The 56,282-nt window shown below is 67.2% G+C and carries 53 protein-coding genes and 2 pseudogenes (1 of these 55 running past the window's edge); 31 read left to right on the plus strand and 24 right to left on the minus strand.

All coding sequences use genetic code 11. From position 1 onward, the window contains the following. From J0J01_RS25265 to J0J01_RS25285, 5 genes are all read right to left on the minus strand, one after another. Positions 1-3,855 (minus strand): cysteine peptidase family C39 domain-containing protein (locus tag J0J01_RS25265; protein WP_296385794.1); only part of this gene is annotated, 3,855 nt, incomplete at its 3' end. A 19-nt stretch (positions 3,856-3,874) separates the two neighbouring features. Continuing rightward, the gene (locus J0J01_RS25270) at positions 3,875-4,111 is read right to left on the minus strand and encodes an RHS repeat domain-containing protein (protein ID WP_296385796.1); all 237 of its coding nucleotides are present in this window, start codon (positions 4,109-4,111) and stop codon (positions 3,875-3,877) included. Between the two features lie 35 nt (positions 4,112-4,146). Beyond that, positions 4,147-5,103 carry a hypothetical protein gene (locus tag J0J01_RS25275; protein WP_296385798.1) on the minus strand — a complete coding sequence of 319 codons (957 nt, stop codon included), beginning with the start codon at positions 5,101-5,103 and terminating at the stop codon, positions 4,147-4,149. A gap of 11 nt (positions 5,104-5,114) precedes the next feature. Further along, positions 5,115-6,071: a hypothetical protein gene (locus J0J01_RS25280; protein ID WP_296385800.1), complete on the minus strand. Its 957-nt coding sequence runs from the start codon at positions 6,069-6,071 to the stop codon at positions 5,115-5,117. Between the two features lie 21 nt (positions 6,072-6,092). Further along, the gene (locus tag J0J01_RS25285; RefSeq protein ID WP_296385802.1) at positions 6,093-6,971 is read right to left on the minus strand and encodes a hypothetical protein; all 879 of its coding nucleotides are present in this window, start codon (positions 6,969-6,971) and stop codon (positions 6,093-6,095) included. 673 nt (positions 6,972-7,644) lie between these two features. Here J0J01_RS25285 and J0J01_RS25290 point away from each other — a divergent pair. Together J0J01_RS25290 and J0J01_RS25295 are read left to right on the plus strand one after the other, a co-directional pair. Continuing rightward, positions 7,645-8,871, plus strand: coding sequence for an FAD-dependent oxidoreductase (locus tag J0J01_RS25290; protein WP_296385804.1), 1,227 nt, complete (start codon positions 7,645-7,647; stop codon positions 8,869-8,871). Between the two features lie 88 nt (positions 8,872-8,959). Then, entirely contained in the window at positions 8,960-10,252 is a 1,293-nt protein-coding gene (locus J0J01_RS25295; protein ID WP_296385806.1) for an ArgE/DapE family deacylase, read from the plus strand. Positions 10,253-10,415: 163 nt separating this feature from the next. On the opposite strand, the gene J0J01_RS25300 is transcribed toward J0J01_RS25295, so the two are convergent. The 3 genes from J0J01_RS25300 to J0J01_RS25310 form a co-directional block, all read right to left on the minus strand. After that, a complete protein-coding gene (locus tag J0J01_RS25300; protein ID WP_296385808.1) occupies positions 10,416-11,273 on the minus strand; it encodes an EamA family transporter in 858 nt (285 codons plus the stop codon). 126 nt (positions 11,274-11,399) lie between these two features. Further along, the gene (locus J0J01_RS25305) at positions 11,400-12,527 is read right to left on the minus strand and encodes a tetratricopeptide repeat protein (protein WP_296385810.1); all 1,128 of its coding nucleotides are present in this window, start codon (positions 12,525-12,527) and stop codon (positions 11,400-11,402) included. A 160-nt stretch (positions 12,528-12,687) separates the two neighbouring features. Then, positions 12,688-12,891 (minus strand): DUF1127 domain-containing protein, encoded by a 204-nt coding sequence (locus tag J0J01_RS25310; protein WP_296385812.1) that lies wholly within the window; start codon positions 12,889-12,891, stop codon positions 12,688-12,690. A 137-nt stretch (positions 12,892-13,028) separates the two neighbouring features. On the opposite strand from J0J01_RS25310, the gene J0J01_RS25315 reads away from it, so the two are divergent. From J0J01_RS25315 to J0J01_RS25345, 7 genes are all read left to right on the plus strand, one after another. Continuing rightward, complete coding sequence (locus J0J01_RS25315) at positions 13,029-13,949, plus strand: transcriptional regulator GcvA (RefSeq protein ID WP_296385813.1); 921 nt, start codon at positions 13,029-13,031, stop codon at positions 13,947-13,949. Positions 13,950-13,959: 10 nt separating this feature from the next. Next, the gene (locus J0J01_RS25320; RefSeq protein ID WP_296385815.1) at positions 13,960-14,394 is read left to right on the plus strand and encodes a MarR family transcriptional regulator; all 435 of its coding nucleotides are present in this window, start codon (positions 13,960-13,962) and stop codon (positions 14,392-14,394) included. A gap of 12 nt (positions 14,395-14,406) precedes the next feature. Next, on the plus strand, positions 14,407-15,174 hold the full coding sequence (locus tag J0J01_RS25325) for an SDR family oxidoreductase (protein ID WP_296385817.1): 768 nt from the start codon (positions 14,407-14,409) through the stop codon (positions 15,172-15,174). A gap of 26 nt (positions 15,175-15,200) precedes the next feature. Continuing rightward, positions 15,201-16,385, plus strand: a complete 1,185-nt coding sequence (locus J0J01_RS25330; RefSeq protein WP_296385819.1) for an LLM class flavin-dependent oxidoreductase — start codon at positions 15,201-15,203, stop codon at positions 16,383-16,385. A gap of 186 nt (positions 16,386-16,571) precedes the next feature. Further along, entirely contained in the window at positions 16,572-17,627 is a 1,056-nt protein-coding gene (locus J0J01_RS25335) for an LLM class flavin-dependent oxidoreductase (protein ID WP_296385821.1), read from the plus strand. Positions 17,628-17,728: 101 nt separating this feature from the next. Continuing rightward, on the plus strand, positions 17,729-18,520 hold the full coding sequence (locus tag J0J01_RS25340) for a FecR domain-containing protein (RefSeq protein WP_296385823.1): 792 nt from the start codon (positions 17,729-17,731) through the stop codon (positions 18,518-18,520). A gap of 98 nt (positions 18,521-18,618) precedes the next feature. Continuing rightward, positions 18,619-19,242 carry an MSMEG_1061 family FMN-dependent PPOX-type flavoprotein gene (locus tag J0J01_RS25345; RefSeq protein WP_296385825.1) on the plus strand — a complete coding sequence of 208 codons (624 nt, stop codon included), beginning with the start codon at positions 18,619-18,621 and terminating at the stop codon, positions 19,240-19,242. A gap of 119 nt (positions 19,243-19,361) precedes the next feature. On the opposite strand, the gene J0J01_RS25350 is transcribed toward J0J01_RS25345, so the two are convergent. From J0J01_RS25350 to J0J01_RS25390, 9 genes are all read right to left on the minus strand, one after another. Then, positions 19,362-20,033, minus strand: coding sequence for an aspartate/glutamate racemase family protein (locus tag J0J01_RS25350; RefSeq protein WP_296385827.1), 672 nt, complete (start codon positions 20,031-20,033; stop codon positions 19,362-19,364). A 6-nt stretch (positions 20,034-20,039) separates the two neighbouring features. Next, on the minus strand, positions 20,040-21,068 hold the full coding sequence (locus tag J0J01_RS25355; protein WP_296385828.1) for a fatty acid desaturase: 1,029 nt from the start codon (positions 21,066-21,068) through the stop codon (positions 20,040-20,042). 92 nt (positions 21,069-21,160) lie between these two features. After that, on the minus strand, positions 21,161-21,925 hold the full coding sequence (locus J0J01_RS25360) for an NYN domain-containing protein (protein WP_296385830.1): 765 nt from the start codon (positions 21,923-21,925) through the stop codon (positions 21,161-21,163). A gap of 21 nt (positions 21,926-21,946) precedes the next feature. Beyond that, a complete protein-coding gene (locus J0J01_RS25365; protein WP_296385832.1) occupies positions 21,947-22,879 on the minus strand; it encodes an ABC transporter permease in 933 nt (310 codons plus the stop codon). Further along, the gene (locus J0J01_RS25370; RefSeq protein WP_296385834.1) at positions 22,876-23,889 is read right to left on the minus strand and encodes an extracellular solute-binding protein; all 1,014 of its coding nucleotides are present in this window, start codon (positions 23,887-23,889) and stop codon (positions 22,876-22,878) included. Before J0J01_RS25370 ends, J0J01_RS25365 begins: the two co-directional genes overlap by 4 nt. 19 nt (positions 23,890-23,908) lie before the next feature. Continuing rightward, positions 23,909-24,961, minus strand: coding sequence for an ABC transporter ATP-binding protein (locus tag J0J01_RS25375; RefSeq protein ID WP_296385835.1), 1,053 nt, complete (start codon positions 24,959-24,961; stop codon positions 23,909-23,911). 16 nt (positions 24,962-24,977) lie between these two features. After that, entirely contained in the window at positions 24,978-25,799 is an 822-nt protein-coding gene (locus tag J0J01_RS25380) for an ABC transporter permease (RefSeq protein ID WP_296385837.1), read from the minus strand. Between the two features lie 109 nt (positions 25,800-25,908). Further along, entirely contained in the window at positions 25,909-27,141 is a 1,233-nt protein-coding gene (locus J0J01_RS25385; protein ID WP_296385839.1) for an amidohydrolase family protein, read from the minus strand. 133 nt (positions 27,142-27,274) lie between these two features. Beyond that, positions 27,275-28,516: an amidohydrolase family protein gene (locus J0J01_RS25390; protein ID WP_296385840.1), complete on the minus strand. Its 1,242-nt coding sequence runs from the start codon at positions 28,514-28,516 to the stop codon at positions 27,275-27,277. Between the two features lie 66 nt (positions 28,517-28,582). Between J0J01_RS25390 and J0J01_RS25395 the strand changes: the two genes are divergently transcribed. The 3 genes from J0J01_RS25395 (at position 28,583) to J0J01_RS25405 (ending at position 30,825) form a co-directional block, all read left to right on the plus strand. Then, on the plus strand, positions 28,583-29,104 hold the full coding sequence (locus J0J01_RS25395) for a hypothetical protein (protein ID WP_296385842.1): 522 nt from the start codon (positions 28,583-28,585) through the stop codon (positions 29,102-29,104). Positions 29,105-29,199: 95 nt separating this feature from the next. Continuing rightward, positions 29,200-30,201 (plus strand): 4-hydroxyproline epimerase, encoded by a 1,002-nt coding sequence (locus J0J01_RS25400; RefSeq protein WP_296385844.1) that lies wholly within the window; start codon positions 29,200-29,202, stop codon positions 30,199-30,201. Positions 30,202-30,210: 9 nt separating this feature from the next. Then, positions 30,211-30,825, plus strand: a complete 615-nt coding sequence (locus J0J01_RS25405) for a hypothetical protein (protein ID WP_296385846.1) — start codon at positions 30,211-30,213, stop codon at positions 30,823-30,825. A 412-nt stretch (positions 30,826-31,237) separates the two neighbouring features. On the opposite strand, the gene J0J01_RS25410 is transcribed toward J0J01_RS25405, so the two are convergent. The 4 genes from J0J01_RS25410 to J0J01_RS25425 all read right to left on the minus strand — a co-directional run bounded on the left by J0J01_RS25410 (position 31,238) and on the right by J0J01_RS25425 (position 35,173). Further along, positions 31,238-32,443 (minus strand): CoA transferase, encoded by a 1,206-nt coding sequence (locus tag J0J01_RS25410; protein WP_296385848.1) that lies wholly within the window; start codon positions 32,441-32,443, stop codon positions 31,238-31,240. Positions 32,444-32,494: 51 nt separating this feature from the next. Next, positions 32,495-33,295 carry a putative hydro-lyase gene (locus tag J0J01_RS25415; RefSeq protein WP_365738283.1) on the minus strand — a complete coding sequence of 267 codons (801 nt, stop codon included), beginning with the start codon at positions 33,293-33,295 and terminating at the stop codon, positions 32,495-32,497. A 176-nt stretch (positions 33,296-33,471) separates the two neighbouring features. Further along, positions 33,472-34,224, minus strand: a complete 753-nt coding sequence (locus J0J01_RS25420; protein ID WP_296385850.1) for an SDR family oxidoreductase — start codon at positions 34,222-34,224, stop codon at positions 33,472-33,474. Between the two features lie 10 nt (positions 34,225-34,234). After that, on the minus strand, positions 34,235-35,173 hold the full coding sequence (locus tag J0J01_RS25425) for a tripartite tricarboxylate transporter substrate binding protein (RefSeq protein ID WP_296385851.1): 939 nt from the start codon (positions 35,171-35,173) through the stop codon (positions 34,235-34,237). A gap of 266 nt (positions 35,174-35,439) precedes the next feature. On the opposite strand from J0J01_RS25425, the gene J0J01_RS25430 reads away from it, so the two are divergent. The 12 genes from J0J01_RS25430 (at position 35,440) to J0J01_RS25485 (ending at position 49,329) form a co-directional block, all read left to right on the plus strand. Further along, positions 35,440-35,607: a hypothetical protein gene (locus J0J01_RS25430; protein WP_296385853.1), complete on the plus strand. Its 168-nt coding sequence runs from the start codon at positions 35,440-35,442 to the stop codon at positions 35,605-35,607. 115 nt (positions 35,608-35,722) lie between these two features. Continuing rightward, positions 35,723-37,615 carry a protein kinase gene (locus J0J01_RS25435; protein ID WP_296385855.1) on the plus strand — a complete coding sequence of 631 codons (1,893 nt, stop codon included), beginning with the start codon at positions 35,723-35,725 and terminating at the stop codon, positions 37,613-37,615. Positions 37,616-37,648: 33 nt separating this feature from the next. After that, positions 37,649-38,236 (plus strand): ANTAR domain-containing protein, encoded by a 588-nt coding sequence (locus tag J0J01_RS25440; RefSeq protein ID WP_296385857.1) that lies wholly within the window; start codon positions 37,649-37,651, stop codon positions 38,234-38,236. 221 nt (positions 38,237-38,457) lie between these two features. Next, positions 38,458-39,615: a CmpA/NrtA family ABC transporter substrate-binding protein gene (locus J0J01_RS25445; RefSeq protein WP_296385859.1), complete on the plus strand. Its 1,158-nt coding sequence runs from the start codon at positions 38,458-38,460 to the stop codon at positions 39,613-39,615. A 4-nt stretch (positions 39,616-39,619) separates the two neighbouring features. Next, entirely contained in the window at positions 39,620-40,906 is a 1,287-nt protein-coding gene (locus tag J0J01_RS25450) for a CmpA/NrtA family ABC transporter substrate-binding protein (RefSeq protein ID WP_296385861.1), read from the plus strand. Next, positions 40,906-41,808: a nitrate ABC transporter permease gene (ntrB, locus tag J0J01_RS25455; protein ID WP_296385863.1), complete on the plus strand. Its 903-nt coding sequence runs from the start codon at positions 40,906-40,908 to the stop codon at positions 41,806-41,808. The genes J0J01_RS25450 and ntrB overlap by 1 nt, the downstream gene beginning before the upstream one ends. Further along, positions 41,805-42,605, plus strand: a complete 801-nt coding sequence (locus J0J01_RS25460; protein WP_296385866.1) for an ABC transporter ATP-binding protein — start codon at positions 41,805-41,807, stop codon at positions 42,603-42,605. The genes ntrB and J0J01_RS25460 overlap by 4 nt, the downstream gene beginning before the upstream one ends. 10 nt (positions 42,606-42,615) lie before the next feature. Beyond that, positions 42,616-44,385: a NirA family protein gene (locus J0J01_RS25465; protein ID WP_296385868.1), complete on the plus strand. Its 1,770-nt coding sequence runs from the start codon at positions 42,616-42,618 to the stop codon at positions 44,383-44,385. Continuing rightward, entirely contained in the window at positions 44,382-46,976 is a 2,595-nt protein-coding gene (locus J0J01_RS25470) for a nitrate reductase (protein ID WP_296385870.1), read from the plus strand. Before J0J01_RS25465 ends, J0J01_RS25470 begins: the two co-directional genes overlap by 4 nt. 10 nt (positions 46,977-46,986) lie before the next feature. Continuing rightward, a complete protein-coding gene (locus J0J01_RS25475) occupies positions 46,987-47,988 on the plus strand; it encodes an NAD(P)-dependent oxidoreductase (RefSeq protein ID WP_296385872.1) in 1,002 nt (333 codons plus the stop codon). Positions 47,989-48,080: 92 nt separating this feature from the next. Further along, positions 48,081-48,812, plus strand: a complete 732-nt coding sequence (locus tag J0J01_RS25480) for a DUF882 domain-containing protein (protein WP_296385873.1) — start codon at positions 48,081-48,083, stop codon at positions 48,810-48,812. Positions 48,813-48,816: 4 nt separating this feature from the next. Then, positions 48,817-49,329 (plus strand): O-acetyl-ADP-ribose deacetylase, encoded by a 513-nt coding sequence (locus tag J0J01_RS25485; protein WP_296385874.1) that lies wholly within the window; start codon positions 48,817-48,819, stop codon positions 49,327-49,329. Here the strand turns inward: J0J01_RS25485 and J0J01_RS25490 are convergent. After that, positions 49,301-49,876 carry a DUF924 family protein gene (locus tag J0J01_RS25490; protein ID WP_296385875.1) on the minus strand — a complete coding sequence of 192 codons (576 nt, stop codon included), beginning with the start codon at positions 49,874-49,876 and terminating at the stop codon, positions 49,301-49,303. The genes J0J01_RS25485 and J0J01_RS25490 overlap by 29 nt on opposite strands. After that, a complete protein-coding gene (locus J0J01_RS25495; protein WP_296385876.1) occupies positions 49,873-51,174 on the minus strand; it encodes a sulfatase-like hydrolase/transferase in 1,302 nt (433 codons plus the stop codon). The genes J0J01_RS25490 and J0J01_RS25495 overlap by 4 nt, the downstream gene beginning before the upstream one ends. Positions 51,175-51,283: 109 nt before the next feature. Here J0J01_RS25495 and J0J01_RS25500 point away from each other — a divergent pair, with 109 nt between their 5' ends. From J0J01_RS25500 to J0J01_RS32775, 7 genes and pseudogenes are all read left to right on the plus strand, one after another. Continuing rightward, positions 51,284-51,799 carry a hypothetical protein gene (locus tag J0J01_RS25500; RefSeq protein ID WP_296385877.1) on the plus strand — a complete coding sequence of 172 codons (516 nt, stop codon included), beginning with the start codon at positions 51,284-51,286 and terminating at the stop codon, positions 51,797-51,799. A 3-nt stretch (positions 51,800-51,802) separates the two neighbouring features. Further along, positions 51,803-52,495 (plus strand): PspA/IM30 family protein, encoded by a 693-nt coding sequence (locus tag J0J01_RS25505; RefSeq protein ID WP_296385878.1) that lies wholly within the window; start codon positions 51,803-51,805, stop codon positions 52,493-52,495. Further along, positions 52,443-53,138 (plus strand): OB-fold-containig protein, encoded by a 696-nt coding sequence (locus J0J01_RS25510; protein ID WP_296385880.1) that lies wholly within the window; start codon positions 52,443-52,445, stop codon positions 53,136-53,138. The genes J0J01_RS25505 and J0J01_RS25510 overlap by 53 nt, the downstream gene beginning before the upstream one ends. A 33-nt stretch (positions 53,139-53,171) precedes the next feature. Beyond that, positions 53,172-54,839: a flotillin family protein gene (locus J0J01_RS25515; protein ID WP_296385882.1), complete on the plus strand. Its 1,668-nt coding sequence runs from the start codon at positions 53,172-53,174 to the stop codon at positions 54,837-54,839. Positions 54,840-54,905: 66 nt separating this feature from the next. Then, positions 54,906-55,109, plus strand: a pseudogene (locus tag J0J01_RS32765) (tripartite tricarboxylate transporter substrate binding protein); the annotation flags it as partial. 28 nt (positions 55,110-55,137) lie between these two features. Then, a complete protein-coding gene (locus tag J0J01_RS32770; RefSeq protein WP_365738297.1) occupies positions 55,138-55,296 on the plus strand; it encodes a hypothetical protein in 159 nt (52 codons plus the stop codon). A gap of 12 nt (positions 55,297-55,308) precedes the next feature. After that, a pseudogene (locus J0J01_RS32775) lies at positions 55,309-55,815 on the plus strand (tripartite tricarboxylate transporter substrate binding protein); the annotation flags it as partial. Between the two features lie 4 nt (positions 55,816-55,819). On the opposite strand, the gene J0J01_RS25525 reads toward J0J01_RS32775, so the two are convergent. Further along, positions 55,820-56,282, minus strand: partial view of an ABC transporter ATP-binding protein gene (locus J0J01_RS25525; protein WP_296385884.1) — the 3' portion only. The gene runs 233 nt beyond the window's last position; only the last 463 of its 696 coding nucleotides appear in the window; its start codon lies beyond the right edge, outside the window — the gene reads right to left on this strand; the stop codon is at positions 55,820-55,822.

Below are 56,282 nucleotides of genomic sequence, written 5' to 3' on the forward strand. Positions count from 1 at the left end.
TCCGCCGCCCGGCGGCGTGCTGCTGACGGTCGCGCGCCTGCCGAGGCCGTCGTAGGTGAAGGCGGTCGCCTTGCCGCTGACGCCGGGATAGCCGATGCCGACCAGCCGGTTCTCGGCGTCCCAGGCGTAGCTGCGCTGGCCGTCGGCGGTGAGGTTGCCGTTGGCGTCGAAGGTCAGCGCCTGGCCGGAGAGGTTGGTGAGCTGGTTGAGGCTGTTGTAGGTCGCGGCCTGGCTGCCGGCCGCGGGGTAGACGGAAGCGGCGTCGCTGCTCTCGGTGATGCTGGTGATGAAGTTCTCGGGAGTGGTGGTGTAGGTGAAGTTGGAGAACTGGCCTGATGTGAGGCCGGTGTTGGCGATGCCTGAGAGCCTGCGGTCGCCGGTGTTGCCGAGGTAGCTCCAGGTGGTGGCGAGGGTGGCGCTGGCGCGCTGGCGGCTGGTGATCTGGTCGGTCTGGCCGAGATAGCCCAGGGTGAAGGTGCCGAGGTCGCTGGCATGGACCGAGAGGCGGCCCAGCGCGTCGTACTGGAAGGTCTCGGCGCCGGCGCCCTGGACGGTGCGCGAGCTGAGCCGGCCGAGCGCGTCGTAGGCCGAGGCGATGGCGCTCGAGGGCAACGGCCCCGCGTCCTGCTGCAGCTGCAGGGCGCCCGGCGCGCCGATCGGGACGTAGGCGTACTGCCGTGTGCCGGTGCCGTCGGTCATCGCGGTCAGCCGCGGGAACCAGGGATCCCAGGCGAAGCTGACGTTGGGGGTGGGGTTGACGGCGCCGGTGTAAGTGATGGCTGTCAGCCGGTCGTCCCCAGCGTAGGCATAGGTCTTCACCTGCGACAGTGCGTCGGTCACCGACTTCAGCCGGCTGGTCGTGGTTTCGTAGGCGTAGGCGACGGTGCTGGTGTCGGGATACTGCTTCGAGGTCAGCCGGCCCTGCACGTCGTAGGCCCATTGCGTGACGTTCGTCTTGGGGTCGGTGAGGCTGCTGATCTGGCCGTTGCGGTTGTAGCCGTACTGGGTCTGCGCCGCGCGCGGATCGGTGACCGAGGTCAGCCGGCGGTTGGCGTCGTAGGCGTAGGTCCAGGTGTTGAGCTGCCGGTCGGTGTAGCGCGCCAGATCGAGCCTGTCGTACGTGTAGCTTTCGAACGTGCCGTCGGGATAGGTCTTCTTCGTGATGCGATCGGCGGCGTCGTAGTCGTAGGTGACGGTCCAGCCTTCGGAATCGGTGAAGGTCCTCACCCGGGCAAGCGAGTCGTAGGTGTAGGTCGCCGCGATCAGGTTGTTGGCGTTGGTGACGGTCGAGAGATTGAACGAACCGTCGTACTGGTAGGTCGTCTTCTGGCCGAGCGGGTTGGTCACCGACGTGAGCTGGCCGACGGCATTGTAGGCGAAGGCCGTCGTCTGCCCCGCGGCATCGGTGTAGAAGATCGGCCGGTGCTGCGTGTTGTAGATGTACTGCGCGATCGTCGTCGCGAAGCCGTTCTCGGTGACCTGGGAGACCGCGGCGAGATCGATCTGGTTCGAGTAGCTGAAGTTGGTCGTCCGGCCCAGCGGATCGATCATCTGCGTCACGTTGAAGAAGCCGGTCGTGTCGTAGCTGAACTGCCGGACCTGGCTGGTGCCGTCGTCGAGCACGCGGCCGATTGCCGACGGCTGGCTGTAGGTGCCGCCGTTTATGGAGGCCGATTGACCCGGGTAGGTGAACCAGAGTCGATTCTCCAGGGGATACTTGACGCTTTCGAGAGCGGTGTCCTTGACCGCGGCACCGGACGGCACGTGCGTGAAATGCCGTATCCGTGCCTTGCTGTAATCGCAGCCCCCGCTCGATGTGCACCCGGCGGCCAGATAGGCATTCTTGTCCCAGTGAAAGCTGTTGCGATAGTTCAGGTAGGCGTTGGTGAGTGCGGAGGGCATCCCGGTCGGCACGGTCGCCGACGGGTCGGTGGCGGGGGTTGAGGAAGGCTCGAGCCATTCCTCCCGCTCGCTGAAACCCATCGGATCGGTGACCTGTGCGAACCGCGGCGGCGCGCTCGTGCCGGGCGCCGTATAGGCGAATGTCGTGGTGCCGTAGGGTGTGGTCAGCGAATTGACGAGCGAGTTGGCGTCGTAGGTGACGCTCGACGTGATGCCGATGCTGTCGGTGATCGTGCTCAGCCGTCCGCTGGCGTCGTATGTGAGGGTGGCGCTTCGCCCGAAGGGGTCGGTAATCCGCGTGACCTGAAGCGGTCTGGCGGCCAGACCATAGGTCAGCGTCGTCTGGCGGCCCGTCGCATCCGTCACGGATGTAAGCCGAAGCTGGCCGTCGTATGCCAGCGCCAGGGCATTGCCCTGCGGGTCGGCGATCTTGGTGAGAAAGATCCTGCGGGGATAGCTGGCACTGCCATCCGACTGGGCATAGGTCTCGATGCTGCCGTCACCCATCCGCCGTTCGTACCTGATGGGGCTGGCCGACACGCGCACGAGGATCGAGCCATCGGTGTCCTGGGCATTGAAGCGACCGGTCGCGCTGCTGTACCCGCTGTAGGAAAACGAGCCGCCGCCGGGCAGATAGCGTGTGACGCCGTTACCGACATTGGCTGGATCGTCGGTGACGTAGCTCAGCCAGTTGAGCGTCCATTTCTGGCTGACATTGAAGAAATTGAAGTTGGCGGGCTGACTATCCTCGCGCTGGCTGTACGTGATCCTGACGCGAGCCGATGGACCGAGCGGAGGTGAATATCCGACCGGATTGTCCGACAGCGTGACACTGACACTGCTTTCCAGGATGTCATAGCCACACATGCCACCGCAGTTCTTTTTGCCATTGGCGCTAACGTCGCCGGCATCTCCCGAGCGCGTGTCGACTGTTCCTCCCTTGCCCCAGACGGCGAGCGCTTCGGGGCGCTCGATGGGATGCCATGTGGCGGCGGTATCCTTCGCCGGCACAAGGAAGTAGCCGCTGGCCTCGCTGTCCAGCGCCTCAGGCGTCACCCAGCGCGTACCGCCTGGAGAACCCCCATCCAGGATTTCGAAACGCCCATTCCGTTCGCCGACGATTGCTGAGAAATGGCCGACCTTCCAATGCACGACCGACGGTATGGGCACGGGCTCACTGGGCTTGCGGAATATCGGCCGTGTGTCGAACTGCGCGCGCTCCGCCAGTTCCTGCAGATCGGCGAGGTTGGTGCCTTGGCGGGACACCGGATGCCATCGCAGAAACCTGATCCTTTCTTCCGGCAGACCAGCCGTCCGCGCCAGGGACCGCAGGGCGAGCGGCCCGCAGTTGAACAGGTCTCGCGACGCTTTGTCGACGAGGTTCAAATTCTCCCTCGCGACTTGCACCAGCTCCGTGGCCGAGCCGCCGATCGGCCGGTCACCGATTTGATCGAACAGGGCGGCGACGCGGTCGAAGTGCCCGAGCGCTGCCTCCAGCCGCAGCAACTCGCCAATCGCCCGATCGACCAAGGCCTTGGCCTGCGGATCGGTCGCCGACTTGCCGATCTGCCAGGCCTGCTCCCACGCTAGCAGAGCCTTGGAGAGGTGGCCGTAATGCAGGTACAGCAGGCCAAGATTGGTAAGGACGGATGCATTCCACGCGGATTGCGGGTGTTCGCCGAGAAATCCGGTGAAGCTGCTGAAGTCGTCGATCTGGGCCCGCTTCCCATATGCCGCGAGTGCCCGCGCCAAGGCGGCATCCTCGGTCGGCGTCGTCGCGGCCGCTCGTACGAGTGGCTCGGCGAGGCGCGCCGCATCGATGGTCTCGCTAACGGCAGGCTCGGTCGCGGCGACCGCGATTTGGCCGTCCTGCGGCAGCTGCGTGATAAGCCAGAGCACAGCTCCGGCAACGGCGAACCTCGCCAGGATTCCTGAGACTCGCTTGCCTGTCATGGTTCGCTCTCGCAGCGTCCTATGGAGTCCAATAGAAACAGCCGAAGGTGCCGGTGCCCCAGGTCGGTGTCGTCGGCGCGCCACCGGAGCTGATGACCTGGGATGTGCGGTTGCCGCTGGCGTCGTAGGCGTAGACGACGCAAGCGCCGTTGTCGTAACGCGCGGTGCGCACGCGGCCCGTCTCGTCGTAGGTGAAGGCGGTGGAGGCCGCCAGCAGTGCCCCAGGTGCCGCGACAGCGACTACGGTCGCCAGCAAGCGGATCGCACGCCGTCCTGTGAGGCGTTGCACCATCAGTTTTGCGTCCACGACATGAGCGTGCCGATTGTCTGGCCGCCTTCCGGATCGATATAGAAGATCACGTTCTTGTAGCCACTGGCGCCCAAGAATCCCGCGGCTTTGGTGGTTGAAAAAAGAACGACGAAGTTTGCGCCATCCTGACTGAAGGCGAAGGACACGTTTGTCCCGTCGTCTGCGATCTGCAGCCACATCGGCTGAGCGAAGGCATTATTGCTGCTCGTGAAATCCACACCGGAAAAGCTGGTAGGGGTGTTGAACCTCACGATCTGAAAGCCGGGGGTGCCCGCGGGAAGGGCAAAATTGATCGTATGCAGTTTGCTAGTGCCGTCATACCAGCCGATGCCAACGCCATTGTTGCCTGTGGCGCTCCGAGTCGCTGCGACCAGGGCCGTTATCGTATAGGGCGTAACAGGCGCGGCCTTGAAGCGGCCGGCGATGTTGATACTCGCGCCGGCACTCGGGGCAGTGATCGCCAATCCGATTGCACTGTCCGTCGCGATGGCGCTTCCTTGATTGAGCCATGTGGCAAGGCCCGTGTTGGACGTCGTGGGTGTCGCCGACATGACCTGTCGGTACAACCCCTTCGCTCCCGTCAGACTGGTGGCGCCAACGGTGATCGAGCCTGGCCCGTTGGAGATAGAAATTCCGGATCCTGCCGTCAGGGTCTGCGCTTGAGGGGCATTGCCTGTCGAGCCGATGACGATCTGCCCGTTAGTCAGGGGTCCAACGCCGCCCAGCGCTCCGCTGCCTGCGTTGTATTGGACCGAGTTCGCGCTCCCGCCAGGCGAGATGCAAGCAATCAGCGCATTGAAGTTCGCCATCACCTTGGAAGCATCGGCGGGCTGACCGTTCGCGATAGTGTAAGGCAGGGTGCATTGGGCTCGAGCGGCCGGCTGAACCGCTAGAAGACCGACGAAACCTGCGATTAGCGCGCTCCAGCGATGTCCCATGTCTTGCTCTTCTAGTTCTGAGCCCACGACATCAGGGTGCCGACGGTCTTGGCAGCGCCAAGCGGCATAACGGTCATGACAAGGTTGCTGTAGCCCGTGGTCCCGAGCCATCCCGTTGACTTGGCAGCAGTGAACACGGGCAGGAAATTTGCGCCGTCCTGACTGAAGCCGAATGAGACATTCGTGCCGTCATCGGCGATCTGCAGCCAAATTGGTTGGGAAAATGCGTTTACCGGCGTTAGGAACGGAGTAGAACTGAAAGAGGTCGCGCTGTTCCAGTTCGTGACCTCAACATAGTTGGCGCCACCGCTATAGGTCGCGAGATCGATGACCTGCAGCTTGTCGCTGCCGTTGTACCAGCCGATCCCGACGTGGTTGAAGTACGTGCTGCTGCGGGTGGCTGCGACCAGAACGTTGATCTTGTAGGGAGGAGACGGCGCTGTGCCATAGCGCGCCATAACCGCGGTGCCGGCCGATATGGGGGCGGTGATCGCCAGGCCCGTGGGACTATCGCTGACGGTTGCCGCTGACTGGTTGAGCCAGTTGGTGAGGCCCGTGCTGGTCGATGTCGGCGTTGCCGACATAACCTGCCGGTAGAGACCGTTCAGGCCGACCGTGCCGGTCGAAGAAAGCGTGATGCTTCCTGCTACATTGGCGATCGAAATGCCCGTGCCGGCCGTCAAGGTCTGCGCCTGCGGCGGGTTACCGGTCGAGCCGATGACGACTTGTCCATCGGTGAGCGGACCCACGCCGCCGAGCACGCCGCCACCGGAATTGTATTGGATGGCGTTGGTCGACCCGCCGGGGGTGAGGCAGCTCAGCAGAGCATTGAAGTTCGCCATCACTTGCGTGGCATCGGCCGTCTGACCATTGGTGAAGGTGTAGGGCAGGGCGCATTGCGCCTTCGCGGCGCTGCCAAAGAGCAGCCCCGCCGCAGCAATGAGACCGAGACCTGACAATGGTCGCATGTTCGTTGCTCCAGCCCTTTGTTAGGTCTGAGTCCAGGACAGGATCGTTGCCAAAGTCCGGCTGCCGCGCGGATCGGCGAAAAAGATCACGTTGCTATAACCGATGGCGCCCAAAAAACCCGATGACTTCGCCACTGAGAACAGCTGTACGAAATTCAGGCCGTCTTGGCTGAATCTGAACGCCGCGTTCGTTCCGTCGTCGGAGACCTGCAGCCAGATCGGCTGGGCGAAGGCGTTCATCGCGCTCGTCACGTCGGTGGCGCTGAACGTCGTCACATTGGTCCATTTGTTGACGGCGAGGTACGGCGCGCCGTTGTTGATCTGGTAGGACAGCAGATGGAGCTTGGCGCTGCCGTCATACCAGCCAATGCCGACACCGTTTAACGTGTTGCTGTAGCGCGTCGCGGCCACGAGCGCGGTGACCGTATACGGCGTCGAGGGCGAGGCCTTGAAACGGCCGGTGAGGTTGGTCGACGTGCCGCTCGTTGGAGCGTCGATGCAGACGCCGACGGTGCTATCGCTGACCGCGGCCGAACCTTGGTTCAACCAACTCGTCAGGCCGGTAATCGAAGCGGTGGGCGTGTCGGACATCATTTGCCGATACAGGCCCGTGCCCCCGACAGCGCTCGTCGCCGCGATCGCAATGCTGCCGGCACCATTGGTGATCTGGATGCCATCCCCCGCAGCAAGACCTTGGGGCTGAGGCGGATTGCCAGACGATCCAATCACGAGCTGGCCGTTGGTGAGTGGGCTGATACCCGCCAGAGTTCCGCCGCCGCCGTTGATCTGGATCGAGTTGGTCGGGTTGTTGCGCGCGCTGATGCACTTTGCGAGCGCGTTGAAGTTGGCCGTCAGCTTCATCGCGTCGGAGAGGTCGGCATTCGTCAGTTGATAAGGCAATGTGCACTGGGCATGGGCCGATGCACCTATACCCCACACGACCCAAAGCAGCGCCGAAACGAAAGTGACACAACTCGTTCGCCGCATGCTGCTAAACCTGTACTGGTTTCTTGCGCTCACACGATTTCAAAGAATGCAGCGCCGTGCACGACTCATTCGCGCATGGCTTGGCGCCTGATTCAGTAGAGAACGAAAGGATTGTTACAATCCATCGTACCAACGGCGCGCTGTGGAGAACCTGCCGTTGTCCGGCGGCGAATGACGTTCGTCTTGGGTCGGTTACGCGAGCCGGATTTTCTTTATTGTAAGAAATAAATCCTGCTCTTGCGTTCCCTCGCAATTGTTGGTGAATCCGCGGTCGCGAGCGTGGGCGGCCCTCAGGTGCTTCCACGCTCAACGCCCATTATGGGCAATGGAACGCGAATCGCCCCTTGATTCCATTGACGAAGACTCTAGGCCAATGCCCATAATAGGTGTTCGGCGTGAGTTGGTGCAGAGTCGCGTCCATGACGATGCACGCCATGCGCCCGGGATGTCGCCCGACCGCCCTCTTGGACGGTTGGGCGCGCGCGACCTCTACCACCTATGGTGTCGATCGGCGGCGGCCGGCAGATAGCGCTGTTAGCGCTAGTGCGCTACCCCATCGGGGAACGCGCAATCGACAGGCAAGCCAATGACCGACTACGACGTCGCCGTGGTCGGTGGCGGCAGCGCCGGCGTTGCGGCCGCGATCGCGGCGTCCCGCGGCGGCGCGCGCACGCTGCTGCTCGAGCGCGCGGCGTGCCTGGGCGGCGCGTCGACCCTGCGCAACGTCGTCACCTATTGCGGCCTCTACACCCTCGGCGAGACGCCGCGGCAGGCCGTCATGGGCGTCGCCGAAGAAGTCCTGCAGGGCCTGCGCCGGCTGGGCGCCGTCACCGGCCCGCAGCGCCATCGCGGCGTGTTCGTGGTGTTCGAGCCCGAGGCGGTGAAGCGGGTGCTCGACAGGCTCGCCGCCGAGGCCGGCGTCGACGTGCTGCTGCACGCCTTCGTCTGCGGCGCGACGCGCGAGGGCGATCGCCTCGTCGACGTCTCCTGGCAGGACCACGCCGGCCGGCACACGGTGCGGGCGCGCGCCTTCGTCGATGCCAGCGGCGACGGCGATCTCGCCTTCTTCGCCGGCGCCGCGACCCGCTACGGCAACGACGGCACGGTCAACCTCGGCACCCTGGGCACGCGCTTCGGCGGCATCCCGAAGGAGGTGACGGTGACCGCCGACCAGTTCGCTGCGGCCGTCACGAAAGGCCGCGGCCCCTTCACCAAGGACCGCAGCGTGATGACCCGCCTGCCTGTATCGGGCGATGTCGTCTGCTACGTCGCCTCGGCCGACTACGATCCACGGGATGTCCGGAGCTTCTCCGACGCCGAGCGCAGCGGTCGCGAACAGGCCTGGGCCTATCTCGAGGCGATGCGCACGATTGCCGGCTGCGCGGGAGCCTATCTCGTTTCGACCGGACCGGAGTTCGGCACGCGCGAATCGCGGCACATCGAGGCGGTGTACCGGCTCACCTGGGAAGACGTCGTGCAGGGCCGGCCGATGGACGACGCGATCGCGCTCGGCGCCTGGGGCGTCGAATGGCACGACCGCAAGACCTTCGAGAGCACCTTCGTCTATCCGCCGGACAAGGGCACCTACGCGATCCCGCTGCGCTGCCTGATGAGCCGCGATACGCCCAACCTGTTCGCCGCCGGCCGGCTCGCCGACGCCGACCGGAAGGCCGGCGCCTCGCTCCGCGTCATGGGCACGGCCTTTGCGACGGGCCAGGCGGCCGGCGTCGCCGCGTCGTTGTTCGCGCGCGACAGTCGGGTCGACCCGGGCGAGGTGCGCGGTGTCTTGCACAGGCAGGGGGCGCTGATCTGACATCGGCCATTTCCTGCGCCGGTAAGAAATGGCGAAAATGGTCGAAAATGGTCGAAAATGGTGGGAAATGGCTGCCGAGGAGTAGGCGATGCTCGAGACCGCGTTGAAGACCCAGATCATGAACCAGGTCGATCGTCAGTTCGACGACCAGACCAAGGTGCTGGCCGAGCTGGTGAAGATCCCGTCGACGCGGTTCCGCGAGGCGCCGGCGCAGGACATGATGGCGCGCCTCTACAAGGAGGATCGCCTCGGCGTCGATCGCTGGCAGATCAAGATCGACGATCTCAAGCATCTGCCGGGTTACTCGCCGCACAGCCAGGACTACGACGACGCCTGGAACGTGGTCGGCGCGTGGCGGCCGGGTTCGCCATCCCATGGGAAGGGGGGCCGCTCGCTGATCCTGAACGGCCACATCGACGTCGTGCCCGAGGGCCCGCACGAGATGTGGAGCCGCCATCCGTTCGATGCCGTGGTGAAGGACGGCTGGATGTACGGCCGCGGCGCCGGCGACATGAAGGCGGGCCTCATCCTCAATCTCTATGCGCTCAGGGCGTTGCGCGCGCTGGGCTACGCGCCGGCGGCCGATGTCTACCAGCAGTCGGTGGTCGAGGAGGAATGCACCGGCAACGGCGCGCTCGCCTGCCTGCAGCGCGGCTATCGCGCCGATGCCGCGCTGATCCCCGAGCCGTCGTCGGGCGTGCTGACCGTCGCGCAGGTCGGCGTGATGTGGTTCCAGGTCAAGGTCACCGGCCATCCGGTGCACGTCTACAAGGCCGACGCCGGATCGAACGCGATCGAATCGGCGTATCGCCTGATCCAGCAGCTGCGCGAGCTCGAGAAGAAGTGGAACGAGAAGAAGGCGCACGATCCGCACTTCCACACGCACCACCATCCGGTGAACTTCAACGTCGGCAAGATCGCCGGCGGCGACTGGGCCTCGTCGGTACCGTCGTGGTGCACCTTCGACATGCGGGTCGGCGTGCTGCCGACCCAGACGCTGAAGGAGTGCCGGCAGGAGATCGAGGACGTGATCCGGCGCGCCGCCGCCAACGACCCGTTCCTGGGCAACAACCCGCCGAGCGTGTCCTGGGAGGGCTTCCAGGCCGAGCCGTTCGTGCTCGAGAACCACGAGAAGGTGCGGGAGGTTCTTGCTGCGGCGCACCAGACGGTGTTCGGCGCGGCGCTGGAGGACAAGACCTCGACCGGGACGGCCGACAACCGGTTCTTCGGCCTCTATGCCGGGATTCCGGCCCTGGTCTATGGGCCCCAGTCCGACGATATCCACGGTTTCGACGAGCGGGTGAACCTCGACTCGGTACGCAAGATTACCCAGGCCACCGCCCTGTTCATTTCAGAATGGTGTGGTTTGTCAAAGGCTTAGAAAAATCACAAAAAATGTAATCGCAGCGGAATTGCGGATTGACGCCGATCCCTAACCGGCGTAGATTTATCCGCATCGAGACTGCAGTCCGTGATGCCGGCTTGGCCGCCCCGGACTGCCTCATTGGGGTGAAAGCGGGGGTGATGAGCCCCCGCTTTCTTTTTTATCGCCTTATCGATGCAAATATGCCGAGGGCGACGCCGCCCAGGACCACGGCGATGCCTACCAGCCGCAGGCCGCCGACGGCCTCCCCGGTCAGCCATCCGGAGAAGACCAGGGCGCAGCAGGGCACCAGCAGCGACACCGGCCCGACCTTGCCGGCCGGGTAGGTGCGCAGCAGCGTGCCCCACAGCAGGTAGCCCAGCCACATCACCGGCACGACGGTGTAGAGCAGCACGAACCAGGCCCACCAGCTCGGCGCCAGGATCGGCGCAAAGGTCGCCGCGGCGCCGTCATGCAGCAGGCTGACGAGCAGCAGCGCCGGCGCCGGCACCAGGCTGGCCCACGCCGTGACCGAGAGCACCGAGGCCGCCCGCGTCTCGCGCAGGAAGAGATTGCCGGCTGCCCAGCTCAGGGCCGACAGCAGCGCGATGCCGACGGCGAACAGGCTCGCGCTGCCGTCGACCGAGCGCGCGATCACGATCACGCCGATCATCGCGACGAACAGGCCGGCCCATTGTCCTTTGGTGGCGCGCTCGCGCAAGGCAATCGCCGCGAGCACCAGGGTGAGCGGACCCTGGAGCTGCACCAGCACCGACGAGAGGCCGGGCGGCAGGCCCGCCTCCATGGCGTAGAACAGGAACACGAACTGTCCGCCGAACAGGAAGATGCCGGTGCCGGCCAGGGCCTTCCACGAGATCGCCGGCCGCGGCAGCACCAGGACGGGCAGGGCACCCAGCACGAAGCGCCACGCCGCGAAGGCAAAGGGCGTGAACTCGTCGAGCCCGAAGCGGATCATCGTGAAGTTGAGGCCCCACATCGCCGCGATCAGGAGGGCCGCCGCGATGTGGAGTGGTTTCATGCTCCGCGGGTATGGCACCCGGTCCGCGGACAGGCCAAGCGGTTTTCGGCGAGAACATCTATCGCGAGCCGATACCGGGGGAGCAGCTTGCGGAGTCGGCGGCGGCGGAGAAGCTGCCGCGCTCGATCAACTCGACGAAGGTGTCGAGCTGATCGACTGGCGCACCAGCTCCAGCGACCGATACCAGGGGGATGGGCCTTCCTGCCGGCCCCACAGCCAATCGGGCTTGGCCGGCAGGCGGATCGTCGTCGCGATGCCGCGGGCCGCGGCGAGATGGGTGTCCCAGGTGTCGTCGCCGATGAGCGGATCGTGCGAGGCGCCCGCATCGCGATCCTGCAGGGCCGGCGGCGGAGGTGGCGCGTCGGGACTCCAGTCCAGCAGGTAGGGCAGGCTGCGCAGAGCCGCGGCGGCGGTGAAGCCCTCGAGCGACTCGCCGCGGCGGATCGTCGGCCCGTCGAGCCATACGGCCAGCGTCTCGCCGCATTGCACGACCGCCTCGACGCCGCGCGCCAGCATCAGCGTGTCGCGCTTGGCCGCGTCGCTCTCGATGTCGAGCTGCTCGGGATAGATCAGCAGCCGCTCGACCGGCTCGCCCTGCCAGCGCGGCAGGGCGGGTGCGTAGACCGCGCCGGGAATGTCGAGCCGCGCCTCGTAGTCGGGCAGGCCGCGCATCCAGTCGCCCTGGCGCAGCAGCAGCTCGCCGCGCCGCAGCTTGAGATGCGCATCGTCGGGCCGATTGGTCAGCGCCATGTCGAGATCGGCGAGCGCGCCGATCCAGTCGCCGCGCGCCTCCAGCAGGCCCGCGCGCGCGATCAGCGACGGCATCAGCCGATGGTCGATCGACAGCGCCTCGTCAAAGGCGCGTTCGGCTTCTTCGAGGCGGCCCAGCTCCTCGAGCGCGCGGCCGCGATTGTGATTGATCACGGAGTCGCCGGGCTTGAGCGTGGCGGCGCGTTCGAGCGCCGCCAGCGCCGCCTCGTGCTCGCCCAGCACCGTCAGGCAGCCGGCATAGTTGACCTGCGCGGTGAATTCGCGCGGCAGGAACTTCGCGGCGCGCTCGAGCGGCGCGCGCGCCTCGCCATAGCGGCCGAGCTTCAGCCGCACCTGGCCGAGCAGATGAAGCGCCTGGCCGGAATTGGGACGCTCGGCGACGAGCTGCGCGAACAGCGGCTCGGCGCCGGCGAAATCGCCGGCCTGGGCGCGCTGCATGGCGTCGCGACCGAGCGCCTGGATCTGGAGATCGGACAAGGGCACGCGCGGCCTCTAGCAGAGGCCGGCAGGCTGGCAAAGAAGAAGCTGGCAAAGAAAAAGCCGGCGGTCGACAGGGAGGCTGAGGAGTCGACCGCCGGCCAGGAGCCGGAGAGGGAATGGGACCCGGCAGGGTAAATCAGGTCCCGTCTCCGGAACTCAGGCGCTACTCCCGCCAGAAAGGCTTGTTGGCCTCGAAGCGGGCGGCGCTTTCGGTCAGGCCGAGGTCGCGGAGCGAGCGGCTGTCGAGCTTGGCGAGCTCGGTGCGCTCATGGGAGCGCTGGCGCCACAGCTGCAGGACGTTGGCGAAAGCGGTGTAGGTGCCGGCCAGCGGCGCCTTGGAACTGTAATGGAGCGAGATGTCGGCCATGGGACTTCTCCCCGGTTGTAGTGGCTGTATCGATGGCGTGGATGTGCTCCCGGGGTGGCCCCTTTACAAACAACCGTTTGTCGTATTTTGATTAAATTTGCTCATGTGAAAGACACCTCTTTCCGAAGGGAATTGGCATGAAGCGAACGCTTCCCCCGCTCAACGGCTTGCGCGCATTCGAGGCGGCTGCACGCCATATGAGCTTCACCGATGCCGCCGACGAGCTGAGCGTCACCCAGGCCGCGATCAGTCATCAGGTGCGCGGCCTGGAGCAACGACTCGGATTAAAATTGTTCGTGCGGAGAAATCGCTCGCTGCTGCTCTCCGAGGCGGGCCAGGCCTATCTGCCCGCGGTGCGCGCGGCGTTCGACCAGCTCAACGAGGCGACCGAGAAGCTGCTGCAGAAGGATCGCGGCGGCCATCTCACGGTGACGACGACGGCGTCGTTCGCCACCAAGTGGCTGGTGCCGCGGCTCGGCGGCTTCCAGCGCAGCAATCCCGAGATCGACGTGCGCATCTCGACCGGCACCGGCCTGATCGACTTCTCCCGCGAGGATGTCGATATCGGCATCCGCTACGGCCGCGGCCAGTGGCCGGGCCTGGTGGCGGAGCGTCTGGTCGGCGAGGACGTGATGCCGGTCTGCGCGCCGTCGCTGCTGAAGGGCGTCAATCCGCTGAAGAAGCCGGCCGACCTCAAGCGCTTCACCCTGCTGCATATCGGCAGCTTTCCCGACGACTGGCAGGTCTGGCTGACCGCGGCCGGCATTAAGGGCATCGACTACACGCGTGGCGTCACCTTCGACAACGCGCTGGTCGCCTACCAGGCGGCGATGGACGGGCTGGGCGTCGCGCTCGGCCGCAATCCGCTGGTCGCGCCCGATCTCAAGGCTGGCCGGCTGGTCATGCCGTTCGACTTCAAGATGTCGAGCGACTTCGCCTATTACCTGGTCTATCCGGCCGAGGCGATCCGGCGGCGCAAGATCAAGGCGTTCCGCGACTGGCTGATGACGCTCGCCGAGACCGGGCCGGTGACGCCGCTGACGACGAAGGCGGCCTGAAGCACGCCGAATGGGGCCGCTCGATTCCTATCTTCCCTATCTGCTGAACCGGGCGGGCGCCCGCATCGCCTCGGCGTTCGGCGAGGAGATGCGGCCGCTCGGCGCTTCCTTGCAGATCTGGCGCGTGCTGGCGGCGCTGCGCGAGAAGGATGGCCGGCGCATGGGCGATCTGTCGCGAGTGACCTCGATCGAGGTGTCGACGCTGACCCGCCTGGTCGACAACATGGAGAAGAGCGGCCTGGTTGAGCGCCGCCGCGATGCCGAGGATGCGCGCGCCGTGGCGCTGCATGTCACGGCGGCTGGCAAGCGGCTCACCCGACGCATCCTGCCGATCGCCGAGCGCTACGAGGCGGTGGCGCTCGAGGGCTTCACGCCGGCCGAGGCGGAGGTCCTCAAGCAGGCGCTGCGGCGACTCTACGGCAACATGGACGAGCTGGAACGCTGAAGGGAGAAAACGATGGCCGGGCTTCTCGAGGGACATATCGCGGCGGTGACCGGCGGCGGCTCGGGCATCGGGCAGGGCATCTGCCAGGCTTATGCCCGCGAAGGCGCCCGGGTCATCGTGCTCGATGCCAATCCCGCGGGCGCCAAGGAGACCGTCGACTTGGTCGCATCGGCTGGCGGCAAGGCCTCGGCCGTGACGCTCGACGTCACCGACCGTGAGGCCTGCAAGGAAGCGGCGGCCGAGATTGCCAAGAGCGGCAACATCTCGATCCTGGTCAACAATGCCGGCATCAACCGGCGCAATCCGATGACCGCCGAGCCGGCCGTCATCGCCAAGGACTGGGACGATATTCTGTCGATCAATCTCGACGGCATGTTCAACGTCACCCGCGCCTTCCTCGACCAGTTGCGCGCGACCAAGGGCCGGGTGGTCAACATCGGTTCGATCCAGTCGTTCGTGCATGTGAGCTGGCCGAACTCGGCCGCCTACACGACGTCGAAGCACGGCGTGCTGGGCTTCACCCGCGCGCTGGCGGCGGAGCTCGGCAAGGACGGCGTGCGGGTCAATGCGATCGGCCCCGGCCTGATCGAGACCAGGATCAATGCCGAGGCCCGCGCGAAGAACCCGGACATGGTCGCCAGCGTCATGCGCCATACGCCGCTCGGCCGGCCCGGCAAGCCCGAGGACATCGCCGGCCCCGCAGTGTTCCTCGCCTCGGACATGGCAGCCTACGTCACCGGCTGCATCATCATGGCCGACGGCGGCTTCCGGACGGTCTAGATTTGCGAGAAATCGGAGGAAATCAAATGCAAGACCGCTATCTCCGCACCGGCATCTTCCTCGCGCCGTTCCATGCGCTGGGCGAGAATCCGACGCTGGCCATCGAGCGCGACATGGAGCTGGTCGAGCATCTCGACCGGCTGAACTACCACGAGGCCTGGATCGGCGAGCATCATTCCGGCGGCTTCGAGATCATCGCCTGCCCCGAGATGTTCCTGGCGGCCGCCGCCCAGCGCACGCGCAACATCCGGCTGGGCACCGGCGTGGTCTCGCTGCCCTATCACCATCCGTTCACCCTGGCGTCGCGCATGATGCAGCTCGACCACATGGCGCGCGGCCGCGCGATGTTCGGGGTCGGACCGGGCGCGCTGATCTACGACGCCGACAAGATCGGCCTCAAGGCCGCCGACCAGCGCCGCCGCATGAACGAATCGCTCGACTGCATCGTCGAGCTGATGCGCGGCGAGACGATCAGCCGCCAGACCGACTGGTTCACCCTGAACGAGGCGCGGCTGCAACTGATGCCCTTCTCGCAGCCCGGCATGGAGATGGCGGTCGCCTGCTCGCGCTCGCCGGTCGGCGCAGTGGCGTCGGGCCGGCACGGCATCGGCATGCTGTCGATCGGCGGCACCTCGGACGAGGCGCTGCTCGGCCACGCCAAGAACTGGTCGATCCACGAGGAGGAGGCGAAGAAGGCCGGCAAGACGGCCGACCGCTCGAAGTGGCGCATCGTCACCTTCGCCCATGTCGCCGAGACACGCGAGAAGGCACGCGCCGACATGGCCTACGGCCTGGCCGACTTCTGCAAGTACTTCACCGACGTCGCCACCTTCCCGATCGTGCCGGCGGGCATCGCCGATCCGGTCGAGTTCCTGACCAGCAGCGGGCTCGCCTGCATCGGCACGCCGGACGACTGCATCCGGCACTTCGAGCGGCTGTGGCTGGGCTCCGACGGCGGCTTCGGCGCCGTCCTGCTGCTCGCCAACAACTGGGCCGACTGGGAAGCGACCAAGCGCAGCTACGAGCTGATGGCGCGCTACGTCCATCCGCACTTCCAGCGCCAGTCGAACACGCTCAGGGTCGCGAGCTACGACAACGCCACCGCCAAGCACGGCACCGCCGGCGCCGAATCGGCAAAGGCCGTCGAGACCGAGATCGAGCGCTACGCGGCGGCGAAGGGCAAGGCGGCGGGCGGCGGCAAGGCGTGGTGACGGCGCCTCTGTCGTACGGCCCCTCTGTCATCCTGAGCGAAGCGAAGGATCTCATCGCTGGGTCCGACAACGGAAGCCTAGAAAGGGCGATGAGGTCCTTCGCTGCGCTCAGGACGACAGAGGATATTTGCGTTTGCAAATAATAAGGAACGGCGTATCCTCCCGGAAAAGGCCGGGAGGAACGCCATGAAATTCGGCTACTTCACGCTGTCGGATAACCGCTACCCGAACAATCCACGGTCGGCCGAGGACTTCATCAAGGACATCTTCGCCGAGGCGCTGTACGCCGAGAAGGTCGGGCTGAACTCGGCCTGGATCGGCGAGCATCACTTCAATCTGCTGGGCGTCAACGCCTCGCCCGTGGCGATCCTGGCGCAGCTCGCCGGCGCGACCACGAAGCTCCGGCTGGCGCCGGCTGTTACCCTCTTGCCGGTGCATCATCCGCTGCATGTCGCCGAGGAATGGGCGACGCTCGACCTGCTGTCGGGTGGCCGGGTCGATTTCGCCGCCGGCCGCGGCTACGACCGCAAGGAGTACGAGCCCTTCCAGGCACCATTCGACGACTCGGCCGAGCTGTTCGCCGAGGGACTGGAGGTCGTGTGGCGCGCCTGGACCGAAACGGGCAAATGGAGCCACAAGGGCAAGTTCTACGAATTCAAGGATGTCGAGGTGCGGCCCAGGCCGGCGCAGAAACCGCTCAGGCCTTACGTCGCCTGCTTCTCGCGACCGTCGATGGAGCTCGCGGCGAAGAACGACTGGAACGTGATCTACGCGCCCTTCGCGGCGGCGATGGTCTACGGCTCGCTGGCCGACGCCGTGCGGGTCTATCGCGAGACCTGCGAGGCCCAGTTCAAGCGGCCGATGCGGCGGGCGATGTGCTCGTACTTCATTCACATCGCCTCGACGCCCGAAGAGGAGCAGTACGGCAAGGAAGCGCTGGTGCGCTATTTCCAGGACGCGCTGATCGCGGCCTTCCCGTCGTCGTCGGGCGAGAAGGTGCCACCGACCTACAAGTACTTCGTCGACATCGTGAACATCCTGCGCGACATGCGGCCGGAGAAGCTAACCGACAAGTCGATCCTGTGCGGCAGCCCGCAGCACATCGTCGACACCTTGAAGACGGTCGAGGCGGCCGGCGTCGCCGAGGTGATCCTGTACTTCAACTACGGCCGCAAGCCGCACACCCAGGTCAAGGAACAGATGGAGCGCTTTATGAAGGAGATCGCGCCCCACTTCGCCTAGGCGGCCTATCGCCTTCTCGAGCCAACGCTGGGGATGGTGTTGGACGCGCGCTCGTAGGTTGACCTGTGACGATGCGTGCTTCGACGTTTGTGTGTGCGGTCATGGCCACTGCGACAATGCTGGCTACGACTTCGGTGGGTGCGCAATCGATCGGTGTGACGTCGATCTCGATCGGCGATCCCCTCGGCAAGCCGCCCACCGCGGCAGAGCGTGTCCTGAGGGTCGGCATCGACCTGCAGGCGGGCGAGCTGGTCACGACGGGCGCGGAGGATCGCTGCCACCTGCTGTTCCTCGACGGCACGGCGCTGACGGTCGGACCGCAGGCGAGGCTCACCCTCGACAAGTTCGTCTACGACAAGGATCGCAAGCTCGGTGCGCTCACCCTCAGCGCCACGCAGGGCATGTTCCGACTGGTCGGCGGCAAGATCAGCAAAACCGTGCCGATCACCGTGCACACACCCGCGAGCACGCTCACCATCCGCGGCGGCATCATGATGTTCAAGGTGGCGCCGATCGAGACGATCGCGACCTTCCTGTTCGGCTACGAAATGACGATGAGCGGCGCCGGCCGGACCCGGAGCGTGACTACGCCGGGCTGGCAGGTGAGCGCGCTCGCGGGGCAGCCGCCGGGGTTGCCGATCCTGCCGCCGCGCGGCGGCCTGGCGGGCGAGATGCGTACGCTCGAGGCGCCGGGCGTGCGGCCCGGCGACAGCGCCGCCGATCGTGCCGCGCAGAAGTCGGGCTTCGCCGATCGCAACTCGGGCCTTGGCCCGGCCGCACGCGGGCCGATCCAGGGTGGGCCGCAGCCCCGTCACGGCGATGGCTCCGGCCCGCCGCGCGATCCGATGCTGCGGCCGCCGCTCCTGCAAGGCCCTGGCGATCCGCCGCGCTGAGCGGCCGGTTGCGGTTGCGGGCGGTTGTTGCGAAAAGAAGACGGTCCGCCCGCTCGAACCCGCCGGAACGAGGGCTCCCTGCAGCGAACGGAGTTTCCATGCCCCGCCTGACGTCCACTGCCGACCTGCGCCGCATCATCGCCGAGCCGCGGCCCACGACCAAAACCAAGATCCTCGACACGCTCGACGAGCAGTCGATCGACTTCCTCAAGCGCTGCCCGTTCGCGCTGGTCGGCACGACCGCCGAGGACGGCACCATCGAGGTCTCGCCCAAGGGCGACGAGCCGGGCTTCATCCGCGTCGAGGATCCGAAGACGCTGTTGATCCCCGAGCGGATCGGCAACAACCTCGCCTTCGGCCTCTCCAACATCGTCGGCAACGGCAAGATCGGCCTGATCGCCCTGGTGCCGGCGACCGGCGAGACGCTGCGCATCTCGGGCACCGCCGAGATCTTCGACGACGCCGACCTGCTGGCGTCGCTGTCGTCGCTCGGCAAGCCGGCGCTGCTCGCGACGCGCGTCCACATCAAGCACTGCTACTTCCACTGCGCCCGCTCGATCGTGCGCGCCAATCTCTGGAAGCCCGAGGCGTGGCCGGCACCGGGTCGCATCTCGTTCGGCAAGATCATCGCGCCGCGCATCGGCGCCGGCGAGGACGTCGCCGCGCAGATCGATGCCGGCGTGGCGGGTGCCTACAAGGAGCGCCTCTGGAGCAACACCTAGAGCATATTCCGTTCGGCTGGAATCAGCCGAACGGAATATGCCTGCTGCAACGACAACCCCCGTGCGCGCATTTCCGGGCAGATGTAACCGCGAGCGGTTCCATCTGCCCGGAAATCGCTCTAGCGCGCTGACGACCTGGCGAAGATCGCGTCGACATGGATGTCGGCGCAGTCGACCAGCGGGAAGGGCGGCTCCTGGCCGACGAAGGCCAGGAACAGATCGGTGCCGCCCAGCATGATCGCCTCGGCGCCGCGCGCCATGAGCTCGCGGCCGGCGGTGAAGAAGATCTGGCGCTGCGCGTCGGTCACCTTGCCGATATTCGCCATCGCCGAATAGCTGTCGCCGACCTGGCCGAAGCGCTCGCCCTCGGGGGCGATCAGCTCGGCCGACGACACGCCGCCATAGAGCCCGGTCTGCATCACCACGCGCGTGCCCATCACGCCGATCTTCTTGAGGCCCGATTTGTTGATGGACGCATCGACGGCATGGATGCCGTGGACCAGCGGCAGCGGCGAGATCGGCAACAGCGCGTCGATGCAGAAGTGGCCGCCCATCGAGGTCACGGCCGCCGCTTCGGCGCCGGCCTTCTTCATGCGCTCGATCAGGCCGGCGAAGATCGCGGCCTGCCGGGCGCGTTTGCCCTCGGCGAGGTTGCGGCCCATCTCGCCGACGTCGGCATGGGCGATGGTGCAGTCGAGCGGAATGCCGGCCGCGCGATGCCGGTCGATCAGGCCGCGATAGTAGAAGTCCGACGCGGCCGGGCCGATGCCGCCGATCAATCCGATATGCATGTCGCTCTACCGTTCAATGTCCTTGAACGATACCAAGCGCCGGCACCTCTCGTCCCAGAGCACCAGGGGGACGCAGCGCAGGCTCTGCGCCAGGGTCAGCCGGCCGACGTCGCGCAGCTCGGGGTGATCGCGCAGCGCCAGCGGCAGCCGGTAGAAGGGGATGCGGCTGCCGAGATGGTGGATGTGGTGCATGCCGATGTTGGCGGTCAGCCAGCGCAGCACGCCCGGCAGGTCGTAGTGCGAGCTGCCGTGCAGCGCGGCGGCATCGTGCGACCAGTCGCCGTCGCGGTCCCAGCTCGTCCGCTCGAACTGGTGCTGGACGTAGAACAGCCAGACTCCGATCGAGGCCGCGAACAGCATGATCGGTAGATGGACGGCGAGGAACGCCTTGAGGCCGATCAGCCAGATCAGGCCGGAAGCGGCCAGGCCGATCGCGAGGTTGGTCGTCATGACGCTCGCCCACGGCCGCCAGCCGGCGCGCATCTGTCCCACGGGCAGGCGATGCTGCAGGAAGAAGAGATAGGCCGGGCCGATCCCGAACATGACCAGCGGATGACGGTACAGGCGATAGCGCAGGCGGCCCCAGAACGAGCGCGCCCGGTACTCCTCGACGGTCAGGGTGTCGATGTCGCCGAAGCCCCGGCGGTCGAGATTGCCGGTGCTGGCGTGATGCAGGGCATGGGCGCGGCGCCACAGCCCGTAGGGCGTCAGCGTGACGACGCCGGCGATCCGTCCGACCCAGTCATTGGCCAGCCGATGGCCGAAGAAGGCGCCGTGGCCGCAATCGTGCTGGATCAGGAACAGCCGCACCAGGAATCCCGCGGCGGGGATCGCAAGCAGCAGCCCCAGCCATCCGTGACCCAGATGGACGGCCAGCCAGACCAGCGTCCACAGCCCGACCAGGGGCAGGACGGTGACGGCGATTTCCAGCAGGCTGCGTGCAGTGCTGGGATCGCGATAGGGCGCGAGGAGTCGCGGCCAGACTCGCGTATCGGGCCCGGGCACGGTGTGGCCCGCCTGTCGACGATCGCTCAAATGGATGAACCTTCCCTGTTTCCCGACCAGCGCCTTAGGGGCTGGGGGTGGCTCTGGCAACGCGCGAAATAGTCCCGTCAGCGGCGCGACCCTCAGCGGCGCGATGACGGGCTTCTGGTCCGCGTCCTGCCGGAAGCGGTCGCCTTGGGCCGGATGCGCATGGCGCGGCCGTCGGGCTGGTCGATGTCGAACGCACCGGTGCCGCGCACCAGGTCGCTCAGCTTGCGGAAACCGTAGCTGCGCGGGTCGAAGTCGGAGGCGATGTTGGCGAGCCGGCGGCCGACGAGCCCCAGCCCGACCCAGCCGTCTTCGGTCTCCATCTGGGCGATCGCCTTGTTCAGGATGGCGACGGCCCCGCTGGCCGGCTGAATGGAAACGGCGGGCGCTTCTCCGGCACTCGATACCGCCGCCTCCGGCATCAGATTCTCGATGTAGATGAAGCGGCGGCAGGCCTGGCGGAAGCTTTCGGGAGTCTTGCGGGCGCCGAAGCCATAGACATCGGCGCCTTCCTCGCGCAGCCGCGAGGCGAGCCGCGTGAAGTCGCTGTCGGACGAGACCAGGCAGAAGCCGTCGAACCGGCCGCTGTGCAGCAGGTCCATGGCGTCGATCACCAGGGCGATGTCGGAGGCATTCTTGCCGGTCGTGTAGGCGAACTGCTGGTGGGGATCGATGGCATATTGCTGCAGGACGTCGGCCCAGCCCTTGGAGCGTGGGCTGGAGAAGTCACCGTAGATGCGGCGCGAGCTGGCCTCGCCGAACTTGGCGATCTCCTCGAACAGGCCGGCCACGATGCGCGGCGAGGTGTTGTCGGCGTCGATCAGGACGGCGAAGCGGCGTGTGCGGTTCTCATCGGCCATGGAAAGCCCCTCCAGCAGGTTCTAGCGGGCGGCGCGACGGTGCAGCAGGACGTTGGCCGCGAGCGTGAGGCTCAAGGTCACCGCCATCAGGATGAAGGCGATCGCCGCGCCGAACGGCCAGTTCGTCTTCTGGGTGAACTCGTTGTAGATCACCGGGGCCATCATCTTGAACAAGGGGCCGCCCAGCAGGAAGGGCGTGGCATAGGCATTCATCGCCAGGATGAAGGTCAGAATGGTGCCGGCCAGCACGCCGGGCAGGGCCAGCGGCCACAGCACGCGGCGGAACATGGTGAGCGGCGGCGCGCCCAGGCTGAAGGCGGCCTCCTCGACGGCGCGGTCGATGCTCTCGATCACGCTCTGCAGCGACAGCACCATGAAGGGCAGGTTGACCGCGATGATGCCGATGATCACCGCCTTCTCGGTGAACATGATCTCGATCGGCCGGTCGATCAGCCCGAGCGACATCATCGTCGTGTTGAAGAAGCCCTTGTTGCCGAACACCACCATCCAGCCGGCCGCGCGCACCGAGTTGCCGACGAACAGCGGCAGCACGATCGCGATGATCAGCAGGTGCTTGAAGCGACTCTGGGTACGCGCCACGACGTAGGCGAGCGGAAAGCCGACGATCAGGCAGGCGACGGTGACCGTCACGGCCACCCTGATCGTCGTGCCCAGCGCCGCGGTGTAGTAGGGATCGGTGAAGAAGGTGATGTAGTTCTGGATCGTCAGCGCCTCGACCATCGTCTTGGTGCGCGCGACGAACTCGTTGAGGCTGTAGCGGAACAGGATGGCGAGCGGCGCCAGCAGGCCCGCGGCGACGAAGATCGTCGCCGGAGCCAGCAGCGTGGTGGCCGTGAGAGCTTTGCTGCGGCCGACTCCCTCCGCCCTTCGGGCACCTCCCCCGTCTGACGGGGGAGGTAGGGAGGGGGCGGGCCCGAGCGCGGTGTCGCTCATCCCTTGAACGACTTGTTCCACCAGTCCTGGTTGGCGACATCGGTCTTGGCCATGTAGGCATAGTCGAGGTCGACCAGGCGCTTCTTCTCCTCGTCGGTGAAGCCGATGCGCTTCTGCAGGTCCGCCGGCACGTTGGCGTTGGTGACGGTCGGGTTGTAGCCCATGTCCTTGGCGAAGTTCTCCTGCGCCGACGGCGCCATCATGGCGTCGAGCCAGGCGTAGGCCGCTTCCTTGTTGGGCGCGTTCTTCTGCATCACGAAGCCCGAGACGTACATCGGCACGCCTTCCTTGGGCGCCACGGTCTCGACCTTGATGCCGGCGTTCTGCCACTGCACGGCGCGCGCCTTCCACATGATGCCGCAGGCGATCTCGCCGGTCTTGAGCGCCTGCGCGAACGCCTCGTTCGACGGATAGATGCGGGCGCCGGCCTTGCGGCAGGCGATCAGCCGCTCCTTGCCCGGCTCGAAGTCGTGCACCGAGCCGCCCGCGGCGAGCGCCGCGGCGACCATGTTGTACTGCCGCTGGATGTCGATGATGCCGAGCTTGTTGCCGTGCTTGGGATCGAGCGTGTCGGCGAAGCCCTCCGGCGCCTTCATCATGTCGGGATTGTAGAGCACCACCTTGCCCGAATAGATGTGGCCGATGCCGTAGGGATACTTCATCTGCGGGATCAGGTTCGTGGCGTTCGCCATCTTCGAATAGTCGAGCGTCTCGGTCAGGCCCTGCTCGCTCATGTCGAACATGTCGTTGGCCGACAGGCCCTGCACGTCGACGGTGCCGCGCCGCAGCACCTTCTCCGCCATCATCTTGGCCTTGCGCGGGTCGGCCTGTTCCTCGGCGTGCACGCACTCGACGCCCTTCATCAGCGCATCGACGTTCTTCGTAAGCAGCTTCGAGTAGTCGCCGCCCCAGGTGCCGATGATCACCTTCTTGTCCTGAGCCATCGCCGGGAAGGCGGCGAGCGCGGCGGCGCCGGTGAGCGCCGTTCGACGGTTGATGTTGAAGGCCATGGTGAAGACTCCCTTTTTGTTATTCCCCGAACACTTGTCCGGCCGACGCCCGCCAGCCGACGTGAACCTGTTGTCCGACCTCGGGCGAGAAGCCGTCGGCGCGATTGGCGACCTGCACCACCAGCCGGTCGGCGGGCGACAGCCGCACATGGATGTCGATCTGCGCGCCGAGATAGGAGACGAATTCCACCGTGCCGGGCAGGTCGTTGTCGAGTCCCGGCAGCGGCGCGGGTGCGATTTCGATGCGCTCGGGCCGGAGCGACAGCGCCGCCTTGCCCGGCGTGCCGCCGGCGACCGCGAGGCCGAGGCCGCCCTCGGTGCGGAAGCGGCCGGCGCTTTCGACCGTGCCGGCGAGGAAGGTGGTGCGGCCGACGAAGCCCGCCACGAAGCGGTCGGCCGGCCGCTCGTAGAGGTCGCGCTGGCTGCCAACCTGGTGGACGGTGCCCTCGTTCATCACCACCAGCCGGTCGGCCATGGTGAGGGCCTCCTCCTGGTCGTGGGTGACCATCACCGTGGTCAGGCCGAGCTGGCGCTGCAGCTCGCGGATCTCGACCCGCACCTCCTGGCGCAGCTTGGCATCGAGGTTGGAGAGCGGCTCGTCGAGCAGCAGCACGTCGGGCCGGATGGCGAGCGCGCGCGCCAGCGCCACACGCTGCTGCTGGCCGCCCGAGAGCTGGCGCGGCAGACGCGCGCCGTAGCCCGAGAGACGAACCAGCGCCAGCGCTTCCTCGACGCGCTTCTCCATGTCGGCTTTCGGCACCTTGCGCATCTCCAGGCCGAAGGCGACGTTCTGCGCGACCGTGAGGTGCGGGAACAGGGCATAGCTCTGGAACACCATGCCGGTGTTGCGCCGCCACGGCGGCAGCAGGGTGACGTCGCCGTCGCCCAGCCTGACCTGGCCGGCGGTCGGCTCGATGAAGCCCGCGACCATGCGCAAGGTCGTGGTCTTGCCGCAGCCCGAAGGGCCGAGCAGCACCACGAACTCGCCGTCGGCGACCGACAGCGACACGTCCTTCACGGCATGGAAGTCGCCGTAGCGCTTGACCAGGTTCTGGATGTCGAGCCGTGCCATCAGAAAATCCACATCGTCAGACGACCCGCGCCAGCCTCACGTAACGATCGGTGATCAGCATCGCGATGCAGATCAGCAAGATCTGCACCACCGATACCGCGGCGATGGTCGGGTCGATCTTCCACTCCAGGTACTGCAGGATGACGATCGGCAGGGTGGTGCGGCCGGGTCCGACCAGGAACAGGCTCATCTCGAGATTGCCGAACGAGGTCACGAAGCCGAACAGCGCGCCGGCGACGATGCCGGGCCGGATGGCCGGGAGCGTGATCCGCCAGAAGGTGACCCAGGCATTGGCGCCGAGATTCTGCGCCGCCTCCTCGGTGGTGCGGTCGACGCCGCTGAGGCTCGCGGTGACCAGGCGCACGATCCACGGGATGACGATCACCACGTGGCCCGCCACCAGGGCATAGAAGGTGCCGAGCACGTCGACATCGAGGCCGTTCTCGAGCGTGACGTGGAAGACGTACATCGCCGTGCCCAGCACCACGCCCGGCACGATCAGCGGCATCAGCAGCAAGCTGGCGAGCGGCGCGCGGAAGGTGAACTGAAAGCGCGTGATGCAGAGGGCGGCCGGCACGGCCAGCGCCAGCCCGATCAGGGTGGCGATCACACCGACCTGGAAGCTGAGCGAGAAGCCGTTGACGAACTTCGGCTGGTCGAGGATCGCCGCGAACCAGCGCAGGCTGTAGCCCTCCGGCGGGAAGGACGGGATCTCCTGGTAGAAGAAGGCGAGCCAGGTGACGAAGATCAGCGGCGTCAGGATGTAGAGCAGCCCGACCGCCGCCGCGCCATTCAGCGCCCAGCGTCCGGCGCGGCGTTTGATGATGGCGACGTTCATGTCGTCGTCTCGACCGAAGCCGAGCGCAGCGAGGCGGAGTGGAGAGACCTTGTCAGCGGCAGACAAGGTCCCTCGACTTCGCTTCGCTCCGTTCGGGACGACGGGGCCATCACAGCACGTTCTTATGAAATTGGCCGGCCTTCATGATGACCGACAGGTTGGGGCCGCCGTCCTGGAACAGGCCGAGGTCCTCGAGCGGGTTGCCGTCGACCACCAGCAGGTCGGCATAGGCGCCGGGCTGGATGGTGCCGAGCTTGCCCTCCTGGCGCACGACCTCGGCGCCGATCAGCGTCGCCGAGCGGATGACGTCGATCGCGGGCATGACCTCGCCGCGGATCTTGAACTCCCCGGTCTGCTCGTCCTCGAGTGCGCCCAGGAGGTCGGAGCCGTAGGCCATCTTCACCCCGGCCTTGCGGCAGAGCTCCAGCTCGCGATAGCCGTATTTCAGCACCTCGTCGTTCTTCTCCAGCATGACGTCCGGCATGCCGAGCTCCTTGGCCCGGCGCTTCATGGCGTCGTAGGTCACGAGATTGGGGATCATGTAGACGCCGTGCCTGGCCATCAGCCTGGCGGTCGGCGCGTCGACGAGGTTGCCGTGCTCGATGGTGCGCACGCCGCACTTCACCGCGCGGGTGATCGCCTCGGGCGTGTAGGCGTGGGTCAGCACGTAGCGGCCGAAGGCCCTGGCCTCCTCGACCGCGGCGGTGATCTCCTCCTCGGTGAATTGCAGCGATTCCAGCGGGTCGTAGGGCGAGGCGACGCCGCCCGAGACCATCAGCTTCACCTGGTCGGCGCCCTGGCGCATCTGCTCGCGCGCGGCCTTGCGCACTTCATCGGGTCCATCGGCGATGGCGCGGATGAACACCATGCCGTTGCAGCACAGGCAGGGCGGTCCGGCGAAGTCGGTCCGGCGGTTGCGGTCGTTGTGGCCGCCGGTCGGGCCGATCGAGCGGCAGGAGATGAACATGCGCGGGCCGGGGATCAGGCCCGACTCGACCGCGGTCTTGGTGCCCCAGTCGGCGCCGCCGGCGTCGCGCACCGTGGTGAAGCCGCGGTCGAGCATGCGCTTCAGGCGGCCGGCCGAGCGCGCCATCATCAGGGTGAGCGGCACGGCCTCCATCCGGTTGATATAGACCTCGCTGTGATGGGTGTGGACGTGGCAGTCGATCAGGCCGGGCATCAGCGTGCGCTTGCCGCAATCGATCGCCTGCGCCTGTCGCGAGCGGATCGGCTTGGACGACACCTCCTTGATGGTGTCGCCCTCGACCAGCACCTCATAGCCGCCCCGCGCCTCCTTCCAGCTCGGATCGAGGAGGCTGAGGTTCTTGAACAGGAAGGACATTGCTACCGATTCTCTCCCCTGTCGTCCTGAGCGAAGCGAAGGACCTCACGCCAGCCCCATACTCGCTTTCGACTGTCCGTGTCTGATCGTTCTGTGAGGTCCTTCGGCTGCGCCTCAGGACGACAATAGTGGCTCACTTCAACGCGTTCTTGTGGAACTTGCCGGCCTTCATGATCATCGGCAGGTGCTTGCCCTGGTCGAGGAAGAGCTCGAGCTTCTTCACCGGATTGCCGTCGACCGCGATCAGGTCGGCGAAGGCGCCTGACTGGACCGTGCCGAGCTTGCCCTCCATGCGCAGGATCTCGGCGCCGATGGTGGTGGCCTGGCGGATGATCTCGATCGGCTTCAGCACCTTGGCGCGATGGATGAACTCCAGGCTCTGGTCGACCTGCAGCGCGCCCAGCAGGTCGGTGCCGTAGCCCACCTTGACGCCGGCCTTCTTGCAGATCTCCAGCGAGCGCAGCGCGCCCTCCAGCACGATGTCGTTCTTGGCCAGCATATCGGCGGTCATGCCGAACTGCGCCGCCCGCTCCTTCATCGAGAAGTAGGTGACCAGGTTGGCGATCATGTAGCCGCCTTTGGACTTGATCAGCCGGGCCGACTTGTCGTCGATCAGGTTGCCGTGCTCGATGGTGCGCACGCCGTTGTTCATGGCGCGGGTGATCGCCTCGGGCGTGTAGGCATGGGCCAGCACGTAGCGGCCGAACGCCTTGGCCTCGTCGGTCGCCGCGGCGATCTCGGCCTCGGAGAATTGCAGCGAATCGAGCGGGTCGTAGGGCGAGGCGACGCCGCCCGAGCACATGATCTTGATCTGGTCGGCGCCCTGTCGCATCTGCTCGCGCACGCACTTGCGCACCTCGTCGGCGCCATCGGCAACCGCCATCACATAGACCATGGCGTTGCAGCAGCCGCAGGACGCCGGCTGATAGTCGGTGCGGCGGCGGGAATCGGAATGGCCGCCGGTCGGGCCGATCGCCTTGCCCGAGATGAACAGCCGCGGGCCCGCGATCAGGCCGCTGTCGACGGCGGTCTTGATGCCCCAGTCGGCGCCGCCGGTGTCGCGCACCGAGGTGAAGCCGCGATCGATCATGCCGCGCATCAGCTCGGCCGACTTGGCGGTCAGCAGGGTTAGGGGGATCGCCTCGAGATGGCGGATGTTCACCTCGGTCAGGAAGACATGGACGTGGCAGTCGATCAGGCCGGGCATCAGGGTGCGCTTGCCGCCGCCGTCGATCACGGTCGCGGTCTTCGCCTTGATCGGCTTGTTCGAGACCTCGCGGATGGTCTCGCCCTCGACCAGCACCTCGTAGCCGCCGCGCGGCTCGTCCCAGCGCGGATCGAGCAGGGTGAAATTGCGGAACAGAAACTGCGACATCGACGCTTCCCTCAAAGACGGCGGCAACCCTACGCTGGCCCGCGGCCGGACGCTACAGTTCGCGCAATGCGGCGCGTCGTCGTCTTCGGGACCACGGGGTCGGGCAAGAGCTGGCTGGCCGAGCGGCTGGCCGAGCGCCATGGCCTGCGCCTGATCGAGCTCGACCGGCTCTATTGGGGCCGCGACTGGCAGCCGGCGCCGCTCGAGCTGTTCCGCCATCGGGTCGAGCGCGAGATCCGCGACGGTGACTGGATCGTGGTCGGGAATTACGGCCAGGTGCGCGACCTCATCTGGCGCGCCGCCGACACGCTGATCTGGCTCGACCTGCCGTTCCCGCTGGTGATGTGGCGGCTGCTGCGCCGCACGATCGGCCGTGTGATGCGCCGGGAAGAGCTTTGGGGCACCGGCAACCGCGAGACCTTCCGCAACGCCTTCCTCAGCCGCGATTCGATCCTGCTCTGGGCGATCAAGACCCATGGCCGCAATCGCCGGCGCTTCGCCGTCGAATGCCAGTTCCTGGGCAAGGACAAGACGGTGGTGCGCCTGCAGGACAAGGCGGCGGTTGAGCGCTTCGCCTTGTCGTCCTGAGCGCAGCGAAGGACCTCACGCCCGCCCAGCAGCGCGCTGTTGCAGCGCTAGATCCTTCGCTGCGCTCAGGATGACAATGGGCTAAGACTCCGGCCATGGCGCTGCACACTTTCTCCTGCCTCGATGGCCATACCTGCGGTAATCCCGTGCGGCTGGTCTCGGGCGGCGGGCCCTTGCTCAAGGGCGCGACCATGAGCGACCGGCGGCTCGACTTCCTCGCCAACCACGACTGGATCCGCAAGGCGCTGATGTTCGAGCCGCGCGGCCACGACGTGATGTCGGGCTCGATCCTCTATCCGCCGACGCGGGACGATTGCGACACCGCCATCCTGTTCATCGAAGTCTCGGGCTGCCTGCCGATGTGCGGCCACGGCACGATCGGCACGGTGACCATGGCTGTCGAGAACGGCCTGGTGAGCCCGGCGACGCCGGGCGTGCTCAATCTCGACGCGCCGGCCGGCCGGGTGGTGGCGCGCTACAAACAGGAGGGCCGCTTCGTCGAGAGCGTGCGCATCACCAACGTCGCCTCGTATCTCGCCGCGACCGATGTCGTGGTCGACGTGCCCGGGATCGGGGAGCTCGCCTTCGATTTAGCCTATGGCGGCAACTACTACGCCATCCTCGAGCCGCAGAAGAACTTCGCGGGGCTGGAGTCGATGTCGGCCGGCGACGTGCTGCGCCTGTCGCCGATCGTGCGCCGGCTGCTGAACGAGAAGATCCAGCCGGTCCATCCCGAGAACGAGACCATCCGCGGCGTCAGCCATGTCATGTGGACCGGCCAGCCGCGCGAGGCGCGCGCTCATGCCCGCAACGCCGTGTTCTATGGCGCCAAGGCGATCGACCGGTCCCCGTGCGGCACCGGCACCTCGGCGCGCATGGCCCAGCTTGCGGGCAAGGGGAAGCTGAAGGTCGGCGACGACTTCGTGCACGAGAGCATCATCGGCTCGCTGTTCGACGGCCGGGTCGAGGCGCCCGCCAAGGTGGGCAACTACGACGCCATCGTGCCCTCGATCTCCGGCTGGGCGCGCCAGCACGGCATCAACACCATCTTCGTCGACGACCGCGACCCGTTCGCGCACGGGTTCCAAGTCGCGTAAGTGACGTTCATGCGTGGGCTGGCGCTAACGCTGCTGATGCTGCCGGCGATCTATCTGGTCGCATGGATTGGCTGGTGCATGACGATGATGGGCACGGACTTCGGGTACGTGCATGACTATTTCCGCGACGGTTGGACGGGAGGGGGTGAAAAGCCGACTTTCATCCAGCTCTTCGAGATGACCTCGACCCTGCTGGCCGCGCCTGTTGTCTGGTTTGTTGTAAGAAGGCGGCGCAATTCGAAAAGCCTGAACGCAATTCCATACGTCGCACTCGCCATTGTTGCTGGTACTGGTGCCTACGGCACTGCCTGGTATTTCTGGGACAAAGCTCAGTCGAAAGTCGAATGGTCGATCCTCGAGAAGGCGGCGCACCAGGACCGGTTCGCGGCTTTGGTTGGCCCGGCCGTTATTGCGGAGGCGGACGGCTACCATTTGCTGCGGGTCGAAGCGGAGAACGGCCGCGACCACGTTTGGATCATGCTGGATGCCAAGCATGAACCCTTGGTGAAACGCCTGCTCGACTTGCCGTATAGAATTGCCGTGCAGGATGCCGCCAAGGTCTTTTCATCCGGCGTGGCAAGCATGGCAGTCCGCATAGAGCTGACAATGTACGCCAGACGGTAAGCGCACTTCTTCGCGGACGGCTTCCAGGTGGCGTGATCAACAATCCACCGACGGCGGTGGATCGTTGTGCGTGCGAGCGTCTTTATGGGCATTGGAACGCGAATCGAGGGCCGATTCATTGACGAAAAATCGCTTCCAATGCCCTTAATAGGTGTTCGGCGCGCCCTGATGCAGTGTGGCGGCCATGACGATGCTCATGCGTACGAACACCTCCTATTGCCGACCCGTGGCCGCGGGCGAGGGAGATTTCTCGTCAGGGCGCCGGGGTGTGCGGGCAGGGTGGCAGGAGTCGCGAAAAACGCTGGCCGGCGGGCAACGGAACACTGCCAATGCCTCTGGCAGCCGATGGCAGCGCCACCACTCCGGGCGGGTTCGCGCGGTTTCCGAGGTTTCCGCGACCCCGCGCCGCGGCTCAGTCCGCCGCTTTCGCCGGCGCCGGCTCCGACGGGCGGCCGACGCCGCCGCGGCTGAAGATCGCCTCGATCTCGGCGGCGCTGTAGCCCAGCTCGCCCAGGATGTCCGGGCCGTCCTCGCCGACGTGCGGGGCGTGCCGCTGCGGCTCGTGCTCGGAGGCGCGCGGCAGACCCGCGATGTTGGCGACCGGGAGGCGGCCGACGCGCTCCTGCTCGATCCAGTCGATCGCGCCCGACTCGATCACGTGCGGATGCTCGAGATAGTCGGTGTAGTTGTTGACCCGCTCGCAGAACACGTCCTTGGGCTGCAAGATCGCGATCCATTCCTCGGTGGTCTTGGACGGCATGGTCTCCTGCAGCGCCTTGATGATCTTGGGCGCATTCTTGATGCGCGCCTCGTGGCTCTGCAGATCGGGGTCGTTGGCGACGTCGTCGCGGCCGATCAGCTCGAACAGCAGCCTGAAGTGATGCGGCCGCATCGCCGACACCATGATGTAGCCGTTCTTGCTCTTGTAGCTGCCTGCCGGCATGTAAAGCACCGGCGGCGCGCCGTTGGAGAAGATCCATTCCATCAGCTTGGCGCCCTGGAAGGCGGCCGCCGCCTTCATCAGGCTGGAATCGATGAAGCAGCCCTCGCCGAAGCGGAACTGGCGCATGATCGCGGTCGACAGCGCCTGGAAGGTGTAGAGGCCGGTGGTCACGTCGACGGCGATCATGCCCTGACGCCACGGCGTGCCGTCGGGCATGCGGTTCATCACCATCATGCCGGAGAAGGCCTGGATCAGCCCGTCGACCGTCGGCCGCTTGCTGTAGGGCCCGGTCTGGCCGAAGCCCGACACCGAGCAGTAGACCACCTTCGGATTGAGCTTCTTGATGTCCTCGTAGCCGAAGCCCAGCCGCGAGATCACGCCCGGGCGAAAGCTCTCCATCACCACGTCGGCCTTGGCGGCGAGCTTCTGCACCGCCGCGCGGCCGTCGGCCGACTTCAGGTCGAGCGCGATCGAGCGCTTGCCGCGGTTGAAGGCGATCGAATGGGCGCAGTGGTCGCCCTTGATGTCGCCCAGCGCGCGGCCCCAGTCGCCTTCCAGGGGCTCGATCTTGATGACGTCGGCGCCGTGCAACGCCAGCAGCATCGAGGCATGCGGCCCCGCGATGCCCTGGGTGAAATCGAGAACGGTGATGCCGTCGAACGCGCCCTTGACCATGGCCTTTGTTTCCTCCGCACCGGTGAACGTACGTTCACCGGGGGGCTTCGGTCAAAGGACAGCGAGTCGCGAGTTCAGCAGATCGGTGACCAGCATGTAGCCCGGCGCATGGGTGATGCAGAAGTCGGGCTTCACCGTGGCGATCACCGATTGCGGGGTGACGCCGCAGGCCCAGAACACCGGCAGCTCGTCGTCGCGCACCGGAACGCTGTCGCCATAGTCGGGCTTGGCGATGTCCTTGATGCCCAGCAGCTCGGGCTTGCCGAGATGCACCGGTGCGCCGTGCACCGACGGGAAGCGGGTCGTGACCTGCACCGCGCGGATCGCGTCGGCCGGCTTGAAGGGCCGCATCGAGACGACCATTCGGCCGTGGAACGGCCCGGCCGGCGTGCACTCGATGTTGGTCCGGTACATCGGCACGTTGACGTTGCAGGTCTGGTGGCGAATCTCGAGGCCGTTGTCGACCAGCGCCTCCTCGAAGGAGAAGGAGCAGCCGAGCACGAACGACACGAGGTCGTCGCGCCAGGCCTTGTCGAGGTCGGTCACTTCCTCGACCAGCTCGCCCTTCCTCCAGATGCGGTATTTCGGGATGTCGGTGCGGATGTCGAGGTCCTCGCCCAGCATCGGCAGCCGCGGATCGCCCGGCTCGGACTGGCCGAGCATCGGGCAGGGCTTGGGGTTGAGCTGGCAGAAGCGCGCGAAGTCGGCGGCGAGCGACTGCGGCAGGATCGCGAGATTGCCCTGCACATAGCCCGGCGCCATGCCCGAGGTCGGCAGGCGATGGCCGCCGGCGCGGATGCGGCGACGGGCGTCGCGGCCGGATTCGCCCTTGAGATTGGTCATCGTGTCCATGAGAGACTCCTTACTACTTCCTCCCCATTCAAATGGGGAGGTGGCGCGGTAATCCGCGACGGAGGGGTCAGACGCAACATGCTGCGGCTCATGACCCCTCCGTCGCCTCCGCCTTTTCGAACTTCGTTCGAAAAGGCGCAGACGGCGACACCTCCCCATTTGAATGGGGAGGGATTTCAGACGTGCTGGCCGCCGTTGATCTGGATCTCGGCGCCGGAAACATAGGACGCGCCCTTCTCGCACAGGAAGTGGACCACGTCGGCGACCTCGTCGGGCGTGCCCAGGCGGCGCATCGGGATCTGCTCCTCGACGATCTTCTCGGTGCCGGGCGACAGGATGGCGGTGTCGATTTCGCCCGGCGCGATGGCGTTCACACGGATACCGCGCGGGCCAAAATCGTGCGCCATCTCGCGGGTCAGCGAGGCGAGGGCGGCCTTCGAGGTGGCATAGGCCGAGCCGGCGAAGGGATGCACGCGGCTGCCCGCGATCGAGGTGACGTTGACCACGCAGCCCTGCGCCTTGCTCAGCTCCTCGACCAGGCCGCGCGCCAGCGCGACCGGGGCGAAGAAGTTCACGTTGAACACCTGCCGCCAGAGATCGAACGGCGTGTCCATGGCGCCCAGCCGTTTGCCGTTCGGTCCCTTGGGCGAGATCGCGGCGTTGTTGACCAGCGCGTGCAGACCGTCGCCGCCCAGGCGATGACGAATCTCCTCGATGCCGCGGCCCAATTCGACCGGGTCGCCGAGGTCGAGCTGCACGTGGTTCTTCTCGCCGCCCGGCCACGGGCAAAGGGCGCTGAAGGGCTGGCGGGAGATGGTGATGATCCGCCAGCCTGACGCGCCGAACTTCTTAACCGTCGCGTGGCCGATGCCGCGGCTGGCGCCGGTCAGCACCAGGGTGCGGGTGTTGCCGGCCATGGGTGCGTTCATGCGGCCGACTTTACTCCGCCTTGGCGCCCGAGTCCTTCACCACCTTGGCCCATTTGACGATCTCGACCGCCACGAAATCGGCCAACTCCGCGGGCTTCGAAGGGGTTATGTCGAAGCCTGCCTTGACGATGACCTCGGCGGTCGCCGGGTCTTTCAGCGCCTTCAGCATCTCTGCGTTCAGCCGCGCGACGATGTCGTCCGGCGTGCGCGCCGGCGCGAACAGGCCGAACCAGGCGTCGGCCTGGAAGCCTTTCACCACCGTCTCGTCGACCGTCGGCACGTCGGGCAGGTTGGCGTTGCGCTTGAGCGAGCTCACCGCGAGCGCGCGCAGCTTGTTGCTGCGGATCTGCGCCAGCACCGACGGCAGGGTCTGGAACGAGCACTTCACCTGGCCGCCCAGCAGGTCCTGCACCGCCGGCGCCGAGCCGCGATAGGGCACATGCACGGCTTGCAGGCCGGTCGCGCCCTTGAACAGCTCCATCGCCAGGTTCGACGCCGAGCCGTTACCGGTCGAGGCGTAGCTGAGCTTGTCGCCCTCGGCCTTCGCCCAGGTCACGAACTCCTGGATGGTCTTGGCCGGCACGTCGGGATGCACGACCAGCACGTGCGTCACGGTCGTGGTGAGACCGATCGCCGCGAAGTCCTTCGAGGCATCGAACGGCGTCGCCGGAATGAGAGTCTGGTTGGTGGCATGCGTGGCGTTGTTGCCCATGGTGAGCGTGTAGCCGTCGGGCGCGGCCTTGGCGCCGATGTCGCTGCCGATGTTGCCCGCGCCGCCCGGCTTGTTGTCGACGACGATCTGCTGGCCGAGCCCTTCGCCCATCTTCGCCGCCAGCGCGCGCGCCAGAACGTCGGTCGGGCCGCCCGCCGGATAGGGCACGACCAACCGCAGCGGCTTGGTCGGCCACGCCTCGGCGCGCGCGTAAGCGGCGAATGCCAGAAGCGGCAAGGCAAAAGCAACGCGACGCGACACCGACATTTCGAAAGCAGTCCTTTTCCTGAAAAGCGCGCGGACCATAAGAGGTGGGCCGATCGTCGTCGAACCGCGATCTATTGTGTCCTTGAGTCACACCGTAAGATCGTGTGTTAAGTTGTTGTGTGGAAAAGATTTTTATTGAGGTCGGGGCAGCTATGCCCTAAATTTGCCACGGCTGAACCCATCCTATTTCGGGTCCCGGCCGGACTTTTCAGGCAGTCATTTTTCAAAGGACGGTCATGACCGACCAACCGACGCGTCGCGCACCGACGCCCCATCTGCAGACCCGGCCCGCCACCATGCTCACCGCCATCGGCTTGTGTGCACTGATCGTGCTCATGCAGCTCGTGCCGGAAATCCAGAGCGTGGTGCGGCTGCCGGCGTCCGCGGTCGCCACGACGCGCTGACTGGCCACGCGCTGATTCGGCACGCGCCGATCACCGGCGTTCATTAGCCCGCGCCAAGAGCCCACGCTTGTGCGGGCGCGTGCGAACGCGCATCAAGGAGCCGGATGCGCGTGCCATGACGTCAGACAATGTCCAGGCCCTGCCGCTCGGCACCCTGCTGGGCGACTATCGGCTCGATGCCGTGATCGGCCATGGCGGCTTCGGCATCACCTATCGCGCCTTCGACAGCCAGCTCGCCAAGGTCGTGGCGATCAAGGAATACCTGCCGATCGAGTTCGCCGTGCGCCAAGGCGAGAAGGTCGTGGCGCGCGGCGGCCGCTTCGAGGAGGACTTCGCCTGGGGCCGTGACCGCTTTCTCGACGAGGCGCGGGCGCTGGCGCGCTTCCGCCATCCGCACATCGTGCCGGTGCTGCGCTTCCTGGTGGCGAACGGTACCGCCTACACCGTCATGGAGTTCGAGGACGGCCGCAGCGTCGGTGAGCTGCTGCATCCGGCCGGGCGCCGCCTGTCGGCCGACGAGGCGCGCCGCCTCGCCGAAGGCCTGCTGCTCGGCCTGGGCGCGGTGCATGCGCAGGGCTTCCTGCATCGCGACATCAAGCCGTCCAACATCATCATCCGCCGCGACGGCGTGCCGATCCTGATCGACTTTGGCGCGGCGCGGCAGGCGATCAGCCATCGCACGCGCACGCTGACCTCGGTGCTGACGCCGCAATACGCGCCGATCGAGCAGTACGCCGCCGAGGGCAAGCAGGGTCCGTGGAGCGACATCTACTCCGCCGCCGCGGTGCTGCACCACGCCATCACCGGCGCGCCGCCGCCGGAAGCGGCGAGCCGCGTCGGCAAGGATTCCTATCGCCCGCTGGCCGAGACGCAGGCGGCCGCCTTCGACAAGACCTTCCTGACGGCGATCGATCAGGCGCTCGCCTTCGCGCCCGAGGCGCGGCCGCAGTCGGTCGCCGACTGGAGCAAGCTGTTCGGCATGTCGCTGCCGCGCGCCCACGATGCACCGACGCAGCGCATGGATGTCCCGTCGGCGGGCAGCACGGCGCCGCGCCTGAGCGGCGTCAGCCGCGAGATGCTGCCGGAGCCGATGGCGCGCCCGCACGGGCGCAGCGCCACGCCCTGGATCGTGGCGGCGCTGGTGCTGGTGATCGGCGCGACCGTGTGGCGCTACCAGGCGGTGCTGCGCGAGCTCGTGACGCCGACGCCGCCGACGGTGCAGGCTTCGGCGCCGCCGGTGCCTCCATCGACTCCATCGCAAGGAGCGACTCCGACACCCGCACCGACTCCCCTGCCGCCGCCATCGGCGACGCCGGCAGCGACTCCGACGCCCGCACCGCCCGCGGTGTCGCCGGCGCAGAAGGCGCTCGAGGACCCGGCGAAGAAGGCCGGGGTCGAGGCCCGCGCCCTCTTCGAGCGCGCCCGGGAAGCCGCCCAGGCCGGGATCGCGATGCGCGGCGAGGCGCTGATCGCCAAGGCACGCGCCGAGAACCCGGGCCTGGAGAACGCCGAGCGCGTCGCCGGCGACGACGGCTCGACCTACGTCGGCCAGTTGGCCGACGGCAAGCGCGAGGGCCTGGGCGTGCTGCAGTTCAAGGACGGCGACCGCCAGTTCGGCGAATGGAAGGACAATGTGCTGAACGGCCTCGGCGTCGAGCAGTTGAACGACGGACCGCGCTATGAGGGCCGGTGGCGCAACGGGCTGCCGGTGGGGCTGGGCGTGCGCGAGAAAGCGGGTGCCGAGCGCGCCGAAGGCAACTTCGCCTCGGGCAAGCTCGAGGGGCTGGGCACGCGCCGCGTGCTGACCGAGCCGACGGTGGTGCAGACCGGCGAGTTCAAATCCGACTCGCTCGACGGCCTCGGCGTCGAGCAGCTCGCCAACGGCGAGCGTTACCAGGGCCAGTTCCGGGCCGGCAAGCGCCACGGCTATGGCCAGCTGATCGGGACCGACGAGCGCGCCCGGGCGAGCCGCTGGGAAGACGGAAAGCTCGTCGAATCAACACCGTAATTGGTGTGGCATGGAAGTTGCGGCCCGCGGTGCGTGCACAAGCCGCTGTCCGTCCTGCTGATCGACGACAATCCTGCACGCGCCGAGATCGTCGAGAGCGGCCTGCGCGAGGCGGGCTACCGCCTGCTGGCGAGATTGCAGGGCACGCAGGATCTGCCGGCGCGGGTGCGCGAGCTCGCCCCCGATGTCGTGGTGGTCAGCACCGACAGTCCCAGCCGCGACGTCATCGAGGACATGCGCCGCAGCACCGAGCAGCAGCCGCGGCCGATCGCGCTGTTCGTCGACCAGTCCGATCCTGCGACCATCGCGGCGGCGATGGAGGCCGGCGTCTCGGCCTATGTCGTGAAGGGCCTGGCCCAGGACCGCGTGCGCTCGGTCGTCGATGTCGCGGTCGGCCACTTCAATCGCTACCACGCCATGCGCGAGGAGCTGGAGCGCGCCCGCCTCACCCTGCTCGAACGCAAGGCGGTCGACCGCGCCAAGGGCCTCCTGATGGAGCAGCGCGGCCTGGGCGAGGAGGCCGCCTACAAGCTGCTGCGCAAGCTCGCCATGGACCAGAACAAGCGCATTGGCGAAGTCGCCCAAGACATCGTCACCTACGCCAAAGTGCTCAAGAAGTAGGCTTGCCTATTTTACAGGCTATATGAAGAAATAGACTAATATCAACAGCTTAGACTTTGGCACAACTCATGCTGCGCTGCACATGAGCGCCCAATGGCGGGCACTTACCCTGATTTTGAACGCGGGCCGACGATGGTCTGCGGGATTGGACAACGGCGTCCTGAGCGACCGGCAGCAGCCGGCCGACAGGACGCTTTTTTGTTTGCGGAGTGGCGTGGCGCATGACCGACCTGAAGCGACCGAGACTGAAAGTCGGGTTCATCCCGATCATCGACTGCGCGCCGGTCGTGCTGGCCGAGGAGCTGGGCGCGTTCGAGCGCCAGGGTCTCGAGGTCGAGATCCGCCGCGAAGTGTCGTGGGCCAACGTGCGCGACAAGCTGGCGCTGGGCGTGCTCGATGCTTCGCACATCCTGGCGCCGCTGCCGCTCGCCATCACCCTCGGCCTGTCGAGCGTCAGCGTGCCGCTGGTCAACGTCATGACGCTGCAGGTGAACGGCAACGCGCTTACCCTGTCGCAAAGCCTGTGGCGCGAGATGGAAGGGGCCGCCCCCGATCTCGTCGCCGGCGGCCATCCGGCGCTCACCGCCAAGGCGCTGGCCGCGGTGGTGCGCAAGCGTGCGGCGGCGGGCGCGCCGCAAGTCGTGCTCGCGTCGGTGTTTCCCTACTCGGCGCAGAACTACATGCTGCGGCTCTGGCTGGCGTCGGGTGGACTCGATCCCGACCGCGACGTGCGGTTGGTCGTCGTGCCGCCGCCGCACACCGTGGCGCATCTCTCGGGCGGCGTGGTCGACGGCTACTGCGTCGGCGAGCCGTGGAACCAGCGCGCCGCCGTGCTCGGCATCGGCCGCGTCGTGCTGACCGGCCCCGACATCTGGAAGGGCATGCCGGAGAAGGTGCTGGGCACCACCGAGGCCTGGGCCGAGAGCAATCCGCTCACGCTGCGCGCGCTGATCAAGGCGCTGATCGAAGCCTGCCAGTGGCTCGACGAGCCCTCCAACCGTGCCGAGGCGGCGCGCGTGCTGGCGAGCCCGCGTTACCTCAACACGCCGGCCGAGGTGATCGCCCGCACGCTCGATCTGCCTGACTTCCACGTCTTCCATCGCAACCACGCCAACTTCCCATGGCGCAGCCACGCCGACTGGTTCCTCCGGCAGATGGTGCGCTGGGGCCAGTGCCCGCCGTCGATCGACGTCGCGGCGACGGCGGACCGCGTCTACCGCACCGACATCTTCCGCGCCGCCGCTGCCGAGATCGGCGTGGCGTATCCCGACGGCGATCGCCTGCCCCCCGGTGCGCATGGCGAGCCGATCACGCCGAGCACGCCGGCCGTCGAGCCGGCCAACGATGAACTTCCCGTGCTTCTACGTTCAGGAGATTAGAGTGATGACGAACCTTCGCCGCCGCCAGGTCCTCAAGGGCGCGACCGCCACCGCCGCATTGCTGGGTGCCGCGCGCACAGCCCTTCCGTCGGGCGCTTTCGCCCAGGGTGCGGGACCGGAAACCAAGCAGGTGAAGCTCGGCTTCATCGCCCTGACCGACGCCTCGCCGCTGATCATCGCCAAGGAAAAGAAGCTGTTCGACAAGTACGGCATCACCGACGCCGACATCGCCAAGCAGGCCTCGTGGGGCACGACGCGCGACAACATGGTGCTGGGCTCGGGCGCCGGCGGCATCGACGGCGCGCACATCCTGACGCCCAAGCCCTACCAGATGACGATGGGCACCACGACGGCGGAGAACAAGCCGACGCCGATGTATATCCTCGCCCGCCTCAACTACGACTGCCAGGCGATCTCGGTTGCCAAGGAATACAAGGGCATGGGCGTGACGGTGAAGGCCGATCCGCTCAAGGAGGCCTTCGCGAAGAAGAAGGCCGCGGGCAAGGAAGTGAAGGTCGCGATGACCTTCCCGGGCGGCACCCACGACGTGTGGATCCGCTATTGGCTGGCGGCGGGCGGCATCGATCCCGACAAGGACGTCTCGACCATCGTCGTGCCGCCGCCGCAGATGGTGGCCAACATGAAGGTCGGCAACATGGACGCCTTCTGCGTCGGCGAGCCTTGGGGCGACCAGCTCGTGCACCAGGACATCGGCTTCACCGCCTGCATGACCGGCGAGATCTGGAAGAACCACCCCGAGAAGTCGCTCGGCATGCGCGCCGACTGGGTCGACAAGAATCCCAAGGCGGCGCTGGGCGTGCTGATGGCCGTGATGGAGGCCCAGCAATGGTGCGACAAGATGGAGAACAAGGAAGAGCTCGCCACCATCATCGCCAAGCGTCAGTGGTTCAACGTGCCGGCGGGCGACATCAACAACCGTATCAAGGGTAACATCGACTACGGCGACGGTCGCAACGTCACCGGCTCCGACCAGCTCATGAAATTCTGGAAGGGTGGCGTCAGCTACCCGTACCAGAGCCATGAGCTGTGGTTCCTCACCGAGAACCAGCGCTGGGGCAAGCTGCCGCTCGATCTCGACACCAAGGCGATCATCGGCAAGGTCAACCGCGAAGACCTGTGGCGCGAGGCCGCCAAGATCCTGTCGGTTGCCGAGGCGGACATTCCCAAGAGCGCGTCGCGCGGCAAGGAGACCTTCTTCGACGGCAAGGTGTTCGACCCGGCCGATCCCAAGACCTATCTCGCCTCGCTGCAGATCAAGAAGGTGGCGTGATGCAGGCCAAGGCTGTCGCCACCGCGTCCGTTGCCGCTGCGGTGCCCGTGCCGGGCGCTTCGGCGGAGATCGTGCCCTTCCGTGCGCCGGTGCGGCCGGCGGTCGAGCGCCTGCGCGAGATCGCCGCGCGCATCGGCGGCATCGTCATCCCGCCGGTGATCGTGATCGGGCTCATGCTCTTCGTCTGGCAGCTCCTCTGCTCGGCGCCCGGCTCGTCGTTGCCGGCGCCCAGCAAGGTGATCGCCGACAGTTGGGACTTCATCGTCGACCCGTTCTACGACAATGGCGGCGTCGACAAGGGCGCCTTCTGGCATCTCGCCAAGTCGCTGAGCCGCGTCGCCGTCGGCTACTCGCTGGCGGCGGTGGTCGGCATCGCGCTGGGCGTGCTGGTCGGCCAGAGCCTGTGGGCGATGCGCGGCCTCGATCCGATCTTCCAGGTGCTGCGCACCATCCCGCCGCTCGCCTGGCTGCCGCTGTCGCTCGCCGGCTTCCGTGACGCCCAGCCGTCGGCGCTCTTCGTGATCTTCATCACCTCGATCTGGCCGATCATCATCAACACCTCGGTGGGCGTGCGGAACATCCCGCAGGACTATCGCAACGTCGCGGCGGTGATCCGGCTCTCCTGGTGGGAGGTCTTCTGGAAGATCACCCTGCCGGCGACCGTGCCTTACATCTTCACCGGCCTGCGCATCGGCGTCGGCCTGTCGTGGCTGGCGATCGTCGCGGCCGAGATGCTGATCGGCGGCGTCGGCATCGGATTCTTCATCTGGGACGCGTGGAACAGCTCGCGCATCTCCGACATCATCGTGGCCCTGGTCTATATCGGCGTGGTCGGCTTCCTGCTCGACCGGCTGATCGCGGCGCTGGGCCATCTCGTCAGCCACGGAGCGGCCGCGCAATGACCAGCTACCTCAAGTTCGAGCAGGTCGGCATGAGCTTCAGCCGCGGTCAGATGACCACGGAGGTGCTGCGCGACATCGACCTCACCATCGAACGGGGCGAGTTCGTGTCGCTGATCGGCCATTCCGGCTGCGGCAAGTCGACCCTGCTCAACGTCCTGGGCGGCCTGCTGCAGTCGACCACCGGCGAGGTCTTCCTCGAGGGCAAGCTGGTCGACGAGCCCGGACCCGACCGCGCCATCGTCTTCCAGAACCATTCGCTGCTGCCCTGGCTCACCGTCTACGGCAACGTCGCGATCGCCGTCGACAAGGTGTTCGGCGGCTCGAAGTCCAAGGCCGAGCGCCACGACTGGGTGATGCACAATCTCGAGCTGGTGCAGATGGGGCAGGCCCGGGACAAGCGCCCGCACGAGGTCTCCGGCGGCATGAAGCAACGAGTAGGTATCGCACGCGCATTGGCCATGCAGCCCAAGGTGCTGCTGATGGACGAGCCGTTCGGCGCCCTCGATGCGCTGACCCGCGCCCATCTGCAGGACAGCGTGATGGAGATCCATGCCCGGCTGGGCAACACGGTGATGATGATCACCCACGACGTCGACGAGGCGGTGCTGCTGTCGGATCGCGTGGTGATGATGACCAACGGCCCGTCGGCGACGATCGGCCAGATCCTCGAGATCGACCTGCCGCGCCCGCGGCGGCGGCTCGAATTGGCGACCGACGCCGAGTACGCCCGCTGCCGCGCCGCCGTGCTGGAATTCCTCTACGCCCGGCATCGCGTGCCGGCGCGGGCGGCCGCCTAGAGGCCGCGCCATGGAATTCACCGACCAGCAGAAACGCTGGCTGGAGGGATTCACCAGCGGGTTGGCCGCGCGCAAGGCGGCGGCGCCGGCTGCTGCCCCGGCCGCCGCCCAACCGAGCCTGTCGTCCATCGGGCCGGATGCCTTGCAGCATGCCGCGCAGGACCGCGCCATCGCAGCCGGCGGCAAGCTGGTCGCCGAGGAGAAGGCCAAGCGCCAGCGCCATCCGCTCGATCGCTGGGACGAGGTCGTCGAGCGTTCCGACAAGGGCGAGTTTCCCAAGGGCATCGACGTCCTGCTCACCAAGTACCACGGGCTTTTCTACGTCGCGCCGGCCGAGAACTCCTTCATGTGCCGGCTGCGCATGCCCAACGGCATCCTCAATGCCTGGCAGATGCGCGGGCTGGCCGATGCCGCCGATTCCTTCGGCGGCGGCTACGCCGATGTCACCACGCGCGCCAACCTGCAGATTCGCGAGATCCCGGCGCACCGCGCCATCGACCTGCTGACGGCGGTGCAGGCGCTCGGCCTCACCGCGCGCGGCTCGGGCGCCGACAACATCCGCAACATCACCGGCGGCGCGACCGCCGGCATCGACCCGCAGGAGCTGATCGACACAAGGCCGCTCTGCACGGCGATGCACCACTACATCCTCAATCACCGCGAGATGTACGGCTTGCCGCGCAAGTTCAACATCGCCTTCGATGGCGGCGGCAAGGTGCCGGTGCTGGAGGACACCAACGACATCGGCTTCGTCGCGGCGCGGGCGCAAGATGGCTCCGGGGGCGGCGTCTATTTCCGCCTGCAGCTCGGCGGCATCACCGGCCATCACGACTTCGCTCACGAGACCGGTGTGCTGCTGAAGCCCGAGGAATGCGTGAAGGTCGCCGGCGCCGTGGTCCGTGCCTTCATCGTCCACGGCGACCGCACCAACCGCGCCAAGGCGCGGCTGAAGTACGTGCTCGACCGGATGGGCCGCGACGCCTTCCTGAAAGAGGTCGAAACGGAATACGGCGCGCCGCTGCGCCGTGCGTCGGGCATTGCGCTCGCGCCGCGGCCGATGGCGGACAAGCACGGCCATATCGGCGTGCACCCGCAGAAACAGCCGGGGCGCCGCTACCTCGGTATCGTGCTGCCTGTCGGCCGCATCACATCAGAGCAGATGCGCGGGCTGGCCGAGATCAGCGAGCGCTTCGGCAGCGGCACCCTGCGGCTCACGGTCTGGCAGAATCTGCTGATCTCCGATGTCGCCGACGCCGATGTCGGCGTCTGCATCGCCGCGTTGCAGGTGCTGGGCATCGGCGTCGAGGCGAGCGCCATCCGCCGCGGCCTGGTCGCCTGCACCGGCAATGCCGGCTGCAAGTTCGCCGCCGCCAACACCAAGGGGCATGCGCTGCGGCTCGCCGACTACCTCGAGATGCGGGTGCCGGTCGACCGGCCGATCAACATCCATCTCACCGGCTGCCATCATTCCTGCGCCCAGCACTATGTCGGCGACATCGGGCTGCTCGCCTGCAAGGTCGAACGCGGCGAGGAGACGGTCGAGGGTTACCACGTCTTCATCGGCGGAGGGGCCGCCTCGACCGCCGAGCAGTCGATGGCGCGCGAATACGCCCGCAGCGTCGTGTTCGACAACCTGCCGGCGATGCTCGAGAAGCTGCTCGATGCCTGGTTGGCGCATCGCGCGAGCCCCGCTGAGACCTTTTTCGAGTTCTGCCGCCGTCACGACGTCGAAGTCCTGCGAGAGCTAGCCTCGTGTGCCCCAATCGCGCTGGCGGCATGAGCGTCCGTACCACCTGTCCCTATTGCGGCGTCGGCTGCGGGGTCGTCGCCCTGCCGGACGGCAAGGGCGGCGCGGCGATCGCCGGCGATCCCGAGCATCCGGCCAATCGCGGCCGGCTCTGCTCCAAGGGCGCGGCGCTGGGCGAGACGCTCGGCCTCGAGGACCGGCTGCTGCATCCCGAGATCGACGGCCAGCGCTTTTCCTGGGAAACGGCCCTCGATACGGTCGCGTCGGGCTTTCGCGACGTCATCGACCGCTATGGCCCCGATGCCGTTGCCTTCTACGTCTCGGGCCAGCTCCTGACCGAGGACTATTACGTCGCCAACAAGCTGATCAAAGGCTTCCTCGGCACCGCCAACATCGACACCAACTCGCGGCTCTGCATGGCCTCCTCGGTGGCCGGCCACAAGCGGGCCTTCGGCAGCGACACCATGCCCGGCTGCTACGAGGACTTCGAGCAGGCCGACCTCGCCGTGCTGGTCGGCAGCAATCTCGCCTGGTGTCATCCCGTGCTGTTCCAGCGGCTGGAATCCGCCAAGCGCGCCCGGCCGGACCTGAAGATCGTGGTGATCGACCCGCGGCGCACCGAGACCTGCGGCATCGCCGACCTCCATCTGGCGCTCAAGCCCGGCAGCGATGTCGCCCTGTTCAACGGCCTGCTGGCCTCGTTGCAGCACCGCGGCGTCGTTGCCGCCGATTTCATCGAGCGCCATACCAGCGGCCTCGAAGCGGCGCTGGCGGCCGCGCACGCCAGCGATGTCGTCGATTGCGACCTGCCGGCCGCGGACGTCGCGACCTTCTTCGACTGGTTCGCGCGCACCGAGAAGACCGTCACGCTCTATTCGCAGGGCGTCAACCAGTCGAGCGCCGGCGTCGACAAGGTCAATGCGCTGATCAACTGCCATCTGCTGACCGGCCGCGTCGGCCGGCCGGGCATGGGGCCGTTCTCGATCACCGGCCAGCCCAATGCGATGGGCGGCCGCGAGGTCGGCGCGCTGTCCAACACGCTCGCCGCCCACATGGATTTCGCGCCGGCCGATGTCGAGCGCGTGCGCCGCTTCTGGAAGGCGCCGCGCATCGCGACCCGGCCGGGCCTCAAGGCCGTCGAGCTGTTCGACGCGGTCGGTCGCGGCGAGATCAAGGCGGTGTGGATCATGGCGACCAATCCTGTCGCCAGCCTGCCCAACGCCGATGCCGTGCAGGCGGCGCTGCAGGGCTGCGAGTACGCGATCGTCTCCGAGGCGGTCCGCGCCAGCGACACCGTCGATGCCTGCCGCATCCGGCTGCCGGCGCTGGCCTGGGCCGAGAAGGACGGCACCGTCACCAACTCCGAACGCCGCATCTCGCGCCAGCGTCCGTTCCTGCCGGCGCCCGGCGAGGCGCGGCCGGACTGGCGGATCCTGAGCCAGGTGGCGCGCCGTCTCGGCCATGGCAACGCATTCGCGTGGAACGACGTTGGCGAGATCTTCCGCGAGCATGCCGCTCTCTCGGCCTTCGAGAACGATGGCACGCGCGATTTCGAGATCGCGATCGACGGCCTGTCGTACGACACGCTGGCGCCCTTCACCTGGGGCAAGGATCGCTTCTTCGCCGACGGCGGCTTCTTCCACGCCGACGGTCGCGCCCGCTTCGTCGCGACGGTGCCGCGTGCGCCGGCGCATGCACCGACCGTCTCGCGGCCGTTGCGGCTCAACACCGGCCGCGTGCGCGACCAGTGGCACACCATGACGCGCACCGGGAAGTCGGCCCGGCTTGCCGGTCATCGGCCCGAGCCGACGGTCGAGCTGCATCCGCGCGATGCCTCCGCCCGCGACATCGCCGAAGGCGCGATCGTGGCCGTGGAAAGTGGCTGGGGCCGCAGCGTGCTGCGCGCGCATCTGTCGGATGCGGTGCGGCCGGGCGAGGCCTTCGCGCCGATGCATTGGACGGCGCAAGTCTCGCGCGCCGGCCGGATCAATTCGGCGGTCAATCCCGCGGTCGATCCGGTCTCCGGCCAGCCCGAGCTCAAGCACACGCCGGTCGAGATCCGCGCCCTCGACGTGAAGTGGCATGGCACGATTCTCGCTCGGCGTGCGCTGATGCTGCCGCAGATCGCCTACTGGGTGCGCCTCAAGGGCGCCGGGCACTACGCCTACCTCGTCGCCGGCGAGCAGCCGCTCGCCCCGGCGCGCAAGGCGTTGGCCGCGGCGATCCGTACGGCCAATCCCGGCCCCTGGCTCGAGGGTAAGGGGCTCGATGGCGAAGTCGGGCTCGGCGCCGTCATCGCCGACGGCCGGCTCGAAGCGGTGATGGTGACGGGCGAGTCACGCGACGACGCGGCGCGCGATCGCCTGGCGCCGTTCATGGCGATCGATCGGCTGACCGTCGCCGAACGCAACGCCGTGTTGCGCGGCGGCGACGCCGAGGATCGTGGCGGCGAGATGTGCGCCTGCTTCGGCGTCTCCTGCCATGACATCGAGGGCGCCATCGCCGAGGGTGCCGGGTCGCTGGAAGCGATCGGCGAGATGACGCGCGCCGGCACCAACTGCGGCTCGTGCCGGCCCGAGATCCGCCTGCTGCTGCGCGCCCACCGCGCGAAGAGGGCCGCGTGAAGAAGGCCGCATGATGCAGGGCTTCCCGATCTTCCTGTCGCTGCGGGAGCGTCGCGCCCTGGTGGTCGGCGGCTGCGATGCCGCCGCGCGCAAGATCGAGCTGCTGCTGTCGGCCGGCGCGCAGGTGTCGCTGGTCGCCGAGACGGTCACCGGCTGTATCGCCCAGCTCATCGCCGACGGCCGCATCGTCTGGGTCGGCCGCGCCTTCGAGGCCGGCGAGCTCGAGGGCGTGTCGCTCGTGATCGTGGCCTGCGACGACGTCGAGCTGCAAGGACGCGTCTCGCGCGCGGCTCAGGCGCGCGGCGTGCCGGTGAACGTGGTCGACACGCCGGCATTGTCGAGCTTCATCATGCCGTCGATCGTCGATCGCGGCCCGATCACCATCGCGATCTCGACCGGCGGCACGGCGCCCGCGCTCGCCCGCAAGCTGCGCGGCGAGATCGAGCGCGCCGTGCCGGCGGCGATCGGCCGGCTGGCGCGCTTCGCCGAGATCTTCCGCGCCCAGGTGCGCCGCACGCTCGCCGAGCCGCGCGCGCGCCGGCTGTTCTGGGACCGCGTCTTCGAGGGCCGTGTCGGCGAGCTGGCGCTGGCCGGCGACGAGATCGCCGCGCGCCGCGAGCTGATCCGCCTGCTCGATTCGGTGCGCGGCGAGTCGGTGCCCGCGCAGGGCATGGTGCATTTGGTCGGCGCGGGGCCCGGCGATCCCGACCTGCTGACCCTGAAGGCGCATCGACTGCTGCAGCACGCCGACGTGATCGTCCACGACCGTCTGGTTGCGCCCGAGGTGCTCGCGATGGCGCGGCGCGATGCCGAGCGTCTCTGCGTCTCGCCGGAAGACGCGGCCCAGCGTCTGCTCGCGCTCGCCCGCGCGGGCCGCAGCGTCGTGCGACTTACGGTTGGAAATCCCTTCGCCGAGATCGAGGCGCTCCGGCTCGCCGGCGTCTCGGTCGAGGTCGTGCCGGGCGTTCCGGAAATCGAACACACTGCAGCGACGGTGAAGTCGTCCGGTTAACAACTACAAATGACAGGGAATTTCGCTTTGTATCAGGAATCGGACTCTGTTAAGAACGCTGTGGCAAAAATACAACAACATCAGGGCAGGGGATGCGGAGTCTCGTACTAAGTCTGGCGGCGACGCTGGCCTTCGCCGGCGCTGCTTTAGCTCAAGCACCCGAGGTGATGCGCGGCAGCACCTCCAGCACGACCCAGAAGAAGATCACCACCGCGACCACGCCGGCCAAGCCTGCCGTGCAGAAGACGGCTGCGGCCCAGAGCAGCTCGTCGGCCCACGTCAAACATCCGGTGACGCCACAGACGCTGCGCGGCTCGCGCTACGGCGGCTTCGCCCCGGCGCCGGCCGTGCCCGAGACCCCGCCGACGCTGGACCTCGCCAGCCCGCGCACGCTCAGCCTGCTCAACGTCAATTCCAGCGAGCAGCTCACCGTCACCTACTGGGCCGACGGCGCCTACAAGCGCGATGCGCTGAACAAGCTCAATCACTTCCTGCGCGACAGCAAGACCGGCGAGCAGACCGAGATGGATCCGCTGGTGTTCGACGTGCTGTGGCACACCATGCAGATCTCGGGCTATGGCGGCACGGTCGAGGTGCTGTCCGCCTTCCGCTCGCCCGAGACCAACGCCTGGCTGGCGAGCGTCAGCCGCGGCGTGGCGCGCGACAGCCAGCACATGAACGGCAACGCCATGGACATCCGCTTCCCCGGCGTGCCGGTGTTCAAGATCCGCCAGGCCGCGCGGTCGCTGCAGATGGGCGGCGTGGGTTTCTACCCGCGCTCCGGCTTCGTCCATCTCGACACCGGTCCCGTCCGCTACTGGTAGGACCATGGCGCGCCTCGAGGTCATCGAGGGCGACATCACGCGGCTCGACGTCGACGCGATCGTCAACGCAGCCAACTCGAGCCTGCTGGGCGGCGGCGGCGTCGACGGCGCGATCCATCGCGCTGCCGGGCCCGAGCTCGTTGCCGAATGCCGTATGCTCCACGGCTGCAAGACCGGCGAAGCCAAGATCACCAGGGGCTATCGGCTGAAGGCGCGCCACGTCATCCACACGGTCGGGCCGGTATGGAACGGCGGCAACAAGAACGAGCCCGAGCTGCTGGCGCGTTGCTATCGCAACAGTCTGGCGCTCGCCGGGAAGCAGGGCCTGAAGAGCATCGCTTTCCCGGCGATCTCGACCGGCGTCTACGGCTACCCCAGGGAACCCGCCGCCGACATCGCGGTGCGCGAGGTGAAAGCCCACGCCGGCGCGCTCGACCGCGTGATCTTCTGCTGCTTCGACACAGCGACGGCCGACCTCTACCGTGCCGTCATTGGCCGAAGCGATCCGCCGTCCTGAGGTAGTCCAGCTCCTCGGCCGTGCTGGCGCGGCCCAGCACCTCGTTGCGGTGCGGGAAGCGGCCGAAGCGGGCGACGATGTCGCGATGGTCGATCGCGTACTTGGTGTTGGTCTCGTCGAGCAGGGCTGCGAACAGCGCGCAGCAGAGCTCCTGGTCACCCAGGTCCTCGCTGTGCTGGAACGGCATGTAGAAGAACAGCCGCATGTCGTTGCTGTAGGCCGCCGGATAGTCGCGGGCCAGCGCGTAGCGCGCCGTCTCGCGCGCCTTGGCATCGGCCGAGAAAGCCCGCGCGCTGCGGCGATGCATGTTGCGCGGGAACTGGTCGCACAGGACGGTCAGCGCCAGCGCGCCGTCGGGCGACTTGCGCCAGGCGTCGAGCTCACCCGCGATCGCCTTGTCGAGCAGCGTGCCGAAGCGGCTGCGCAGCTCGGCGTCGAGCTCCGGCGTGCTCTCCCACCAGATCTTGCGCGGCTTGGCATGCTCCGGATCGCCGAGCGGCAAGAACCAGAAATCGAGGATGTCGCGGATGGCCGCGGTGTCCGTCATGGCATTTCCTTCTTGCCGTAGACGAGCCGCACGCCGGCCTCTGCCGGGATGGGGGGCATCGTTGCATCCCACGTCTCCCAGGCGGCGCGCATCGCGGACAGCCGCTCGGGGTGGCGCTTGGCGAGATTGGCGCGCTCGCGTTCGTCGCTTGCCACGTCGAACAGGTATTCGTGCTCGTTGACCTTCAGGTATTTCCATCGGCCGGCGAGCATGGCGCGCTGCTCGTTGTGCTTCATGCGCCAGAAGAGGGGGCGCTCGGTGACGGCCCGCGGATCGCCGAGGGGCCTTACCAGCGACATCCCGTCGCTCGGATAATCGGGATGGGGCGAGGTGCCCGCGGCTTCCAGGAAGGTCGGCACCCAGTCCATGGTGATGGCCAGTTGCTCGGTCACCGTTCCGGCGGGTGTGCGCGCCGGCCAGCGCACCACGTAGGGCACGCGAATGCCGCCTTCCATCAGGTCCATCTTGCCGCCGACCAGCGGCCAGTTGTCGGAGAAGCGCTCGCCGCCGTTGTCGCTGGTGAAGACGACCAACGTGTCCCGTGCGATTCCGTTTTCGTCGAGCGCGCCCAGCACGCGGCCGATGCCCTCGTCCATGTGATGGATCATCCGCCGGTAGGCGTGGATGTTGCCGCCGTCGAGGTGATAGATCGGCCGGCCCTTGCCGAACGACTTTGCGAGCTCGCCGTCGTCGCGAGTCTCCCACGGCCAGTGCGGCGCGGTGTAGTGCAGGCTGAGCAGGAAGGGCTGCTTGGACCGGGCGGCGCGCGACACGAAGTCGGCCGCGCGGTCGCTCAGCAGATCGGTGAGATAGCCGTCGCGGTCGACTTCCCTGTCGTTCTCGAACAGGTCGTGCGTGCCGAAGCTGTCCTGGTGGGTGAAGTAGTCGACACCGCCCGAGAGCGGCCCGAAATGCTCGTGGTATCCGCTCTTCAAGGGGCTGAAGGTCGGCGGGAAGCCGAGATGCCACTTGCCGATCAAGGCCGTGCGGTAGCCCGCCTCGGCGAGGCGCGACGCCAAGGTCGGATGGTCGGGCGGCAGGCCGATCACCTTGTCGCCGCGCATGGCGCTGCCGATCGGCTCCTCGGCCGCGCCGCGGATCCGGTACTGGTAGCGGCCTGTCGCGAGGGCAAATCGGGTCGGCGAGCAGACGGCGGAATTGGCATAGCCGCGCGTGAAGCGCAGGCCCTCGGCGGCCATGCGGTCGATGTTGGGCGAGACCGGCGCGCGGCCGCCGTAGCAGCCGAGGTCGGCGTAGCCGAGGTCGTCGGCCAGGATGAAGATGAAGTTCGTCGGCATTTGCCACGCGTAGCACGATCGCCTGCATTTCAGGCCTTGCAATTTATGGCAATCGTACACTAATGTATACGTATGAAATGAATCGCACACTAGGAGCCTGGTGAGGGCTATGCAGACTGTTTCCGTCCGAATCCCCGAAGACGACATCCAGTGGCTGATGGGCCTCGACATCGAGGGCGCCCGCAATCCGAGCGATCGCATCCGATCGCTAATCGGCGCCACGCGCCGGCAGCGTGAAGGCACCTCCGACTACGTGGCCTGCGCCGCGATGCTGCGGGATTTCCTGCGGCCGCTGCAGGACGTGCTGAGCGCCGCCGAGCGCCGGGAGAAGGTGCACTCCGAGGTTGTGGCCACCATCCTCGCGGGTCTGCCGGAGATCATGGCCGAGGCGATCGCCTTCCCGCCGGTGCCGGCCGACGGCGCGGCCGTCGCCACCCTGACCCGCATCGAGGCCGACTTGGCCATGCGCACGATGCGCCTTCTCGTCCAACTGCTGCGGCTGTCGATTACCCCAGCGGTTCCGGCGTACGATCCGGCGGTGCTTGATTCGTACCTTGCCGAGATCGCCCACATCGCCGACCTGGTCCGCGATCGGCGTCAACCCACGGCTACGAAGGAGCGGTAGACCATGTCCAGCGAATCACTCGCCAATCGCATCGTCCGGTTGTTGTCCGCGAACGCCCACGGCATGCTCGACAGCTTGGAGGGCCTCAACCCCGAAGCGATGATGAACCAATTCATTCGCGACCTGGACGAAGCGATCGCCGAGGTCGCGACCGAGCTGGGCCGTGACGAGGCGGCCAAGCATCTGGCGACGGCGTCGATCGCCCGCCAGAACAACGAGATCGAGGCCCTGGCTGAGCGCATCGAGCTGGCGGTCAAGCAGGGCAACGACACCGCGGCCTCGGCCGGCATCGCGCGCCAGCTCGACCTCGAGGACACCATCGCCGCCCTGCACCGCTCGCTCGACGAGGCGTCGCAGAAGGCCATCGAGCACGAGCGGACGCTGCTCGGCCTGCGCGCCAAGCGCCGCGAGATGGAAGCCGCCGTGCAGGCGTTCCTGACCGCCCAGGCCGAGCGCGCCGCCGAAGGTGCCAGGAGCGCCGGTCCGGCCGCTGCCGCGGCCGCCCGCGGCAAGGCCGAAAAGGCGGAGGCCGGCTTCAACCGGATCATGGCGCGAACCACCGGCGTGGCGGGGACGGTAACCGGCAGCGGTGCCGACCCGGCGCAGCTCAAGGCGCTCGAGACGATGCAGCGCAATCATCGCATTGCCGAACGGCTGGCCCGCATCAAGGCCGGTGGAGCGGCTTCAGGAGACTGAGATGGAGGAATTGGTTTCACCGGGCAATGCGCCATTCCTGGTGGCCATTTGCATGATGCTCTTCATCGGGGCGGTCGAAGGCCTGTCCCTGCTGGTCGGGACGGGCCTGCTGCATCATCTCGATACTTTCTTTGCCGCCCACTTCGACCACGCAACGCCGCTCTTTCCCGGCGAGAATTTCCTCGGCTGGCTGCATGTCGGGCGCGTGCCGCTGCTGGTGCTGGTCGTGCTCTTTCTGGCGGGCTTCGCCATTGCCGGGCTCGCGCTGCAATGGGCGGTCGCCGGCCTCGTCGGAACGCCGCTGCCGCCGGTGCTCGCCAGCCTGATCGCTGCCGCCTGCGCGGTCCCCGCCGTGCGCCTCTTCGGCGGCCAGATCGCCCGCCATGTCCCGCGCGACGAGACCTCGGCGATATCGGAGGAAAGCTTCATCGGTCGGGTCGCGCGATTGACGGCAGCTTCGGCCATGGCGGGGCAGCCCGGCCAGGCCAAGCTGACCGACGAGCACGGGCGGACGCACTATCTGCTGGTCGTGCCGGACGATCCCGAGGTCCGGTTCGACCGGGACGATGCTGTCCTGATCGTCAGCCGGGCGTCGGGCAGCCTGTTCCACGCGATCCGCAATCCGCGCCCGGACCTGCTGTGATTCGATAGATCTGGACCAAGGGGGAGACCACAGATGCAAGGCTTCACTGCGTGGCTTGTTGCCGGCTCGACGGTGCTGGCGGCCCTGCTGACCATCGGCTTCATCTTCGCGCGACTGTACAAGCGGGCCTCGGCCGAGCGGGCGTTCGTCCGCACCGGCCTGGGCGGCCAGCGGGTCATCATGTCGGGCGGCGCCGTGGTGCTGCCGATCTTCCACGAGACCATCGGCATCAACATGAACACGCTGAAGCTCGAGGTGAACCGGGCCCAGCAGGACAGCCTGATCACCAAGGACCGCATGAGGGTCGACGTGATCGTCGCCTTCTTCGTGCGGGTGAAGCCTACGGTCGAGGGCGTCGCGACGGCGGCCCAGACGCTGGGCCAACGCACCGCCGACGCCCAGGCGCTGTCCGAGTTGACCGAGGACAAGTTCGTCGACGCGCTGCGGTCGACCGCGGCGACGATGACGATGCAGGAGCTCCAGGACCAGCGCGAGAAATTCGTCCAGGGCGTGCAAAGCACGGTGGCAGAGGATCTGGCCAAGAACGGCCTCGAGCTCGAGAGCGTCTCCCTGACTAACCTCAATCAGACGGCCAAGGAGCACTTCAACGAGAAGAACGCCTTCGACGCGGAAGGCCTCGTGAAGCTCACCCAGGAGACCGAGCGTCGCCGCCGCGAGCGCAACGAGATCGAGCAGGATACCGAGGTGTCGGTGCGCGAGAAGAACCGCGACGCCCTGCAGCGCAAGCTCGAGATCAGCCAGCAGGAAACCTTCATGACGCTCGCGCAGGAGCAGGAAGTGCGCATGCGCCAGGCCGAGCAGAACGCCAAGATCGCCAGCATCGAGGCCGAGCGCAAGCGCGAGGCCGAGCAAAGCCAGATCCAGGCCGACCGGCAGATCAAGGAGACGGGCATCGAGCGCGACCAGGCGGTGCGTACCCGTACGGTCGAGGCCGAGCGCGACATCCAGGTGGCGCGGACCAACCAGGAAAAGATCACTGAGATCGCTGCGCAGGACAAAGCCATCGCGGTCGCCGCCAAGTCCGAGGAGCAGTCGCAGGCGCAGGCCCGAGCCAATACGGCGCTCGCTGAGGCCGTCCGGGCGGAGCAGGCGGTGGAGACCGCGCGCAAGACCGCCATGGCCGACCGCGACAAGAGCGTGGCGCTGATCGATGCCGCCAAGGACGCCGACACCCAGGCGTTGCGGGTGACGACCAAGGCGCGCGCCGACCGCGATGCGGCCGACCTGCAGGCCGACGCCACCGTGCGATTGGCCAACGCGGCCAAGGCCAAGGGTCTGGCGGAAGCCGAGGTTCAGCGCGCGCTGACCGAGGCGATCAATCTGCTGAGCGATGCCCAGAGCACCCTCAAATATCGCCTCGCGCTCCTCGAGGCGCTGCCTGCGGTGATCGAGAAGTCGGTCGAGCCGATGAAGGCGATCGACGGCATCAAGATCGTCCAGGTCGATGGGCTGAATCGCGGTGGCGACGGCAACGGCGCCGCCGGTTCGATGGCGCCGGGCGGCAACCTCGCGGAATCGGCGGTCGCCGCGGCGCTCGCCTACCGGGCGCACGCACCGATCATCGACTCGCTCCTGTCGGAGATCGGCCTCAAATCGGGATCTCTCGCGAACCTGACCCACGGCCTGTCCGAAAACGGATCGGCCGCGCCGCCGGCGATGCCCCATCCGCCGGCAGCCTGAGAGGAGGCAAGGGTGGCCGTCTTCACACGCCGGAGCATGGTGGCGCTCGGCACGACCGCGGTCGCGATGCCGGAATCGCTGCGCGCCCAAGCCGCCTGGCCGGCCAGCCCGGTCACGTTTGTCGTGGGCTATGCGCCCGGCGGCAGCAACGACATCAACGCGCGCGAGCTTGCGCAACTGATGGGGCCGATCGTCGGCCAGCAGGTCGTCGTGGACAACAAGGGCGGCGCCAACGGCAGCCTCGGCTTGCGGGCCGTCGCCGCCGCCAGGCCGGACGGCTACGTCGGCCCAGACGATCGTGGTCAATCCGTGGGTCCAGAAAGGCATGATCGACACGCTGACGACGCTCGCGCCGATCTGCCAGACGACCGACTATCAATATGTGCTGGTCGTGAACCCGAAGGTGCCGGCCAACACGGCGGCGGAACTGGTGGCGCTGGCGAAGCGGGACCCCTAGAAGCTCACCTACTCTTCCGCCGGCGTGGGCAGCGGCAATCACCTGTCCGGCGCGCTGTTTGCCGAAGCCGCCGGTATCGCGGTCACGCACGTTCCTTACAAGGGCACCGGCCCGGCGCTGGCCGACGTGCTGAGCGGCATCATCACCATGAACTTCTCGTCGCTGCCGCCGGCCGTACCGCAGGTGAAGAGGGGCAATCTCAAGGCGCTCGCCGTGACCGGCATGCGCCGGCTGTCGTCGCTGCCCGACGTGCCGACGCTCAAGGAGCAGGGGATCGACGCGGTGATCAACGGTTGGCACGGCCTGTTCGCGCCGGCCGGCACGCCCGATGCCCTCCTCGACACCATTGCCTCGAAGGCCAGGCAGGCGATGACGGCGCCCAAGTGGGCGGAGGTCCTGGACAAGGACGGCGTCGAGCTGCCGCCCGAGCGCACGCGGGTCGAGTTCGCCCGCTACATCGCCGACGAGCACGCCTTCTGGGGCAAGAAGCTGAAGGCCCTGAAGGTCGACATGGAATGAGCCCTCACACGGTGAGGAAGCGCGGCCGGATCGTCTCTTCCTCGGCACGGAAGACGGCAGGGGTGGCCCGGTAGACCATTCGCCCCTTGACCATGATATGCAGCTCGTCGGCGACCGCTTCGGCCAGCTTCATGTTCTGCTCGACCAGCAGGATGGTGACGCCTTCCTCGCGCAGCAGCCGGATGACTCGGGCCAGCTCGCGCACGACCAGGGGCGCGAGCCCCTGGCTCGGCTCGTCGAGCAGCATCACCTTCGGATCGGACACCAGCGCCCGGGCGATCGCCAGCATCTGCTGCTCGCCGCCCGAGAGTTGCGAGCCCCGGTTGGCGGCGCGCTCGCGTAGCGAGGGGAACAGCTCGAGCAGCCGGGCGAGCGGCCAGGCGCTGCCGGCCTTGCGCTCGCCGACCTGTATGTTCTCGATCACCGTGAGATCCGGAAAGATCAATCGTCCCTCGGGTACGTAGGCC

It is taken from the genome of Reyranella sp. (genome assembly GCF_017305915.1).
In the GTDB taxonomy this organism is placed as follows: Bacteria; Pseudomonadota; Alphaproteobacteria; order Reyranellales; family Reyranellaceae; genus Reyranella.

Coding starts and splice junctions, on each gene's coding strand:
- J0J01_RS25515 (WP_296385882.1), top strand. CDS start 53,172: ATGCAAGGCTTCACTGCGTGGCTTGTTGCCGGCTCGACGGTGCTGGCG.
- J0J01_RS25375 (WP_296385835.1), bottom strand. CDS start 24,961: ATGGCACGGCTCGACATCCAGAACCTGGTCAAGCGCTACGGCGACTTC.
- J0J01_RS25400 (WP_296385844.1), top strand. CDS start 29,200: ATGGCGCTGCACACTTTCTCCTGCCTCGATGGCCATACCTGCGGTAAT.
- J0J01_RS25350 (WP_296385827.1), bottom strand. CDS start 20,033: ATGCATATCGGATTGATCGGCGGCATCGGCCCGGCCGCGTCGGACTTC.
- J0J01_RS25295 (WP_296385806.1), top strand. CDS start 8,960: ATGCTCGAGACCGCGTTGAAGACCCAGATCATGAACCAGGTCGATCGT.
- J0J01_RS25415 (WP_365738283.1), bottom strand. CDS start 33,295: ATGGACACGATGACCAATCTCAAGGGCGAATCCGGCCGCGACGCCCGT.
- J0J01_RS25420 (WP_296385850.1), bottom strand. CDS start 34,224: ATGAACGCACCCATGGCCGGCAACACCCGCACCCTGGTGCTGACCGGC.
- J0J01_RS25485 (WP_296385874.1), top strand. CDS start 48,817: ATGGCGCGCCTCGAGGTCATCGAGGGCGACATCACGCGGCTCGACGTC.
- J0J01_RS25275 (WP_296385798.1), bottom strand. CDS start 5,103: ATGGGACATCGCTGGAGCGCGCTAATCGCAGGTTTCGTCGGTCTTCTA.
- J0J01_RS25505 (WP_296385878.1), top strand. CDS start 51,803: ATGTCCAGCGAATCACTCGCCAATCGCATCGTCCGGTTGTTGTCCGCG.
- J0J01_RS25340 (WP_296385823.1), top strand. CDS start 17,729: ATGGCCACTGCGACAATGCTGGCTACGACTTCGGTGGGTGCGCAATCG.
- J0J01_RS25480 (WP_296385873.1), top strand. CDS start 48,081: ATGCGGAGTCTCGTACTAAGTCTGGCGGCGACGCTGGCCTTCGCCGGC.
- J0J01_RS25380 (WP_296385837.1), bottom strand. CDS start 25,799: ATGAACGTCGCCATCATCAAACGCCGCGCCGGACGCTGGGCGCTGAAT.
- J0J01_RS25495 (WP_296385876.1), bottom strand. CDS start 51,174: ATGCCGACGAACTTCATCTTCATCCTGGCCGACGACCTCGGCTACGCC.
- J0J01_RS25390 (WP_296385840.1), bottom strand. CDS start 28,516: ATGTCGCAGTTTCTGTTCCGCAATTTCACCCTGCTCGATCCGCGCTGG.
- J0J01_RS25490 (WP_296385875.1), bottom strand. CDS start 49,876: ATGACGGACACCGCGGCCATCCGCGACATCCTCGATTTCTGGTTCTTG.
- J0J01_RS25500 (WP_296385877.1), top strand. CDS start 51,284: ATGCAGACTGTTTCCGTCCGAATCCCCGAAGACGACATCCAGTGGCTG.
- J0J01_RS25320 (WP_296385815.1), top strand. CDS start 13,960: ATGGGGCCGCTCGATTCCTATCTTCCCTATCTGCTGAACCGGGCGGGC.
- J0J01_RS25460 (WP_296385866.1), top strand. CDS start 41,805: ATGACCAGCTACCTCAAGTTCGAGCAGGTCGGCATGAGCTTCAGCCGC.
- J0J01_RS25300 (WP_296385808.1), bottom strand. CDS start 11,273: ATGAAACCACTCCACATCGCGGCGGCCCTCCTGATCGCGGCGATGTGG.
- J0J01_RS25345 (WP_296385825.1), top strand. CDS start 18,619: ATGCCCCGCCTGACGTCCACTGCCGACCTGCGCCGCATCATCGCCGAG.
- J0J01_RS25310 (WP_296385812.1), bottom strand. CDS start 12,891: ATGGCCGACATCTCGCTCCATTACAGTTCCAAGGCGCCGCTGGCCGGC.
- J0J01_RS25450 (WP_296385861.1), top strand. CDS start 39,620: ATGACGAACCTTCGCCGCCGCCAGGTCCTCAAGGGCGCGACCGCCACC.
- J0J01_RS25395 (WP_296385842.1), top strand. CDS start 28,583: ATGCGGCGCGTCGTCGTCTTCGGGACCACGGGGTCGGGCAAGAGCTGG.
- J0J01_RS25330 (WP_296385819.1), top strand. CDS start 15,201: ATGCAAGACCGCTATCTCCGCACCGGCATCTTCCTCGCGCCGTTCCAT.
- J0J01_RS25315 (WP_296385813.1), top strand. CDS start 13,029: ATGAAGCGAACGCTTCCCCCGCTCAACGGCTTGCGCGCATTCGAGGCG.
- J0J01_RS25280 (WP_296385800.1), bottom strand. CDS start 6,071: ATGCGACCATTGTCAGGTCTCGGTCTCATTGCTGCGGCGGGGCTGCTC.
- J0J01_RS25370 (WP_296385834.1), bottom strand. CDS start 23,889: ATGGCCTTCAACATCAACCGTCGAACGGCGCTCACCGGCGCCGCCGCG.
- J0J01_RS25445 (WP_296385859.1), top strand. CDS start 38,458: ATGACCGACCTGAAGCGACCGAGACTGAAAGTCGGGTTCATCCCGATC.
- J0J01_RS25410 (WP_296385848.1), bottom strand. CDS start 32,443: ATGGTCAAGGGCGCGTTCGACGGCATCACCGTTCTCGATTTCACCCAG.
- J0J01_RS25365 (WP_296385832.1), bottom strand. CDS start 22,879: ATGAGCGACACCGCGCTCGGGCCCGCCCCCTCCCTACCTCCCCCGTCA.
- ntrB (WP_296385863.1), top strand. CDS start 40,906: ATGCAGGCCAAGGCTGTCGCCACCGCGTCCGTTGCCGCTGCGGTGCCC.
- J0J01_RS25430 (WP_296385853.1), top strand. CDS start 35,440: ATGACCGACCAACCGACGCGTCGCGCACCGACGCCCCATCTGCAGACC.
- J0J01_RS25405 (WP_296385846.1), top strand. CDS start 30,211: ATGCGTGGGCTGGCGCTAACGCTGCTGATGCTGCCGGCGATCTATCTG.
- J0J01_RS25475 (WP_296385872.1), top strand. CDS start 46,987: ATGATGCAGGGCTTCCCGATCTTCCTGTCGCTGCGGGAGCGTCGCGCC.
- J0J01_RS25325 (WP_296385817.1), top strand. CDS start 14,407: ATGGCCGGGCTTCTCGAGGGACATATCGCGGCGGTGACCGGCGGCGGC.
- J0J01_RS25465 (WP_296385868.1), top strand. CDS start 42,616: ATGGAATTCACCGACCAGCAGAAACGCTGGCTGGAGGGATTCACCAGC.
- J0J01_RS25385 (WP_296385839.1), bottom strand. CDS start 27,141: ATGTCCTTCCTGTTCAAGAACCTCAGCCTCCTCGATCCGAGCTGGAAG.
- J0J01_RS25470 (WP_296385870.1), top strand. CDS start 44,382: ATGAGCGTCCGTACCACCTGTCCCTATTGCGGCGTCGGCTGCGGGGTC.
- J0J01_RS25360 (WP_296385830.1), bottom strand. CDS start 21,925: ATGGCCGATGAGAACCGCACACGCCGCTTCGCCGTCCTGATCGACGCC.
- J0J01_RS25290 (WP_296385804.1), top strand. CDS start 7,645: ATGACCGACTACGACGTCGCCGTGGTCGGTGGCGGCAGCGCCGGCGTT.
- J0J01_RS25335 (WP_296385821.1), top strand. CDS start 16,572: ATGAAATTCGGCTACTTCACGCTGTCGGATAACCGCTACCCGAACAAT.
- J0J01_RS25435 (WP_296385855.1), top strand. CDS start 35,723: ATGACGTCAGACAATGTCCAGGCCCTGCCGCTCGGCACCCTGCTGGGC.